The 57671-nt window shown below is 58.1% G+C and carries 41 protein-coding genes (1 of these 41 running past the window's edge); 24 read left to right on the top strand and 17 right to left on the bottom strand.

What is annotated here, in order from left to right; translation table 11 throughout:
- Nucleotides 1–37 precede the first annotated feature (37 nt).
- On the bottom strand, nucleotides 38–1201 hold the full coding sequence (gene yqhD / locus ABIC80_RS14335) for an alcohol dehydrogenase (protein WP_042718008.1): 1164 nt from the start codon (nucleotides 1199–1201) through the stop codon (nucleotides 38–40).
- Nucleotides 1202–1395: 194 nt separating this feature from the next.
- On the opposite strand from yqhD, the gene ABIC80_RS14330 reads away from it, so the two are divergent.
- On the top strand, nucleotides 1396–2295 hold the full coding sequence (locus tag ABIC80_RS14330) for an AraC family transcriptional regulator (RefSeq protein WP_023480896.1): 900 nt from the start codon (nucleotides 1396–1398) through the stop codon (nucleotides 2293–2295).
- Nucleotides 2296–2328: 33 nt separating this feature from the next.
- Here the strand turns inward: ABIC80_RS14330 and ABIC80_RS14325 are convergent, their stop codons facing one another.
- Together ABIC80_RS14325 and metC are read right to left on the bottom strand one after the other, a co-directional pair.
- On the bottom strand, nucleotides 2329–2988 hold the full coding sequence (locus tag ABIC80_RS14325; RefSeq protein WP_042718012.1) for a DedA family protein: 660 nt from the start codon (nucleotides 2986–2988) through the stop codon (nucleotides 2329–2331).
- A 117-nt stretch (nucleotides 2989–3105) separates the two neighbouring features.
- Entirely contained in the window at nucleotides 3106–4293 is a 1188-nt protein-coding gene (gene metC / locus ABIC80_RS14320; protein ID WP_288875015.1) for a cystathionine beta-lyase, read from the bottom strand.
- Between the two features lie 240 nt (nucleotides 4294–4533).
- Here metC and exbB point away from each other — a divergent pair, with 240 nt between their 5' ends.
- A complete protein-coding gene (gene exbB / locus ABIC80_RS14315; protein ID WP_023480942.1) occupies nucleotides 4534–5265 on the top strand; it encodes a tol-pal system-associated acyl-CoA thioesterase in 732 nt (243 codons plus the stop codon).
- A gap of 6 nt (nucleotides 5266–5271) precedes the next feature.
- Nucleotides 5272–5697 (top strand): TonB system transport protein ExbD, encoded by a 426-nt coding sequence (exbD, locus tag ABIC80_RS14310; RefSeq protein ID WP_042718016.1) that lies wholly within the window; start codon nucleotides 5272–5274, stop codon nucleotides 5695–5697.
- Nucleotides 5698–5750: 53 nt separating this feature from the next.
- On the opposite strand, the gene ABIC80_RS14305 is transcribed toward exbD, so the two are convergent.
- From ABIC80_RS14305 to ABIC80_RS14295, 3 genes are all read right to left on the bottom strand, one after another.
- The gene (locus ABIC80_RS14305; protein WP_429177587.1) at nucleotides 5751–6647 is read right to left on the bottom strand and encodes an SDR family oxidoreductase; all 897 of its coding nucleotides are present in this window, start codon (nucleotides 6645–6647) and stop codon (nucleotides 5751–5753) included.
- 92 nt (nucleotides 6648–6739) lie between these two features.
- Complete coding sequence (locus tag ABIC80_RS14300; RefSeq protein ID WP_258185146.1) at nucleotides 6740–7177, bottom strand: cytoplasmic protein; 438 nt, start codon at nucleotides 7175–7177, stop codon at nucleotides 6740–6742.
- Between the two features lies 1 nt (nucleotide 7178).
- Nucleotides 7179–7583, bottom strand: coding sequence for a hypothetical protein (locus ABIC80_RS14295; RefSeq protein ID WP_094422107.1), 405 nt, complete (start codon nucleotides 7581–7583; stop codon nucleotides 7179–7181).
- Between the two features lie 103 nt (nucleotides 7584–7686).
- Here ABIC80_RS14295 and ABIC80_RS14290 point away from each other — a divergent pair, with 103 nt between their 5' ends.
- Nucleotides 7687–8193 (top strand): ESA_00282 family adhesion-associated protein, encoded by a 507-nt coding sequence (locus tag ABIC80_RS14290; RefSeq protein WP_042718021.1) that lies wholly within the window; start codon nucleotides 7687–7689, stop codon nucleotides 8191–8193.
- 86 nt (nucleotides 8194–8279) lie between these two features.
- Nucleotides 8280–8774 (top strand): TIGR00645 family protein, encoded by a 495-nt coding sequence (locus ABIC80_RS14285; protein ID WP_023480998.1) that lies wholly within the window; start codon nucleotides 8280–8282, stop codon nucleotides 8772–8774.
- A gap of 68 nt (nucleotides 8775–8842) precedes the next feature.
- Here the strand turns inward: ABIC80_RS14285 and ABIC80_RS14280 are convergent, their stop codons facing one another.
- Complete coding sequence (locus tag ABIC80_RS14280) at nucleotides 8843–9883, bottom strand: aldo/keto reductase (protein WP_313161998.1); 1041 nt, start codon at nucleotides 9881–9883, stop codon at nucleotides 8843–8845.
- A gap of 830 nt (nucleotides 9884–10713) precedes the next feature.
- Here ABIC80_RS14280 and ABIC80_RS14275 point away from each other — a divergent pair.
- Nucleotides 10714–12363: a methyl-accepting chemotaxis protein gene (locus tag ABIC80_RS14275; RefSeq protein ID WP_200134775.1), complete on the top strand. Its 1650-nt coding sequence runs from the start codon at nucleotides 10714–10716 to the stop codon at nucleotides 12361–12363.
- A 17-nt stretch (nucleotides 12364–12380) separates the two neighbouring features.
- Here the strand turns inward: ABIC80_RS14275 and fucR are convergent, their stop codons facing one another.
- Nucleotides 12381–13079: an L-fucose operon activator gene (fucR, locus tag ABIC80_RS14270; RefSeq protein WP_429177647.1), complete on the bottom strand. Its 699-nt coding sequence runs from the start codon at nucleotides 13077–13079 to the stop codon at nucleotides 12381–12383.
- Nucleotides 13080–13086: 7 nt separating this feature from the next.
- On the bottom strand, nucleotides 13087–13950 hold the full coding sequence (gene yghU, locus ABIC80_RS14265) for a glutathione-dependent disulfide-bond oxidoreductase (RefSeq protein ID WP_429177585.1): 864 nt from the start codon (nucleotides 13948–13950) through the stop codon (nucleotides 13087–13089).
- A gap of 397 nt (nucleotides 13951–14347) precedes the next feature.
- Between yghU and ABIC80_RS14260 the strand changes: the two genes are divergently transcribed.
- A complete protein-coding gene (locus tag ABIC80_RS14260) occupies nucleotides 14348–14818 on the top strand; it encodes a hypothetical protein (RefSeq protein ID WP_429177583.1) in 471 nt (156 codons plus the stop codon).
- A gap of 165 nt (nucleotides 14819–14983) precedes the next feature.
- Here the strand turns inward: ABIC80_RS14260 and ABIC80_RS14255 are convergent, their stop codons facing one another.
- Complete coding sequence (locus ABIC80_RS14255; protein ID WP_429177581.1) at nucleotides 14984–17173, bottom strand: TonB-dependent siderophore receptor; 2190 nt, start codon at nucleotides 17171–17173, stop codon at nucleotides 14984–14986.
- A gap of 302 nt (nucleotides 17174–17475) precedes the next feature.
- Nucleotides 17476–17703, bottom strand: coding sequence for a hypothetical protein (locus ABIC80_RS14250; protein WP_042718032.1), 228 nt, complete (start codon nucleotides 17701–17703; stop codon nucleotides 17476–17478).
- Nucleotides 17704–18237: 534 nt separating this feature from the next.
- On the opposite strand from ABIC80_RS14250, the gene ABIC80_RS14245 reads away from it, so the two are divergent.
- The 4 genes from ABIC80_RS14245 (at nucleotide 18238) to ABIC80_RS14230 (ending at nucleotide 20650) form a co-directional block, all read left to right on the top strand.
- On the top strand, nucleotides 18238–19314 hold the full coding sequence (locus ABIC80_RS14245) for a pectinesterase family protein (protein ID WP_429177579.1): 1077 nt from the start codon (nucleotides 18238–18240) through the stop codon (nucleotides 19312–19314).
- A 284-nt stretch (nucleotides 19315–19598) separates the two neighbouring features.
- Entirely contained in the window at nucleotides 19599–19931 is a 333-nt protein-coding gene (locus ABIC80_RS14240; RefSeq protein WP_094422095.1) for a DUF1971 domain-containing protein, read from the top strand.
- A 10-nt stretch (nucleotides 19932–19941) separates the two neighbouring features.
- Nucleotides 19942–20280, top strand: a complete 339-nt coding sequence (locus ABIC80_RS14235; RefSeq protein ID WP_200579688.1) for a DUF1869 domain-containing protein — start codon at nucleotides 19942–19944, stop codon at nucleotides 20278–20280.
- A gap of 13 nt (nucleotides 20281–20293) precedes the next feature.
- The gene (locus tag ABIC80_RS14230) at nucleotides 20294–20650 is read left to right on the top strand and encodes a DUF1971 domain-containing protein (RefSeq protein ID WP_429177578.1); all 357 of its coding nucleotides are present in this window, start codon (nucleotides 20294–20296) and stop codon (nucleotides 20648–20650) included.
- Nucleotides 20651–20677: 27 nt separating this feature from the next.
- Here the strand turns inward: ABIC80_RS14230 and ABIC80_RS14225 are convergent, their stop codons facing one another.
- Nucleotides 20678–21550: a LysR family transcriptional regulator gene (locus ABIC80_RS14225; RefSeq protein ID WP_023480780.1), complete on the bottom strand. Its 873-nt coding sequence runs from the start codon at nucleotides 21548–21550 to the stop codon at nucleotides 20678–20680.
- Between the two features lie 107 nt (nucleotides 21551–21657).
- Here ABIC80_RS14225 and budA point away from each other — a divergent pair, with 107 nt between their 5' ends.
- The 13 genes from budA to ABIC80_RS14160 all read left to right on the top strand — a co-directional run bounded on the left by budA (nucleotide 21658) and on the right by ABIC80_RS14160 (nucleotide 37505).
- Nucleotides 21658–22437 carry an acetolactate decarboxylase gene (gene budA / locus ABIC80_RS14220; protein WP_042718039.1) on the top strand — a complete coding sequence of 260 codons (780 nt, stop codon included), beginning with the start codon at nucleotides 21658–21660 and terminating at the stop codon, nucleotides 22435–22437.
- A 20-nt stretch (nucleotides 22438–22457) separates the two neighbouring features.
- Entirely contained in the window at nucleotides 22458–24137 is a 1680-nt protein-coding gene (alsS, locus tag ABIC80_RS14215) for an acetolactate synthase AlsS (RefSeq protein ID WP_054803393.1), read from the top strand.
- Nucleotides 24138–24153: 16 nt separating this feature from the next.
- Nucleotides 24154–24924, top strand: coding sequence for a (S)-acetoin forming diacetyl reductase (locus ABIC80_RS14210; protein ID WP_023480984.1), 771 nt, complete (start codon nucleotides 24154–24156; stop codon nucleotides 24922–24924).
- Nucleotides 24925–25018: 94 nt separating this feature from the next.
- Nucleotides 25019–25255 carry a hypothetical protein gene (locus ABIC80_RS14205; protein WP_139569024.1) on the top strand — a complete coding sequence of 79 codons (237 nt, stop codon included), beginning with the start codon at nucleotides 25019–25021 and terminating at the stop codon, nucleotides 25253–25255.
- Nucleotides 25245–25421: a hypothetical protein gene (locus ABIC80_RS14200; protein ID WP_429177576.1), complete on the top strand. Its 177-nt coding sequence runs from the start codon at nucleotides 25245–25247 to the stop codon at nucleotides 25419–25421. Before ABIC80_RS14205 ends, ABIC80_RS14200 begins: the two co-directional genes overlap by 11 nt.
- 265 nt (nucleotides 25422–25686) lie before the next feature.
- Nucleotides 25687–27231 carry an MFS transporter gene (locus tag ABIC80_RS14195; protein ID WP_429177645.1) on the top strand — a complete coding sequence of 515 codons (1545 nt, stop codon included), beginning with the start codon at nucleotides 25687–25689 and terminating at the stop codon, nucleotides 27229–27231.
- 320 nt (nucleotides 27232–27551) lie between these two features.
- The gene (locus ABIC80_RS14190; protein WP_429177574.1) at nucleotides 27552–28469 is read left to right on the top strand and encodes a prenyltransferase; all 918 of its coding nucleotides are present in this window, start codon (nucleotides 27552–27554) and stop codon (nucleotides 28467–28469) included.
- A 17-nt stretch (nucleotides 28470–28486) separates the two neighbouring features.
- Nucleotides 28487–31117 carry a phosphotransferase gene (locus ABIC80_RS14185; RefSeq protein ID WP_429177572.1) on the top strand — a complete coding sequence of 877 codons (2631 nt, stop codon included), beginning with the start codon at nucleotides 28487–28489 and terminating at the stop codon, nucleotides 31115–31117.
- 11 nt (nucleotides 31118–31128) lie between these two features.
- Nucleotides 31129–33828: a phosphoenolpyruvate synthase gene (locus ABIC80_RS14180; protein ID WP_429177570.1), complete on the top strand. Its 2700-nt coding sequence runs from the start codon at nucleotides 31129–31131 to the stop codon at nucleotides 33826–33828.
- Complete coding sequence (locus tag ABIC80_RS14175) at nucleotides 33809–34864, top strand: hypothetical protein (RefSeq protein ID WP_429177568.1); 1056 nt, start codon at nucleotides 33809–33811, stop codon at nucleotides 34862–34864. The genes ABIC80_RS14180 and ABIC80_RS14175 overlap by 20 nt, the downstream gene beginning before the upstream one ends.
- On the top strand, nucleotides 34851–36386 hold the full coding sequence (locus ABIC80_RS14170; protein ID WP_429177566.1) for an AMP-binding protein: 1536 nt from the start codon (nucleotides 34851–34853) through the stop codon (nucleotides 36384–36386). Before ABIC80_RS14175 ends, ABIC80_RS14170 begins: the two co-directional genes overlap by 14 nt.
- A complete protein-coding gene (locus tag ABIC80_RS14165; RefSeq protein ID WP_429177564.1) occupies nucleotides 36383–37000 on the top strand; it encodes a CDP-alcohol phosphatidyltransferase family protein in 618 nt (205 codons plus the stop codon). The genes ABIC80_RS14170 and ABIC80_RS14165 overlap by 4 nt, the downstream gene beginning before the upstream one ends.
- Nucleotides 36993–37505, top strand: coding sequence for a hypothetical protein (locus ABIC80_RS14160; protein ID WP_429177563.1), 513 nt, complete (start codon nucleotides 36993–36995; stop codon nucleotides 37503–37505). Before ABIC80_RS14165 ends, ABIC80_RS14160 begins: the two co-directional genes overlap by 8 nt.
- Before the next feature lie 52 nt (nucleotides 37506–37557).
- Here ABIC80_RS14160 and ABIC80_RS14155 read toward each other — a convergent pair whose 3' ends face one another.
- From ABIC80_RS14155 to ABIC80_RS14135, 5 genes are all read right to left on the bottom strand, one after another.
- Nucleotides 37558–44649 (bottom strand): amino acid adenylation domain-containing protein, encoded by a 7092-nt coding sequence (locus ABIC80_RS14155; RefSeq protein WP_429177561.1) that lies wholly within the window; start codon nucleotides 44647–44649, stop codon nucleotides 37558–37560.
- Nucleotides 44646–55493: an amino acid adenylation domain-containing protein gene (locus ABIC80_RS14150; RefSeq protein WP_429177559.1), complete on the bottom strand. Its 10848-nt coding sequence runs from the start codon at nucleotides 55491–55493 to the stop codon at nucleotides 44646–44648. Before ABIC80_RS14150 ends, ABIC80_RS14155 begins: the two co-directional genes overlap by 4 nt.
- Nucleotides 55494–55546: 53 nt before the next feature.
- Nucleotides 55547–55747: an MbtH family protein gene (locus tag ABIC80_RS14145; protein WP_429177557.1), complete on the bottom strand. Its 201-nt coding sequence runs from the start codon at nucleotides 55745–55747 to the stop codon at nucleotides 55547–55549.
- 323 nt (nucleotides 55748–56070) lie between these two features.
- A complete protein-coding gene (locus ABIC80_RS14140; protein WP_429177555.1) occupies nucleotides 56071–56784 on the bottom strand; it encodes a 4'-phosphopantetheinyl transferase family protein in 714 nt (237 codons plus the stop codon).
- Nucleotides 56785–56853: 69 nt separating this feature from the next.
- Nucleotides 56854–57671: the end of an amino acid adenylation domain-containing protein gene (locus tag ABIC80_RS14135; protein WP_429177643.1), read on the bottom strand. It continues 12565 nt past the right edge of the window; the window shows 818 of its 13383 coding nt (coding positions 12566–13383); its start codon lies beyond the right edge, outside the window; the stop codon is at nucleotides 56854–56856.

The raw sequence follows: 57671 nt of genomic DNA, 5'->3' as shown, positions 1-57671 counted from the left end.
GAAAAACCCAAAAACGAAAGCCGGGGTGGAGAAGCGCTTAGCGCGCGGCTTCGTAGATGCGGCGGCTTACATCCAGCGTAATATCCTGATGCTCGCCCAGCGCCGTCATGCCGTGCTCTTCCAGTTTAGCCAACAGCGCCGGAATGGAGCTGCCATCGAGGCCGTAGCCGGAAAGACGCGTCGGCACGCCCATACGCTCGAAGAAGTCGCGCGTGGCGGTAATTGCCGCGTCAATGCGCTCATCGTCGCTACCTTCGGTGATATTCCACACGCGTGCGGCGTATTGCAGCAGTTTTTCGCGTTTGGTGTCGCGCTTCTCATTCCACAGCGCAGGCAGTACGACTGCCAGCGTTTGTGCGTGGTCCAGCCCGTGCATCGCCGTCAACTCATGGCCCAGCATATGGGTGGCCCAATCCTGCGGCACGCCCGCGCCAATCAGGCCATTCAGCGCCTGAGTTGCCGCCCACATGACGTTGGCACGCACGTTGTAGTTTTCCGGCTCCTGCAGCGCTTTCGGGCCATCTTCAACCAGCGTCAGCAGAATGCCTTCGGCGAAGCGATCCTGAATTTTGCCATCTACCGGATAAGTGACGTACTGCTCTACAGTATGGACAAAGGCGTCAACAACGCCATTCGCCACCTGACGCGGGGGCAGGGTGTAGGTGTAAACCGGATCGAGCACCGCAAAGACCGGCTGCACGAACGGAGAGTGGAACGCCTGCTTATCACCGGTCGCTTTACGGGAAACCACCGCCCCGGCGTTGGATTCAGATCCGGTGGCCGGCAGCGTCAGCACGGAGCCCATCGGAATGGCGCTTTTGATCTCGCTACCGCGGGTTTGCAGGATATGCCACGGATCGACGCCCTCGGCGTAGTGGGCAGCGGCAGCGATAAATTTGGTGCCATCCAGCACCGAACCGCCGCCAACCGCCAGCAGGAAGGTGATCTTCTCATCGCGCACCAGCTGCACCGCTTTCATCAGCGTTTCGTAGGTCGGGTTCGGTTCGATACCGCTGAACTCGCGCACGTCCATGCCGTCCAGCGCGCTGTAAACCTGGTCAAGCACGCCGTTTTTCTTCACGCTGCCGCCGCCGTAAGTGATCAGCACGCGGGCGTTGTCAGGGAGTTGCGCGCGCAGTTCGGCAATTGCGCCTTTGCCAAAAAGAATGCGGGTTGGGGTATGCAGATTAAAGTTATTCATTGCTCGTTCCCTTCTGATGAGGTGAAAAAATCTGAGGCGGCAGGCCGCCCGATGCCGATCATTGTGGGCGCGGGGCTGCGCAGGCTCAATGCACATTCCTGCCGATGTCTTGCCTGTTTCTCTATCAGGCTGGAGAAATGTCACAAAAGTTTGCACACTAGAGCCGTTGAAACTGGCCGCCGGAGTGGCAAACCATGAACCGTGAAGCGATCTGCCTGCATCTGACTGAAAAAGTTAAGAGATTGAAAAATAATGAAAATAGACTGAGCGCGCTGCTGCCGGATATCCGTCTGCTCTATGGTACGCAGCCCGGCACCCGGACGCCGGTGATGTATCAGCCGGGGATCGTGTTTCTCTTTTCCGGCCATAAAATCGGCTATATCAACGAGCGCGTCTTTCGCTATGACACCAACGAATATCTGCTGTTAACGGTGCCGCTGCCCTTCGAGTGTGAAACCTTTGCCACGCCGGAAGTGCCGCTGGCGGGCATTCGTCTTAATGTCGACATTTTGCAGTTGCAGGAGCTGCTGATGGATATCGGTGAAGATGAGCATTTTCGCCCGGAGAACGCCGCCAGCGGCATTAACTCGGCGGTGTTATCAGAGGAGATCCTCTGCGCGGCGGAGCGCCTGCTGGATGTGATGGAGCGCCCGCTGGACGCGCGCATTCTGGGCAAACAGATTATCCGCGAGATGCTTTACCACGTGCTGACCGGGCCGCGCGGCGGTGCGTTGCTGGCGCTGGTGAGCCGCCAGACCCACTTCAGCCTGATTAGCCGCGTCTTAAAGCGTATTGAGAGCCAGTACACCGAAAACCTCAGCGTCGACCAGTTAGCGGCGGAAGCGAACATGAGCGTCTCGGCGTTTCACCATAACTTCAAATCGGTGACCAGCACCTCGCCGCTGCAATACCTGAAAACCTACCGGCTGCATAAAGCGCGGATGCTGATGGTGCACGATGGCATGAAAGCGAGCGCGGCGGCGATGCGTGTCGGCTATGAAAGCCCATCGCAGTTTAGCCGCGAATTTAAACGTTACTTCGGCGTGACGCCGGGGGAGGATTTGGCGCGCATTCGCACCATGCAGGGGGCATAACGGAGGCCCTCTTCGCGCGAAGAGGGCGGTAACTCAGGCGTTGCTGAACTTCTTCTTTAGCACCACGGTGACGGCACCAATCAGGCCCACCACCAGCAGGAACAGCGGCAGCACCATTAAAAAGGTCATCACCTGATCTTCGTGGCGTTTCACAAACGGGATCATGCTAATGGCGTAACCAAGCGAGATCACCACGCCGACCCACAGCAGCGCGCTCAGCCAGTTGAAGAGCTGAAAGCGGCGGTTCGACAGGCCAGAGATACCTGCCATGGTCGGCAGCAGGGTGCGGATAAAGGCCAGAAAACGCCCGGCCAGCAGCGCCAGCAGGCCGTGACGGTCAAACATGCAGGTGGCGCGCTCGTGATACTTCACCGGCAGCTGTGCCAGCCAGCTTTTCACAATACGTGTATTACCCAGCCAGCGCCCCTGAACATAGCTCAGCCAGCAGCCGAGACTGGCGGCGGAGGTAAGGATCAGCAGCGTTGAGACAAAGTCCATGCAGCCGCGCGCAATCAGCGCCCCGGCGAGCAGCAGTAAGCTGTCGCCCGGTAAAAACGAGGCAGGAAGCAGGCCGTTCTCTAAAAAGAGCGTGGCAAACATCACGAGATAGACAACGCCGACAACGTGCGGATCGGCCAGCGCAGCAAAGTCGTGATGCCAGAGCGCAGCAATAATATCTTGAATAACAGCCATGGGCTTTCCTGTGGAACCGCGTAGAGGAGGCTATTGTACTCCACTTCGCCAAAAAGACCTCGATCCGGGGCGCAACAAAGGGAGAATAATCTTACTTTTTGCCCCGTTAATCATGGTTTACACGATGCGCTGAAAGCCTGCCACTAAATCACCGATAAGATCATCAACGTTTTCTAAACCAATGTGCAATCGGATCAGCGTGCCGTCGAAGTCGACACGCCCTTCCGGGCGAATGGCGGCGATGTGCTCAGGCTGGTTGGCGAGGATCAATGATTCAAACCCGCCCCACGAATAGGCCATGCTGAAGAGCGAGAAATTATCGAGATAGTTGGCCAGCTCTTCATTGTTTAAACGCTTGTTGAGCACAAAGGAGAAGAGGCCGCTGCTACCGCTGAAATCCCGCTTCCAGTACTCATGCCCTTTACTGCCCGGCAGCGCCGGATGATTGACCTGTGCCACCTGCGGATGCGCCGCCAGCCACTCGGCGATCTTCAGGCTGCTTTCGTGATGCTGGCGTAAACGCACCCCCAGCGTGCGCAGGCCGCGGCTGGTCATATAGGCGGTATCGGCATCCAGCATCTGCCCCATCAGATAGGCGTTTTCCCGCAGCTGCTCCCAACAGCGGGCGTTTGCTACGGCGGTGCCAACCATTGCATCGGAGTGACCAATCAGGTATTTGGTGCCCGCCTGAATGGAGATATCGATATCAAAATCCAGCGCCTTAAACAGCACGCCCGCCGCCCAGGTGTTGTCGATCATAATGATCGCCTCCGGCGCGACGCTGCGCACCGCCTGCACGATGGCGGGAACATCATGCACTTCCATAGTGATGGAGCCGGGCGATTCGAGGAACACCACTCTGGTATTGGGTTGCACCAGTTGCACGATGCTTGAGCCAATCATTGGATCAAACCAACTGGTGGTAACGCCCAGTTTAGCGAGGATTTTGGTGCTGAAATCTTGCGTCGGTTCGTAGGCGGTATTGGTCATCAATACATGATCGCCCTGCTCGACAAAGGCCAGGATGGTGTTTGCCACCGCCGCCGCGCCGCAGGGGAAGAGCGCGCAACCGGCACCGCCCTCCAGTTCGCACATCGCCTCTTGCAGCGAGAAGTGGGTCAGCGTCCCGCGCCGCCCATAAAACAGCTCGCCGTTGGCGCGGTTGCGCGTGGCGTGCTTTTTCGCTTCTACCGTTTCAAACACCAGGGAGGAGGCGCGCTGAATCACCGTATTCACCGAACCCTGAGTATACTTTTTGCTCCGCCCGGCGTTTACCAGCGCGGTATCAAGATGTTTCGCCGTCATGTCTGCTCAACCTGTTTTTATACGTCTGGATGTCCAGACTACCATGATTGCGAAATGATGCATCAGAGGCGGTGAATTTTTCTATAAAACCAGCAGACGCGCCCGTTTACTGCGTCAACGCAAGGAAATAGCCGGTTATGTTGTGCACTATGTAAATACTAATGAGAACTACTATCAATTCGACGACTTTTTGCTATTATGGCGCAGTGTTTTTTGTGATTTGCGTCCCGGAGAAACAGAGTGGGTAATAATTTGATGCAGACGGATCTTTCCGTATGGGGTATGTATCAGCACGCCGATATCGTGGTGAAAATCGTGATGATCGGTCTGATTCTGGCGTCAGTCGTCACCTGGGCGCTTTTCTTCAGTAAAAGCGTTGAGATCCTCGGGCAAAAGCGCCGTCTCAAGCGTGAACAGCAGCAGTTGGCCGATGCCCGCTCGCTGGATCAGGCGACTGAGATTGCCTCGACATTCCACGCCCGCAGCCTGAGCGCGATGTTGATCAACGAAGCGCAGAATGAGCTGGAGCTCTCCGCAGGCAGCGAAGATAACGAAGGCATTAAAGAGCGCACCGGTTTCCGCCTTGAGCGACGCGTAGCGGCAACGGGCCGTCATATGGGTCGCGGCAACGGTTTCCTCGCCACCATCGGCGCGATTTCGCCCTTTATTGGTCTGTTTGGTACCGTCTGGGGCATCATGAACAGCTTTATCGGCATTGCGCAGACGCAAACCACTAACCTCGCGGTTGTCGCGCCAGGCATCGCTGAAGCGCTGCTGGCAACGGCTATCGGCCTGGTAGCCGCTATCCCGGCGGTGGTGATCTACAACATCTTTGCGCGCATGATCGGTAACTACAAAGCCAACCTCGGCGATGTTGCTGCTCAGGTGCTGCTGCTGCAAAGCCGCGATCTGGATCTGGCCGCCAGCAACGCGCAGCCGGTTCGTACCACCCAGAAATTACGCGTAGGTTGATTGGCTATGGCGATGCGTCTTAATGAAAACCTCGACGATAACGGCGAAATGCACGAAATCAACGTCACGCCGTTTATCGACGTGATGCTGGTGCTGCTGATTATCTTTATGGTGGCCGCGCCGCTTGCTACCGTTGACGTTAAGGTCAATCTGCCTGCCTCTTCCAGCCAGCCGCAGCCGCGCCCGGAAAAACCGATCTATCTCTCCGTGAAGGCGGATAACAGCATGTTTATCGGCAACGATCCGGTGACGGAAGAGACGATGATCAACCAGCTGAATGCGGTGACCGAGGGCAAAAAAGATACCACCATTTTCTTCCGCGCTGATAAGACCGTCGATTACGAGACGATGATGAAAGTGATGGACAGCCTGCACCAGGCGGGCTATCTGAAGATTGGTCTGGTAGGGGAAGAGGTCGCGAAAGCGAAGTAACCCGCAAACAAGATAGAAAAAAGCTGGCCGGAGCCAGCTTTTTTTATGCCTGCTTAACTCAGGTGCTCACCACCCGTCACGCCATGCACTTCAGCGGTGACATAGCTCGACTCCTGGCTTGCCAGATAGACATAAACAGGTGCCAGCTCGGCGGGCTGACCGGCGCGTTTAAGCGGCGTCTGCTGGCCAAACTCCGGCAGTTTCTCCTGCGGCTGACCGCCGGAAATCTGCAGCGCTGTCCAGATTGGCCCCGGCGCAACACTGTTCACGCGAATGCCTTTCTCAGCGACCTGTTTCGCCAGCCCGCGGGTGTAGTTGAGAATAGCCGCTTTGGTTGAGGCGTAATCAAGCAGATGTGTGCTTGGCTGATAAGCCTGAATTGACGAGGTAGTAATAATGCTACCCCCGCGCGGCATCAGCGGAATCGCCTCCTGGGTGATCCAGAAGAGCGCGAAAACGTTGACCTTATAGGTATAGATAAACTGCTCGCTGCTGAGGTCTGCAATATCCTCAATCGCGGTTTGCGTACCCGCCACCAGCGTCAGCACATCCAGGCCGCCAAGCTGCTGTTTCGCTGTGTGCGGCAGGGAACGGGCAAATTCTTCATCGCTCAAATCGCCCGGGATCAGCACGGCTTTACGCCCGGCTGCTTCAATCTGCTCTTTCACCTGCTGCGCATCTTCCTCTTCGGCAGGAAGATAGTTGATAGCGACATCTGCGCCTTCGCGGGCATAGGCAATCGCCGCTGCGCGACCAATACCGGAGTCGCCGCCGGTCACTAGCGCTTTACGACCTTTCAGCCGCCCGCTGCCGACATAGCTCTTTTCACCGCAATCGGGAACCGGTTCCATTTTCGCCTGCACGCCGGGGAAGGGCTGCTTCTGCTTAGGATATTCACCGGTGTAGTACTGGGTGGTCGGATCCTGGATTTTTGTCTGGTCAGTTGCCATTAAGTATCCTCCATATCGGTTGCTTAGACCTTAAGGATAGAAGTTCACGCTGACTTCGCAGGCAAATTCAGGATTTTCTTTATCGCGGGGGGTTACTTCCCTTTGCTGCTCGCTTTGGCAGGCTTTTCTTTCACCGCTACCGCCACCGCCTGCACCGTCGAGGTGCGGTATATGCCTTCGCTCAGTTTGCGGCTCCAGCGCAGTGTCGCGCTTTCGCGGCTGACCAGGTGCTGATAGTTAGCCTCCAGCCGGCCCATGATCTTTTCGCGCAGCTCAGGGTGCTGTTCGATAATGGCGGCAATGGCTGCACCGTAAATCTCCTCTTTCACCTGCAGGGGATAGATTTCACGGCGGTTTTGCCACTTCAACCGCACCAGTGCCGCCGGAATAGAGACTAAATCCTGGGCAATGCGTTGAATCGTCTCGTTTTTACTCTGCACCAGCGCATCGATATTTTGCTTTAAGATAAATTCGTCGCTTTTGCTTTCGCTGTAATTGATATAGACGTTATTATTTTCAATTTCAGCCACGTTATTCATCCCCAAGTTTATAAAAGATTGGCTCATCTTTTTCACGGGTAATCAGATTAAGCCAAATCTCATTACCTGCGTCGTTAATAGTTTGCGTCTTATCGGAAATTATTTTGCTCAGAGTCTGAGCATCAATCTCACCTTCGGCTTGCAAATCATTAAGTAAACGCGCAAAGGTTTCAATTTTCACGACGCGGAATAAGCGCTCTTTAATATGGCGATCGTGCTCTTCAAGCAGCATATTACGTGATTGGCCGCTGCGGCTGGCGTTGGCTAATATATTTTGCGCATGCTCGGAAAGTGGGCCAATATCCTGAGGGAAATCAGGCTCTTTTCCCTCTGGTGCTGCCCCGGTTTCAACGGCAGAAAGATGAAAGCGCGCCGGGACAAGGTTCTCGGGAAGCATTTCTATTATCCTTTACTATTTAACAGGGGAGAGAATATTAAGGGGCGAGGTTCGTTGACAATATCATGAGGCAATTTTAAAATCAAAAAAAAGGAGTCTGCCGATGGACAGTATTTTGTATTCTGTTATTACTTTATTGCTGCTAACGGGCGGCGTTTTATTATTGATGCATGAGTACAATAAAAAGACTCCCCTTAGTGAAATTAATGAGCAAGCACCGCAGTTAACGCCACTGTCAAAAGAAGAGGGCGAAGATCATTTTTCGACGTTAATGAACGCGATTACCCCAGAGTGGTACTGGCGCGTTAACCATGAATATATCGATTTTTTGCAAGCGACGATTAAGCGCATGAAGATGGCGGAGATAAATAACACTCCCGGTTTATTTGAAGCGCAGCGTCGTTGCAGCGATCTCAATTCCGCCGTGTATAAGTATTACGACAACATTAAAAAACGCTGCGTCAATGGCGAAAAAGTCTCGCCGAGCGATCTGGATGTGCTCAACCTGCGCCAGTGTTTCCATGAGTTCAGCACCGAAGCTTATCCTGCGCTGGTTGTGCTGATTTGGCCGGAGAACCAGCGTCCGTGGGTTAACCCTGCCGAGGTGTAGTTAAGTCAGCTGGAGTGTTGCAAAAGGCTGACGGTGTCAGGCTATACTGAGCGCCGGTTTAGCTATCTGACGAGACACTACGGAACATGGAACGCTTTCTGGAAAACGCAATGTACGCTTCGCGCTGGTTGCTCGCCCCGGTCTACTTTGGCCTCTCTCTTGCTCTCCTGGCGCTGGCCATCAAATTCTTCCAGGAGATTATTCACGTTATCCCTAACATCTTCTCGCTGGCAGAAGCGGATCTGATCCTCACCCTGCTGTCGCTGGTGGATATGACGCTGGTCGGTGGTCTGCTGGTGATGGTGATGTTCTCCGGCTATGAAAACTTTGTTTCGCAGCTGGATATTGGCCCGCACAAAGAGAAGCTGAGCTGGCTGGGGAAAATGGATGCCACCTCGTTGAAAAACAAAGTGGCGGCGTCGATTGTCGCCATCTCGTCGATTCACCTGCTGCGCGTCTTTATGGATGCGAGGAACGTGCCGGATAACAAACTGATGTGGTATGTGATTATCCACCTGACGTTTGTGCTCTCCGCCTTTGTGATGGGCTATCTGGATCGTTTAACCCGCGGCAAGCATTGATTTTTGGTGGGGCCTGGGCCGGATAAGCGCAGCGCCCTCCGGCAAACTGCGCCTCCGGCACGTCACTTCTATTTATCCGATGATGCCTGCCACAGGTTCAGCTCCCCGTCGGCCACATGCTTATCAATTTGTGCCAGCTCATCGGCGCTAAAGTTCAGGTTGTTTAACGCCTGCACATTCTCCTCCAGCTGCTCCGGGCGGCTGGCACCAATCAATACCGATGTCACTCGGCTATCTTTTAACAGCCAGCTTAACGCCATCTGCGCCATTGACTGCCCACGGCGTTCGGCCATCTCATTAAGCAGCCGCAGGCTGGCGAGATTGCTCTCGGTCAGCATCTTCTCCGTCAGGCCGCGCACCTTTTTGCCTTCGCGCTGCATGCGCGATCCTTCGGGAATACCGTTGAGATATTTGCCCGTCAGCAAACCCTGCGCCAGCGGCGTAAAGGCGATACAGCCGACGCCGTTCTCCTCAAGCGCGTCTAAAAGCCCGGTGTTATCGACCCAGCGATTGAGGATGTTGTAGGAGGGTTGATGGATAAGCAGCGGCACTTTCCACTCGCGCAGTAGCGCGGCCATCTGCTGCGTACGCTCTGTCGAATAGGAGGAGATGCCAACGTAGAGCGCTTTGCCACTCTGCACCGCCTGCGCGAGCGCGGCAGCGGTCTCCTCCATCGGTGTCTTCTCATCCACGCGGTGGGAATAGAAGATATCGACATAGTCGACGCCCAGACGTTTAAGGCTCTGATCGAGACTGGCGAGCAGATATTTGCGCGAGCCGCCGGAGCCGTACGGGCCTGGCCACATATCGTAGCCCGCTTTGGTGGAGATAATCAGTTCATCGCGGTAGGGGGCAAAATCGTCGCGCAGCAGGCGACCAAAATTCTCCTCCGCGCTGCCGGCGGGCGGGCCGTAGTTATTGGCTAAATCGAAGTGGGTTATTCCCAGATCGAACGCTTTACGCAACAGCGCGCGCTGCGCATCCAGTGCGTTGACGTGACCAAAGCTGTGCCACAAACCGAGCGACAGGGCGGGCAGTTGCAGACCGCTCTTGCCGCAGTAACGATACTGCATCTCTTCATAACGCTGAGGGTTGGCGAAGCCGGGCATGATCTCTCCTCTCGTATCTGGCGGTGCCTGATGGTTTTGAAACGACGTTTCTATATTACGTGCGATCCCCTGTCAGCAAAAGCTCCGCTGAGCGGAAGGCAAACAGAGGCCACAAATAATGTTCTGAGTGAGCCTTACACTGCTGCTTAATTCTCTTCATGCATGGCTTAAATCTACGAAAATTCCTGGAGAGCGAGGGTAAAAAGCCGCAACCCTTTTTCCTGTCAGCATCGCCAAACGGCGGTGAAATATAAGAATAAGCGATGGTATTGCGCGTCATAAAAATGCTCTTAGCATCGCTGCGGTGAGCCCGCGTGACGGCAGGGCGCATGGTTATTAGGTTTGTGCGTTGAGAGCGGCGCGTAAAGCCTTGCGAGCAGGGTTATCAAATAAGCGCCTTAAAACGCATTCTTATTAATTATTGAGAGCTTTTGTGAAGCGGCTTAAATAAATTAAATTCGTCGGGAGTTGTTTGTTTTTCGTTATTAATAATTTTATAAAATTATGGTTTTTAATATTCAAAGCAAACAAGGCTTTATTTACATACCGATAAATTCAAAACCTGCCAGTAATCCCCTTTATTCTTGTTTTTCATTTTATTCATTATTTATCAATGAGTTATATTTTTTATGTAAGTGCGTTTGCGCAACAAAAACTTAGCAGAATAACCATTTAACAGGTGACAAAATGTGTGATAGCCATAAAAAAAGCAGGCCTCTTTTTTACATAAATATTTTAAACCGACCATACAACTTCCCAAACGCGTGCCGATAAAAGTGATAACTCTCGCCCGCAGGCGAGGGGCTACCTTCACCGCAAGGATTAAAATTATGAATATGCTTCGTAACTTCACTATACGCGCCGTGTTGCTGGTGATCCTCGGGATCTTCGGCGTGCTGTGGTCTGGCGTCGGTCTGTATAGCGTTTCTTCTTTGTCAAAAGTTGCCGACGGTAATGAAGTCGACCGCCAGCTGGTAACGCAAATGACGCTTCTGAGCCAGGGCAATGATCAATACTTTCGCTTTGTGACACGGCTGAGCCGCGTGATGGAGGCCAAAGCGGCGGGGGGAACGCCGGACATGGCACCCGCGCAGCAGGCGCTGGATAACATGGCAAAACGCCTTGCCGACTTCAAAGCCGTTTCGCCAGGGCCGATGGATCCGAAAGTCTCCGAACAGGTGATCGCTGGCTGGCAGGCGCTGCTGGAACAGGGCGTTAACCCGCAGATGCAGCTGGCGCAGCAGGGCTCCCCGGAAGCCTACCGTGCGCAGGCCAATAACGTGACGCCTGGTCTGAGCCGCAACTTTGGCGTCGCGACCGAGAGCTTCAATAAAGCCGCTGGCGTGATGCTGGATGAGACTCGCGTCATGGTCGATCACCAGACCAGCACCACCCGCGCAGCGATCATCGTTGCAATGGTGCTGGGCCTGCTGATCCTGCTGTTTACGGATCGCTACCTGGTGACCATGCTGGTCAAACCGCTGAACCGTATTCGCGCGCACTTCAAACTGATGGCGCAGGGCGATCTCAGCCAGCCGCTGGAAGATATGGGGCGCAACTGCGTCGGCCAGGTGATCCCACTGCTGTTAGCGATGCAGGATAGCCTGCGTGAAGCGGTAAGCAGTATCCGCCACGGCAGTGAAAACATCTGGCGCGGCGCAACCGAGATCTCCACCGGCAATAACGACCTCTCTTCGCGTACCGAAGAGCAGGCCGCCGCGCTGGAAGAGACCGCCGCCAGCATGGAAGAGTTAACCGCCACGGTGAAACTGAACGCCGATAACGCCAGCCAGGCGAGCGAGCTGGCGGAAGTCGCCTCGGTCACCGCCAGCAAAGGCGGCGCGCTGGTGAAAGAGGTGATCACCACGATGGACGGTATCTCCGGCAGTTCGAAGAAGATTGCCGAAATCACCACCGTGATTAACAGCATCGCTTTCCAGACCAATATTCTCGCCCTTAACGCGGCGGTAGAAGCGGCGCGTGCCGGTGAACAGGGCCGGGGTTTTGCGGTGGTGGCCGGCGAAGTGCGTAACCTCGCCAGCCGCAGTGCGGGCGCGGCAAAAGAGATCGAAACCCTGATTGCAGACTCCGTCTCGCGCGTTGAGAAAGGGGCGAAGCTGGTTAACGACACCGGTACCACGATGGAAGGCATCCTGCGCGCCGTGCGTGAAGTGACCACCATCATGAAAGAGATTGCCGCCGCCTCTGCTGAGCAGAGCAAAGGGATCTCACAGGTGGGCGTCGCTATCACGCAGATGGATAACGTTACCCAGCAGAACGCCTCGCTGGTTGAGCAGGTGTCGGCTGCCGCCGCTGCGCTGGAGCGTCAGACCGAAGAGTTGCAGCGTTCCGTGCAGCAGTTCCGTTTGACCAGTGAAGAGGAGCATAAACCCACCGCTGCCAAACTGGTGAAACCCGATATGAGCCGTGGCACTGCCCGCAAACCCGGCGCATCGTCCGATGAGTGGGTCGCGTTCTAATCCTGTAACAGCGCGCCTCAGGGATGGGGCGCGTCGGTAATCATCTGCGTCACCAGTGAAAGGTTACCGATGCTGGCTTCGCTGGAACGGTAAAACTTGCTCTTATCAATCAGTAACAGCGACTGCTGCGCCCGGCGCAGCAGTGCCGATTTAAACGCCGCGTTATGGCGTGTGGAATCCCACATCTCACCGTTACCATCAATCCCCTCGCAGGAAAAGATAAACAGATCGATCTCCAGCGATTTAAGCAGGCTGGCGAGTGCCGGATTGACGTAGCAGCGCTCACCGCGCGCCAGCCGACCGCCGGAGCAGATAAGCTCGCTGTGCTGGCGACGGGCCATCACTTCGCATACCGGCAAACTGTTGGTAAACACTGTCAGCGGAATATCCGGAAGTTGTCGCGCCAGGTGAAAGCAGGTTGAGCTGGCATCCAGCGCCAGCGTCATGCCGGCTTCCACCCAGTTCAGCGCATGACGAGCGATATCGGCTTTATCCGCATAGTGGCTTTTTAGGCGAGCACGAAAGGGTTCGCTGCCGTCCGCCAGCGTGCGTGCGCGACCGTGTCGGCGAATGATTTTGCCCTGCATCTGCAGGGCGTTGAGATCGCGGCGAATGGTCTCCACGCTGACGGCAAGCTCAGCGGCGAGCGCGGCGGTAGTGACCGACTGCTGGCTCTTCAGAAGCTGCACAATCGCCTGCTGGCGTGCCGTCTTTATCATTCCCTTACGCGCCGCGTTTATCTTCGGTTTGCGTATCGAAGTCGCTGGCGTCGTGGCGCTCATGCAGTTGTTCATTCGCCGGGCCGAAGGTGCGGTTAACCATGCGGCCGCGCTTCACTGCCGGACGTTCAGCGATCGCTTTCGCCCAGCGCTGGACGTTTTTGTAGCTGCCCGCGTCAAGGAACTCCGCCGCATCATAGACATTGCCCAGCACCACGTTGCCGTACCACGGCCAGATCGCCATATCGGCAATGGTGTACTCATCGCCTGCGACAAACTGATGTTCCGCCAGCTGTTTATCCAGCACGTCGAGCTGGCGCTTGGCTTCCATGGTGAAGCGGTTGATGGCGTATTCAATCTTCACTGGCGCATAGCTGTAGAAGTGACCAAAGCCGCCGCCGAGGAACGGCGCGGAGCCTTGCAGCCAGAAGAGCCAGTTCAGCGTTTCGGTGCGCGCGGCGAGATCGCGCGGCAGGAAGTGACCAAACTTCTCTGCCAGATAGAGCAGGATATTGCCCGATTCAAACACGCGGGTCGGTGGGGTAGTGCTGTGGTCGCGCAGCGCCGGGATTTTCGAGTTCGGGTTGACGTCGACGAAACCGCTGGAGAATTGATCCCCTTCACCGATACGGATCAGCCACGCGTCATACTCCGCCTCAGAGACGCCTTTCGCCAGCAACTCTTCCAGCATAATCGTCACTTTCTGGCCGTTCGGCGTACCGAGGGAGTAGAGCTGCAACGGATGTTTGCCCGTCGGCAGCGCCTTTTCATGGGTGGCACCGGAAACCGGGCGGTTGATATTGGCAAACGCGCCGCCGCCGGATTGCTCCCACGTCCACACCTTCGGGGGTTGATAGTTGTCTGACATAGCGTTTCCCTCTCTGTGATGTTTGATGTTGTCGGGCTACATGCCTTGCAGTGTAGCAGTCGCCTTTCGCGAGGATACACCACAATCCGGGCGGAAAAGAGTGGCCATTATTGTGGTTATCGGCCGCGCTATCTTTCACTGGTTGTCTGCAAAAGTTTTATTTAAATGCACTGACTTAAAATCGATTAATTATTATTTCGTCTCTTTAAGTAAAATTTCTATTGTATTAAATAAGTCTTTTCTTATTTTTAAAATGTCTATAATTAAGCTACTGTTACCATTATTTCTTATTAATTTGTTTTCTCAGGCTGACGATAAACGTTATAGGGATATTTTTTTCGACTCACCCTGGAAGAGTCATCAGCTCATTATCTGTTAACTACACGCGGAGAGAATTATGCAGGAAATTCAGGCTATTCAGGCAAGCCCTCCGCTTGCCAACACACACGAGCACGCCACCCATAAAGCGGCGATGACCACCTCTACAGAGAATGTCAAAGAGGCTCACACCTATCAGGATGAGAGCATAAAAGTGACCCTTTCCAGCAAAGCGGAGAGCCATAAAGAGAACAAAGAGGTAAAAGCCGAAGAGCCGGTGCGTCAAAAGAAAAGAGTGGAAAATCAAGAGATTGATTATGCCCTTGAGATGTCTGGTATTCCCCAGTTTGGCGGGCGACTGGTCACCGTAGTGAAATATCCCGATGGGCGAACCGAAATGGTTGATGCCTTTACCGGGAGGAAAGTGACGCAGGAGCAGTTAGCGCGCGCCCAGGAGCTTGAGGCACTCAACAAAACTGCCCAGCAGAGCAAAATAAAACAGGCGCAGCAGATTGCCCCCGGCGAATCTACCCCGACGGATATGCAATAACGCTTCGCCGTTTTAGTTAATATATTTTATATTCTCAGTGAGTTAATTAAGAAATAACTCAAAAACAATTACTCTATTTGGCTTAAGGTAAGGCAAGCAAGATTGATTATAAGCAGGCATTCGGCTGAGAATTACTGCCGCCTGTTTTCCAGGCGGCAGTAGATATCAGAAGAGAACCGAATAATTTACGCCGAATGTCCGACCACGTCCTTTGTAGGTATATAGCCCCGGCGCGCCATAGTTTGGGCTATATAATCCCGGCGCACGTTGGCCCCAGGTGGTGGTGTACTCCTCATCCAGCAGGTTTTCCACACTAAAGCTCACTTTACCCACCGGCAGGGCATAACTGCCGAGCATATCAATCGTGTTATAGCCATCGATGCGCTTACCGTCGGCATCGGAGAGATCGAAGGTCTGCGTGCTCTGCAGGCGCAGCGTCCAGTCGCCCGGCGCCCAGTTGATCCACGCGCTCACTTTCGACGGGCTGGCGCTGTCGATGGTTAGTTTCTCCCACTTACCGTTCGCCTGCGTCTCGGATTTGATGGCGTTGAAGTTGGCACCGGTGCTCCACTCGCTGTCGGTAAAGAAGTAATCCACCTGACCCTCGACGCCATAAATGCGGCGCTTACCCTCATCAACAACGATAGACATGTCGCTCTTGTTGATCTTGATAGTCTTATCAGAGAGTGAATAGTAGCCTGCAATCTGCGTGCGCAGGTTGTCGCCGGTGTAGCGCCAGCCCAGTTCGTAGGCGTTAACTTTTACGCCATCCAGCTTTAACTCGTTCATGTTGACGCTGTTCAGCAAACGGTAGTGACCATCAACTAACTGATAGGTGCCCGCGCCGTAATACTTAGCAGGGTCAGGGATCTCAAAACCCTGCGAGAAGTTGAACCACAGCTGCTGGCGGTCGCTCAGATGACCGAGGATACCGGCGTTAAACAGCAGATTGTTGTAATCCGTTTTCCCGCCTGGCACAGCATCAGCTGAAGTGGCTCTGCCGTTGGCAATCGCCTGTTGCTGGGAATAACCGACAAAATCGTCGATGCGGTTTTCCATGTACTGGTAACGCACGCCGCCGCTCAGGGTGATGGCGTCAATGTCATAGCTGCTTTGCAGGAACGGCGCGACATTGGTGATGCTGTAGCCCGGATAGCGCCCAACCTTGAAAGTGTTATCCAACTGCATCCCGCCACTGGCGGCGGCGCTGTTCAGATTGAAAAACTGCTGATTGGCGTCGAAGGTTTCATGTTCTGCATCGATCCCCCAGGTCAGCATCAGGGCATCAACCGGTTTGCTATTAATGGTCAGCTTGCCGCCATAAAAGTCGGTCTTCTGCTGCGAGGCGCTGATGCTGGTGACCCGGTTGCCGGCGGGCGTCGGGAAGGGGTAAAACGCCAGGCTCTCGTCGCGGTAGTAGATCTGCGCCACCACATCCTGGCCCCGGAAATCGGTGTTCGAGTATTGCAGATTGATCAGGTGGCGCTCGGTGCCCGGAATCCGGTCGGCATCCAGGTTGCCTTTGTTGTAGGCCGTAGCGGAGCCGGTGACTGCCGAGAAGTTTTCGCCCAGAAAGAGGCCATGTTTGCCGTCAGACTCGCTTTTATAGTACTGAGTGGTGAGTTGCAGCTGCTGGTGCTCATCAATGTTGAGCGTGCCGGTGCCCATGACGTCCAGCCGGTCAGAGTATTGCAGGCCGGTCTGGGTGTTATCGATGAGTACCTCATCGCCTTTGCCATCATACCAGCCGCCGTAGCGCTGATAAGCCACCGACAGCCGCCCGGAGGCCTTATCATTGCCGCCGCTCACCGAGGCCGCAACGTTGTCATCATGATCGTTACGGCTGTTAAAACCGCTTTTGGTACCCGTCTGGAACTCGACTTCCGTCTCCGGCTGCCCCTTTTTAGTGACGATATTGATCAGGCCGCCGGTGCTGCCGCCGCCATAGAGCGAGGTCGCGCCGGAGATAATCTCAATGCGCGCGATATTAAAGGGATCGATCGAATCGAGCTGGCGGCTGTCGGTGCGCGATGAGTTGAGGCGCACGCCGTCGACCATCACCATCATTGAGCGCCCGCGCATATTCATGCCGTAGTTGGTACGCCCCTGGCTGCTGACATCCATTCCCGGAATAAGCTGCGCCAGCACCTCTTTTAACTCTTTACCACCCTGAACCTGCTGCTCAATTTCAGCCTGCTCAATGACCCAGGTGGTTTGCGCCATATCGGCGACGATGTGGTTGGCACGACTTGCGGCCACCACCAGCGTCTCCTCTTTTGCGTCTTGTGCCGCGGCCTGCGCAGATAACATCATCAACAAACAGGGGTTAATAGCCCAAAGGTAACGATTTTTCATTCTTATAACGTTCCTGATTATGCAGGTGAAGACGACCTTAACCGGCCGGAGTAAACACCGCTCTCAAGTTGAGAGTAATTATCAAGATGATATGAATTATCGTTACCAAGTAAACAGCTTGTGTAAAAAAATTATGCCTAAGCTTGTGATTTAACTACTAATTTTAAGAGGTTGTTTCTTTGGGGAATTAATGACGTGCGCGAAGAGACCGGCGCGAACGGTAATGTCGCCCGGTATTATGTGTGCTCTAAGATTTAATTACAGGAGTAAACGCGGGGCATAAAAGCGTATTTGCAGGTTTATCAGCGCCTGTTTTTGTTATTTTTTTCTTTAAAATCCGCAATCGCCTGGTTGATGTTTTCCGTAGCGAAGGTGTCAACTTTTTCACCGTCCAAAAAGACTTCGTAATGTCCGGAAACATATTTAAAGGTAAACATCTTATCCTGGTAGCGAAGACGCTTTTCCTTTACTGATAAGCCCCTGATGCGCATAGCGACGCGGGCCATCGTGTCTATCTTTTTATTTTTCATGATTATTTTACTTACCGTTGCAGGTTGAGTCCGCGTTCAAATATTAAAACCACGTCGGGCAATGTTAATTTTTTACCCACTCAAAGGGAAGCAAAGGTTGCCAGAAAAGCACTCCTGAGGCCAGGTAAAATAGCTTCTTATGATTTAAGGCGTTTTTAGTCAATTAATCAACCTGCTGCCATATATAGCTGCCTTCAGAAACAACCTATACCAGCGGGAATAATTTCTCTTTTTTATCGTGATAATAGTTTTGATTCTCGTTTGAGTAATGGGCGTCATAAGTTTGAGTTTGATCTCAAAACAGCGTTTTAAAATTCGCAAAGGCATTTTACTGGCCTATGCTCTCGTAAAAAAATAAAAGCATTACAGCCCGTTAAGCCGACTCTCCTTACTGACTTTGGACAGAGGCCGCTATTTGCCAGTAGCAGATCCCGATGGAACCGGCGCGCAGCGCTGGCAACGCGTCATATCTGGCAGATCTGCGCCCTGGCTGCATGAACTGCCTTTGCCCAAAAAACGACCAAGGAGAGAACAATGAAAACCCTGCACTGCTCCGCACTGCTGCTGATCTGCCTGAGCGCCAGCGCGCAGGCCGCCGAGTGGAACGCCGTGGTATCGCCGACGCCGCAGGCCGGTGAATTTTCCACTATCGGCCAGGCGCTCGACGCCGCGCCTCAGAGCGGCACGCCGTGGCGCATTCTGATTAAAGAGGGGCGCTGGCATGAGCGGCTGGTAATTGAAAAGCCCGTCACTCTGGTCGGGGAATCGATGGCGGGCACGGTGATTGAGGCCAATACCCCCGCAGGGGCGCTGGATGAGCAGGGGCAGAAGCTCGGCACCGGGCGCACCAGCACGGTAGAGATCCGCGCCAGCGGCGTGACGCTGGAGAACCTCACTATTCGTAATACTTTTGATTTCCCCGCCAACGCCGCACTGCCAGAAGGCGACGCGAAGAAGCTGAAAGATACCCAGGCGGTGGCGCTGATGGTGGCAGAAGGGGCAGACAGAGCGCGCTTTCGTCACGTTCGCCTTGAGGGTTATCAGGATACTTTTTACAGCAAGCAGGGCAGCCGTAGCTACTTCACCGACTGCGCCATCAGCGGCCACGTCGATTTTATCTTTGGCCCCGGTATCGCGGTGTTCGATCGCTGCGAAATCATTGCCCGCAACCGTGATGACACCGCACCACCATACGGTTACCTCACCGCGCCTGCCACCCAGGCCGGGGAGCGGTTTGGCCTGTTTATTATCAACAGTACGTTGAGCAAAGAGCCGGGCGTACCGGCGAAAAGCTTTGCGCTGGGCCGCCCGTGGCACCCGACCACCCAGTTTAGCGACGGTCGCTATGCCGACCCGAACGCCATTGGACTGGCGGCGATTATCAATAGCGAGATTGATGACCATATCTACGGCTGGGACAAGATGTCCGGCAAAGATAAGCACGGCGACAAAATTTGGTTCTACCCGCAGGACAGCCGTTTTTATGAGGCCAATAACCGTGGGCCAGGCGCCGGGCAGGGCGGTGAGCGCTATCAGCTCAGCGAGGCGGACGCCGCGCAGTATAACGTGACGGCGATCTTCGAGGGCTGGGAGAGCGCTCTTCTGCAATAAGCGACGTTGCCCCCATTTTGGGGGCTTTTATTTAGCTTTGCCGGATAAATAATTTCATCTGTTACCGTGAGTTTTCATTTTTATCGCGCTTTTGTCTTTTATTAATATGATCCTTTCGGAGTATAAAAAGTAGCACGAAATAGGTTTGTAGAGATTTATCTTATCAACTTTTAATAACATTTATAAAAAATAGTCGATATTTCATAAAACAGGTATATGCTATGCAACATATGCTTTTCCCCCTCCCGGCGACAACCGTTGCAGAGATAAAAAGAGGATGAAATATGCAACGCATTACCATACCCGCGAATTATGTTCACACCCGCACCACGCCTTTCTGGACAAAAGAGACCGCGCCAGCCTCCATCTGGAAACGCCATCTTGATGCCGGTACGCGTCAGGGTGTCTACCCGCGTTTAAGCGTGCAGCGCGGCGCGATCCGCTATTACGGCTATGCCGATGAGACCAGCCCGCAGCCGGTGGAAACCCTGACCATCCACGCCGGTGAGTTCGGCGTCTTCCCGCCTGAAAAATGGCACAACATTGAGGCGCTCAGTGACGACACGGTATTCAGCGTCGATTTCTATGTTGATCCCCAAATTCTGATTGAAGGTTGAGGTAGCAATTATGGATACAGAAAACAGAGGTTATTCACTCTCGGTTTCCCATCGGGAAAGCGGTAAAACAGAGCAGAAAGTTTATTTAAAGCCGATGTCGCTCTACCTGCCTGATATTGCGAACCAGGCCGTTTCTGAACTGGTTGCGAAATTAAATTTCCCTCTCGATAAAGACGGGGAATATGCGCTGACTGTCACCAATAATAATAATGGCGTCTCGGTCGATAAAGATTTTACCCGCCTCAGTGAGCTGACCGATCCCCTTATTGCCGCCGACGCGGTAAAAGATCTGATTAATATCGTCCGCGGCTACGAATCGGATGAAGAGACCAACGTGTGCGGCTGGTAACCGGAGGCTAACGATGACGCAACTTATTCCACGCCATTTTCGCCACACCCGCTCGACGCCCTTCTGGACGAAAGAGACGGTGCCGCAGGCGCTTTTGACGCACCACAACACCAAAAAGGGGGTCTATGGCCGCCTGTCGGTGATGCAGGGCGCGGTGAAATACATCGGTTTTGCCAGTGAGCATGACACCACTCCTGAGCGAGAAGTGGTGATCAAAGCGGGGCAGTTTGGCATCAGCCCGCCGGAGTACTGGCACCGGGTTGAACTGTTGACCGACGACACTTACTTCAACCTCGATTTTTTCGCCGATCCTGATGCCGCCCTTGATGGCAAAGGCATCGGCCAGGTGGTCAATACCCACCGCCGTTAAACGCTTAGCGCCCGATCTTCCGGGCGCTTAAAAGTGATCGATAAACCGCCTGACCGCCGGTGAGCGCTCGAACTTGCGCCACGCCAGCGCCACATCGGTTTTCAATGTGTTTCCCGCCACCGAATGAAACGTCACCATCGGATGCCCAAAGCAGGCCATCGACTGCGGAATGATGGCAAAGCCAAAACCGGCCGCCACCATGCTCAGGGATGAAGAGAACTGCGAGGCCTGATGGGCGTTATCCATCTCCACACCGGCACGCAGACAGGCGTTGTAGATCAGCTCATACAGCCCCGGCGACACCGCTTGCGGAAAGATAATCAGCGGCGTGTTCTGCAATTCACTGAGTGCGATATCCGCCTTCGCCGACAGCGGATGTGTGCGGTGCAGGGCAATTAGCATCGGCTCCTCGTCCACCAGCTTCAGGCTAAAGGTTTTGCTGCTTTCGCAGGGCAGACGCACGAACGCCACGTCAATCAACCCCTCATCCAGGCCGTGGATCAGCGTCGCCATATTGTCCTCTTTCTGATAGAGCGCCACCTTCGGGTAGTCGCGCTGAAACTGGCGCAGCACCGAGAAGAAGTGGGTATGGAAAGCGTTGGAGCTGGTCACGCCAAGGTTGAGCTTGCCGTTAATCCCCCGGGCAATGCCCTTCGCTTTTTCCAGCGCCGCATCGCTCATGGCGAGGATATGGCAGGCATCTTCATAGAAGGCCTCGCCAGCCTCGGTGAGCGTGACGCCACGCGTCAGGCGATGGAACAGCGGGGTGCCCACTTCCTGCTCAAGTCGACGGATCTGTTGGCTTAATGGCGGCTGCGACATACCGAGCATTTCGGCTGCCCGCGTGAAGTGTTGCGTCTGGGCAACGGCGACAAAATAACGTAAATAACGAAGTTCCATATCTAAAACATCTTAAACCCTCATGTTTTCTATATTGGAATCCCCCGCTGAAACGAGTCAATATTTAATCAGCTTTTCTAATCGTCTCTACAGTGGGGGAAAAGATGATGGGTAACGCAACTGATTGTTCTTGCGAAGAAAATCTACGAAACACAATTCGTGCTTTTTCTGAAAGCAAGCCAAACGGCGTGATATATCAAACATCGCTAATGAGTGCGCTACTTAGCGGAGTTTATGAAGGAAATACTACGATTAAGGATCTACTTAATCATGGTGATTTTGGTCTGGGTACATTTAATGAGCTTGATGGCGAATTAATTGCCTTTAACAGCGAAGTGTACCAATTACGTTCCGATGGCAGTGCCCGCGCCGCGCAGCCGGAGCAGAAAACCCCCTTTGCGGTGATGACCTGGTTTAAACCGCAATACCGGCACGTGTTTGAAGAGCCGATCAGCCGCCAGGCGCTGCATGAAGTGATTGACCGTCAGATCCCGTCCGACAACCTGTTTTGCGCCCTGCGCATCGACGGCCATTTCCGCCATGCGCACACCCGCACCGTGCCGCGCCAGACGCCGCCCTATCGCGCCATGACCGATGTGCTCGACGATCAGCCGGTGTTCCGTTTTAACGGCCGCGACGGCGTGCTGGTCGGTTTCCGCACCCCGCAATATATGCAGGGGATCAATGTGGCGGGTTACCACGAGCATTTTATTACCGACGATCGCCACGGTGGCGGTCATCTCCTCGACTACCAGCTGGATCACGGCACGCTGACCTTTGGTGAAATCCATCAACTGATGATCGATCTCCCTGCCGATGAAGCCTTCCTGAAAGCGGATCTGCACCCGGATAACCTGGACGCCGCCATCCGTTCGGTTGAGAACTAAGTGATGTAAAGGAGTAGTGTATGAGCAACGAACGCCATACCCAGATGTGGGCCCACGGTGCCGACATGGTGGTGGGGCAACTGGAAGCGCAGGGTGTCAAACATGTCTTCGGCATCCCCGGCGCGAAAATCGATAAAGTGTTTGATTCTCTTCTCGATTCCTCAATTGAACTTATTCCGGTACGCCACGAAGCGAACGCCGCGTTTATGGCGGCAGCAGTCGGGCGTATCACCGGCAAAGCGGGCGTAGCGCTGGTGACCTCAGGTCCTGGCTGCTCCAACCTGATTACCGGCATGGCGACCGCCAACAGCGAAGGCGACCCGGTGGTCGCACTCGGTGGGGCGGTGAAACGCGCCGATAAAGCCAAGCTGGTGCACCAGAGCATGGACACGGTGGCAATGTTCCAGCCGGTGACCAAATATTCCGTTGAGATCTCCTCCCCGGATGCCATCTCCGAAGTGGTTTCGAACGCCTTCCGCGCCGCCGAACAGGGCCGCCCGGGGAGCGCGTTTGTCAGCATTCCGCAGGATATCTCTGACCAGCCTGCCAGCGGCAATATTCTGCCCTCTAACGCCGTGCCGCAGTTAGGCTCCGCGCCCGACAAGATGATTGACGAAGTGGCGAAGCTGATTGCCGGGGCGAAAAATCCCGTCTTCCTGCTCGGCCTGATGGCCAGCCGGGAAGAGAATATCGCCGCGCTGCACCACCTGCTGGAGAAAACCCATATTCCGGTGACCAGCACCTACCAGGCGGCGGGCGCAGTCAACCAGGAGCACTTCACCCGCTTTGCCGGGCGTGTGGGTCTGTTCAATAACCAGGCGGGCGACCGACTGCTGCACCTGGCGGATCTGGTGATCTGTATCGGCTACAGCCCGGTGGAGTACGAACCGGCCATGTGGAACACCGGCGATGCGAAGCTGGTGCATATTGATGTGCTGCCCGCCTATGAAGAGCGCAACTACTCGCCGAGCGTTGAGCTGATTGGCGATATCGGCAGCACGCTCGATAAGCTGGCACATAAGATTGCCGAACCGCTGGTGCTCTCGCCGCGCGCGTCGGAGATCCTTATCGATCGTCGTAACCAGCGCGAACTGCTCAGCCGTAAAGGCGCGCAGCTTAATCAATTTGCTATTCACCCGCTGCGCATTGTCCGCGCGATGCAGGATATCGTGAATAACGACGTCACCCTGACGGTGGATATGGGCAGCTTCCATATCTGGATTGCCCGCTACCTCTATAGCTTCCGCGCGCGCCAGGTGATGATCTCCAACGGCCAGCAGACGATGGGCGTTGCCCTGCCGTGGGCGATTGGCGCATGGCTGGTGAATCCGGGGCGCAAAGTGGTCTCGGTCTCCGGCGACGGCGGATTTTTACAATCCAGCATGGAGCTGGAAACCGCGGTGCGTCTGGGTGCCAATATCCTGCACATCATCTGGGTGGACAACGCCTACAACATGGTGGCGATTCAGGAAGAGAAGAAATATCAGCGCCTCTCCGGGGTCAACTTCGGTCCGGTCGATTTTAAAGCCTATGCCGAATCCTTCGGCGCGAAAGGGTTTGCCGTTGAAAGCACCGCCGCGCTCGAGCCGACGCTGCGCGCAGCGATGGATACGCAAGGCCCGGCGGTGGTCGCCATTCCGGTGGACTACAGCGATAACCCGCTGTTGATGGGCCAGCTGCACCTCAGCCAGATTTTGTAAAAACTAAGGAGTCGTTATGAAAAAAGTCGCATTTGTTACCGGTGCCGGCCAGGGTATTGGTCGCGCAATCGCTCTGCGTCTGGCAAAAGATGGCTTCGCCATCGCCGTTGCCGACTACAACAGTGAGACCGCAAAAGCGGTAGCCGAGGAGATCAACGCCAGCAACGGCAGCGCGATTGCCGTCACCGTTGACGTTTCCAACCGCGAGCAGGTGTTTGCGGCGGTCGAAGAGACGCGCAAAAAACTGAACGGCTTTGACGTGATCGTCAACAACGCCGGGGTTGCGCCTTCCACCCCGATTGAGTCCATCACCGAAGAGGTGATCGACAAGGTCTATAACATCAACGTGAAAGGCGTGATTTGGGGCATGCAGGCGGCGATTCAGGCCTTCAAAGCGGAAAAACACGGCGGCAAAATTATCAATGCCTGTTCACAGGCCGGTCACGTCGGTAACCCGGAACTGGCGGTCTACAGTTCAAGTAAATTCGCGGTACGCGGCTTAACCCAGACCGCCGCACGCGATCTGGCACCGCTGGGCATTACCGTTAACGGCTTCTGCCCGGGGATCGTTAAAACCCCAATGTGGGCCGAGATTGACCGGCAGGTCTCTGAAGCGGCGGGTAAACCAATCGGTTACGGTACTGAAGAGTTCGCGAAACGCATTACGCTTGGCCGCCTGTCAGAGCCGGAAGATGTCGCCGCGTGCGTCTCTTACCTTGCAAGCCCGGATTCTGACTACATGACCGGGCAATCTCTGCTGATTGATGGCGGTATGGTCTTTAACTAAGTTTTACGGCTCGGACATGGCCTTGCCTCTGCCTTCGCGCAGGGGCTTTTTTTTATCTACATCTTTTGCGTTTTTCGGTAAACGAGCGAAGAAATTGTCGTTTTGGTTGCGCAGCAAAGTGCGTTTTACTGACAGCATCAACCCTCTGCTGGAGTACGTGCTGATGAAACAACGGCTGCAACAATGGCTTTCACGCCTCACCCCACCGCTGAGTGTGCCGGTAGAGGAGGGGGAGTTTGATTCCGGGCGCCATGTCGCGCTGCTTATCCCTTTTGGCCTGCTCTACGGTCTCGACTACCACCCCTCAATGTGGATTTACGATGAAAAGTGAGCGCTTCCACCTCGTCATGCGCTACAGCTACTGGAATGAACTGTGCGCGCTAACGCACGGCCCGTCAGCGGCGGGCTCTCTTCTCTTATTCATTGATGAACAGGTAAACCCCTCTTTTTCCGCACCGCTTGAGGTCATCAGTGCTGATGCACGTCAGGCGCAATAAACTCAGCGCTGCCTCGCATTTTTTGACTTTTTCATCCCCTCTACGCGTTATTTTTCCCGGCTTATAACGAAGCTCACAATTTCATCACTTCATCTTGTATGGTAGTAGACTTGAAATCATCAGCAGAGATAACGTGGGGGCCGTGAAGCATGCGTCCTCAATCTGGCTGCGTAAAACAGCGGCCAGCGGTTAACGCGATAATCCTTAGATGGGGTTTTTATGTCTCTGATAACTAAAATGATTAATCAAAATGCGGGAGGGGATGATGAGTCGTAAACAGCGTAAAGTCACCATCCCTGTCAGCATTGGCTACGGCATGACGGATATTATGGGCGGCGGCGCCTTTACGGTCATTGGCGCCTGGCTGCTCTTCTACTACACCACCTTTGTTGGCCTGTCACCGCTGGAAGCCGCCTCTATTGTGGCCATTGCCCGCATCGTTGACGCCATTGTCAGCCTGTTTATGGGCAGCTTTACCGACCACTTCTATAAAAATGCCTTAGGCAAAAAGTTTGGCCGCCGCCGCTTCTTTCTGTTGATTGGCGCGCCGCTGATGCTGGTCTATATCCTGCTCTGGCTCAACGGCATGAACTTCTGGTTCTATCTCGCCGTCTATCTCGCTTTTGAGATCATCGCCGCGATGGTGCTGATCCCCTGGGAGACGCTGCCATCAGAGATGACGAAAGATTTTAACGATCGCACCAAGCTCTCAACCTGCCGCATGTTTCTTTCCGCGTCCGGCACCTTTCTCGCCACCTTTATTCCGGGCTTGCTGATTGGCTGGCTGGGCGAGAAGAATGCTGATGCGTATCTCATCAACGGCATTGTCTTCGCGGTGCTCTTTATGCTCTGCGTCTTTATCTCCTGGCGCGTCACCTGGGAGCGCGAGTTAACGCCGGAGATGCTGGCCGAGATGGAGAAAGCGGCGCAGAAGCGCAGCATGGCGCAGACGCTCTCCGGCATTGGCGCGCTGTTTAAAGATTATGCCTCTACGCTTAAAATCCGTGCCTTTCGTAAACATCTGGCGATCTACCTCTTCTCCTTTACCGCAAAAGATGTCTACAACACGGTGTTCGTTTTCTTCTGCGTCTACTGCCTGAATGTCTCGTCATCACTGGCGGGCACGCTGCTGTCGATGAGCATTGTCGGCCTGCCGGTGACGCTGGCGGCAGGGGTGGCGATCATCAAATTTGGCCCTTCGCGCCTCTATGTGTTCGCCTATAGCCTGATGATGATCTGCCTGGCGGGCTTCTTCCTGGTCTATCAATTCCCGACTGAGCACAAAGTGCTGATGCTGGTGATCCTCGCCGGGGTCTATCAGGTGGGGCGCTGCGTGCTGGAGTTCACACCGTGGAACGTCTTCCCGTTTATTCCCGATATTGACGAAATGGTGACGCGCCAGCGCCGCGAAGGGCTGTTCGCCGCGGTGATGACCTTCTCACGCAAAACCACGGTGGCCATCGCAACCTTTGCGGTGGGGCTGCTGCTGCAAAGCGGTGGTTTCGTAAAAGGCAGCCAGGTGCAGCCGCAGGAAGCGATCAACACCATTGTGATGCTGCTGTTTGTCGGCACCGTTGGCCTGCTGCTGGTGGCGCTATGGCAGGCACTGACCTTCCATCTCAATAAACGCACGCACCGCATCTTTGTCGAAGAGCTCGACCGCCTGAAGGCGGGCGGCCTGAAGCAGAACGTGACGCCACAAGCGCGCCATATTGTTGAGGATCTCACCGGCCACGCTTACGACACCCTGTGGAGCGACGTACCGCAACCCGCATTAAAATCAGCCACACCCACCTCCTCGCTGAGCTAACGTTACCGCTCATCAAGGCCATGCTTATCAGCGTGGCCTTTTTTATTTCATGCACCCAACGCAATCAAATAATTTAATCCTAAAAGCACTAAGGGAAGAATATTATTGTTTCGTCTTTTATAACGAATAAGTAATAACTTCTTAATATTATTAGAGAGCGATCACATCAGTCGATTTTTTTAAATGAAACTGCAGTGGTGGAGAATTATATTGGCTCTGCACACACTGCTATTTTATTTATTTGCAGAGTTTTCTCGTTATTAATGTAATTAACGGTGTCGATCTTTCTGTTTTCGGATAATTATTTACAGGGAGTTGCTATGACCACTATAGAAAATAGATCGCTGTTTTCACGAATGATGTTATGGGTAAATGAACGTTTTCCATTAACCAATACCCCGCTCTTTTTTATTCTCTGGTTTTTATCTTTTTCAGTCGCAATACCCACACAAGAGAGTATTAGCCCGGTAAAAATTGCTCTCGGTTGCCTGCTGTCACTCTCCTTTTTTCTGCTGCTCCGCGTGCTGGATGAACATAAAGATTATACGGATGACTGCCTTCACCACCCGCAGAGAGTATTGCAGCAGGGCATCATCAGCCTCACTCACCTGAAGTGCCTCGGCGCGCTCTGCGTGCTGATCCAGCTGGGCGGCATCGCGCTGCTCAGCGAGGGTGAGCCGCAGATATGGCTAAGTTGGGGGCTGCTGCTCTGCTGGACCCTCCTGATGACAAAAGAGTTTTTCGTCGCCGAGTGGCTTAAACAGCACTTCTCCCTCTATGCGCTCTCCCACACGCTGGTGATGCCGTTTGTTATCGGCTGGCTGGCAACCCTCGCCTCGCCTGCGGCAACGCTTAATCTGCCGCTTATTTTGCTGATGCTGCTCGCCTTCTTATGCGGTTTAAGTTTTGAAATTACCCGGAAATGTAAAGGGCCGGACGAGGATCGCGCAGAGGTCACCAGCTGGTCGCAATTATATGGTCGCCCCCTGTCGGTAGTGATGATTATCGGCCTGCTGATATTGATGGTCATCGTGCAGTATTTTCTTATTTTGTGCAAAACCGGCGCGGTATCAATCTGGTTTTATGCGGTAAGTGCTTTTATTAATTTCTTCACCATAAGTCAGTTGCTGATTTTTCTGATTAATGCCAATCAACAGAACAGAAAAAGAAATGAAACGATGGTCGGTATGGCAATGCTGACAGGATATTTGCTGTGTATCGTTGAAATATATTTGTAGCGCAAGGGAAGGGGATAATGATGATGGAATCGTTAATTACGGCGACAATTGTCGATATACGCCCGGCTGAGTTTACACTCTTATTTGAAAGCGAAGAGCGCTGTAATGCCTTTATCACGGACCCGCAGCGCGCGTTATCTCTCTACGATCGGGCGGTGCAGCTCCCGGCGCTAAAAATCCTGCATAAAGAGCGCCAGCAGAGCGGGCAGTGGCTGGCGACATTTACCTGCCGCTCGCCGCAGGAGAATAAACAGTGCTACTGGCAGCTAAAGCTGTGCCGCCCGCGCGATGACATCCCTGAACGTGCCGCCACCTTACCCCGCCGCCATCTCTACGACTGGAGCGAGAAGGCGCGGCAAACGAGGCTGGCCTGGCTGCGTCAGCACACCGGCCACGCTTTAAACCAGATCGCTACCACCCGCCTGCAGGCGGAAAAGCTGCAAAGTCATCTTGAGGGGTTTATCGGCTCGGTTGAAGTTCCCGTCGGCATTGCCGGTCCGCTGCTGATCAACGGCTGGCGCGCGAAGGGGATCTTTTACGCGCCGCTGGCCACCAGCGAAGGGGCGCTTGTCGCCTCCGTTTCGCGCGGTGCCAGCGCCATCACCCACAGCGGCGGGGCGACAGCGCGCGTCATCGGCCAGCGGATGATGCGCTCGCCGCGCTTCGAATTTCCCTCAGTGCGCGACGCGCTCGCGTTTTGCGCCTGGGCCGAGGACTATTTCACCGACATCAGCGACATTGTGCGCCAGCACTCGCGTTTTGCGCGCCTCACCAGCCTGACGCCGCGCATCATCGGCAATGCCGTGCATTTGACCTTTACCTATCACACTGCCGATGCCGCCGGGCAAAATATGACCACCACCTGCACCTGGCAGGCGTGCCGCTGGATCCTCGCGCATCTTCCGCTGGCGTTAACCCCCCAGCGCTACATTCTGGAAAGCAACCTCTCCAGCGATAAGAAAAGCTCGTGGAGCAGCTTTGCGCAGGGCAGGGGAACCCAGGTTATCGCCGAGGCGACGCTCACCGCTGCCGCCTGCCGCCGCCGTCTGCGCATTGAGCCAGCGCAACTGGTCGGGGCGTTTCACGGCTTTTGTGAAGGCTCCGTCGCTGCGGGCATGACCGGGGTGAATATCAATACCGCCAACGTCATCGCGGCGATGTTTACCGCGCTCGGCCAGGATATCGCCTGTAGCCATGAATCCTCCCTCTCGCAACTGCAAATGCGCCTCACGCCAGAGGGCAACGTCTATTGCAGCATGACGCTTCCGGCGCTGGTGATTGGCACCGTCGGCGGCGGGACCGCGCTTCCCGATCAGGCTGAGTGCCTGCAAATGCTGGGCTGCCAGGGGGCCAACGGCAGCGAAAGGCTGGCGGAAATCATCGCCTCATTTTGCCTGGCGCTCGATATCTCAACCCTCAGCGCGCTGGCGAGCGACGAATTTGCCAAATCCCATGAGCGGCTTGGTCGAACGCGGCGTAACGCCCCGCCGGGCAGGAGGGGAGGCGATCCGCTACACCGCTGCTTTCAGCACGCCCGCTATACCGCCGCGTGGGGCGAGCAACCACCTATAAGCATCACTCCGGTGCGCTGGCAGGGAAACCAGGACAGTATTTTGACGGCGTTCAGTTCGCATAGTGCGACGCTGCCCGTCGGCCTGTTTGCCTATCGGCTGCAGCGTGAAGATGGCACGCAGGTGGCGGCGCTACTGAAGCATAAGCCGCCAACCGATGCGATAACCCAACTGCTGCACTCACTGGCGGCAGGCTGCACGCCCGAGCTTGCCGAACTGCTTGCACGCCTGCTGCCTGCCAGCGAGTTCAGCCATGCGCGGGAAAGGGAGATGGAGCTTATCACGCAAAGCGATCCCGCCTTTACCCGCCATGTGCCGACGCTCTACGGCACCTACGAAGATGGCAAGCAGAGCGTCATCATTGAGGAGCTGCTCGGGGAAGAAGTGCTGCTTAACAGTCTCTCCAGCGGCGTGCGCTGGCAGCAGCCGCAGATCGATGCCGCGCTGCGGGGCATTGCCGATATCCATGCGCTCTGGTATCGCCGCCATGATGACCTGCAAACCACCTTTCGCCATATCAACTCTCCCTCTGCCGACACAATTAGCAGCATGGTGCCGCTGTGGCAGGCCATCGCCGCCTTCAGCCATCGCACCGCGCCACAGCTTTTCACCACATCGCTGCTGCACCACTGGCTGGACTGCGCCGAAAACAGCGCGGCGCAGTGGCACGAACTGGCGACGCTGCCGAGAACGCTGGTGCATAACGACTTCAGCCCGCGCAACATCGCGCTGCGCCGGGAGGATTCGCGGCTGTGCTGCTGGGACTGGGAGCTGGCGACGCTGCATGTTCCGCAGCGCGATCTGGCTGAGCTATTAACGTGGACGCTCGATGAGCGCGCCACGCTGCCAACGCTGTTACATCACGTGGAGTTTCACCGCAGCCAGCTGGCGACGCGGCTGGGCACCGCTATTGATACCGGGGAGTGGTATCGCGGTTTCTGCCTCGCCCTGCGCGACTTCGGCCTGCGCCGACTGTCGTTTTACCTGATGCTTCATCACGTTAAGCCACGGCCCTGGTTCCCCGCCCTTTTGCGCACCTGGGGGCATCTGGTGGGGCTGAGCCAACAACGGATCTAAAAGGAGTTACCGTGAACTATCTCTACTCTGCCGCAGAGGCGGCTACCCTCAATGAGCAGCAACTGGGCGGCAAGGCAGCCAACCTGTTGTGGCTCACTGCCCACGGCTATCCGGTACCGAACTGGTGGGTGATCCCCGCCAGTGCGATGGATGAGATGCTGCGTTGTGATGCAAAAGCCGCGCAGTTGATGGCGCAACTCTCACCACTGATGCCCGCCGATCAGGTTGAAACCCTTGCCGGGAAAATCAGCGCGCGCCTCGCCCGCCTTACGCTGCCGGAACCGCTGATGCAGGCGCTCGACGCCCTTGATGGTGAGATGCTGTGGGCGGTGCGATCTTCTTGCAGCGACGAGGATGCCCGCCAGGCCTCGTTCGCCGGGCAGATGGACAGCTTTCTGTTTCAGCGCGGCAAGCAGCAGCTGGTCGATGCGGTAAAAGGGGTGATGATGTCGACATGGAGCGCGCGCGCCATGGCCTACCGCCTGCGCAAAGGGCTGGCGCTAAGCGCGATCCACTGTTCGGTCATTATTCAGGAGATGGTCGAAGGCGAGGTGTCAGGCGTGCTGTTTACCGCGCACCCGGTCAGCGGCTCGCGCCGGACGATGCTCATCTCCGCCGCCTGGGGCAGTGGGGAGGGGATCGTCTCCGGGCAGTGCAGCACCGACGAATTTAGCGTGCCGCTGGAGGGCAATAGCTTCACGCAATCCCTCAGCGAGAAGACCACCGCGGTGGTCTTTGACCGCAAGCGCGGCAGCGGCACCCGCGAGGTGGAGCTTGCTGCCGACCAGGCGGCGGCATCCTCGCTGACGGCAGCGCAGATCCTCGCCCTGCGCGATATGGGCGCCGCCATCGCCCGGGCGCTGCGCGCGCCGCAGGACATTGAGTGGACGCTCAAAGATAACCATCTCTACCTGTTGCAAACCCGCCCCATCACCCATCTGCCGAAAGATAGCGGCTGCGCGAGCGAGACGCTGATCTGTGACAACGCCAATATTCAGGAGTCTTACTGCGGGGTGACGACGCCGCTCACCTTCTCCTTTGCCCGCGCCGCTTACGCCACCGTATATGAGCAGACCCTGCAACTGGTGGGCTGCTCTGCCAGGGAGCGCGACCAGCGCCGGGCCATCACCGACAATATGCTCAGCCTGGTGCGCGGACGGGTCTACTACAACATCCAGAACTGGTATCGCGCCCTGCTGCTGCTGCCGTCGTTCAGGATGAATAAGCGTGATATGGAAGCGATGATGGGGCTGGAGGAGCCGGTCGACACCATCAGGGATAAGCAGCTCTCCACCTGTGAAAAGCTCGCCGCGCTGCCAGCGATGCTAAAGATGGGCGCGCGGGTTGGCTGGGCGCTCTTCACCCTTGAACCGCGCATCCGGGACTTTTTGCATAACTACACTCTTGCGCAGAGTTATATCGATCGCGACGCTCTCCACACCCTCTCTCCGGCGGAGCTTATCGCCCGGCTTAAATACCTTGATCAACACCTGCTGGCGCGCTGGACCGCGCCAATTGTGAATGACTTTTACGTGGCCCGTTACAACGGCAACGTGCAGGCGGTGCTGCGCGAACTCTGGCCCGATGAGCATCAGCAAATGAGCGGCGATCTGCTGGCGGACGAGGGGCAGCTTGTCAGCACGGAGCCGACCCGACATCTGCTGGCGCTGAGCCAGTATGCCCGCCAACGCCCGCAGCTGGCGGCGCTGATTCAAAGCGATGCCAGCGCTCATCTGCTTATTCGCCTGAAAGCGCTGGACGAGCACTTCTACCAGCAGTGTCTCGACTACATCGAGCGCTACGGCGATCGCACTATTGGCGAACTCAAGCTGGAAACTATCACGCTACGCCAGGATCCCCGTTTTCTCTTTAACGTGCTGCGTAACTACCTGAACAGCGAAACCGTGCACGAAAAGCCGACGGGCACGCTGCGGGCCGCAGCGGAAGAGAGAGTCTTCTGCCGTTTACAGCAGACGCGGGGCAAACGCGCGCTGGCGCGCTTCAAGCGCGATCTCAGCAGGCTGAGGCGTGCGATCCACCACCGCGAAACGATGCGCTTCACCCGCACAAAAATGTTCGCCCTCTACCGCGATATCTATCTCCAGCTGGGGCACCAGCTGGCACTGGAAGGTGTGCTGGAGAGCGACCGGGATATCTTCTGGCTGACACGGGAGGAGATCTACCAGGGGCTTGAGGGAACGGCGGTGCAAACGGGCTTAACCACACTTATCGCCCAGCGCCGCGCCGAATATGCGGGTTATCAGCAGGAGGAGGAGCCAGCTAACCGTCTCTCTCTTACCCAGACGCTATTCCAGCAGCAAACCTTACACGCCGCGCCGCAGCCGATGGCAGAGGTTACGCAACTGCAAGGCACCGGCTGCTACCCCGGCACGGTAGAAGCGCCGGTCAGCCTGGTGCTCTCGCCGGAGAAGGCGAGCAATCTGGACGGCACCATCCTCTGCACTCTGCGCACCGATCCGGGCTGGGCACCGCTCTTTCCGGGCCTTAGCGGATTGATTGTCGAGCGCGGATCGACGCTATCGCACTCCGCCATCGTCGCCCGCGAGATGGGCATTCCGGCGATTGTTGGCGTACCCGGCGTGACCCGCCAGCTTCAGCAGGGCGAGGTGATCCGCATGGATGGCGCGAAGGGGCAGATTACGCGCGGCACAGAGAGAGGGAGAGGGGAAAATGAACCGACCGTTGATTGAACAGGAGTGGCAGGCAGGCGATACGCTGGATAAGGACTTTCTGGCGATTGCACCCCACATCTATGCCCATGACCCTTTCTGGCCGGGCGAAGATGAGGCTGAGATGGCGCGTCAGTTCAGCGCCGCCAACCCCTTTATGCAGCAGGGCCGTGTCTGGACCGGCTACATTCGCGACTGCGCGCGCTTAGCGGGCTTCGCCACCCTCAACGCCGCCGGGGAAACGGTGGTCAACTTTGGTTTCTGGGAGACCATCAATAACCGCATTCCCAACCATCGCCTGTTTCGCGCCCTGATGCGCTGGGCAAAAGCGCAGGGGGCCTCACGGCTTATCGGCCCGATTAATTTCTGCACCTTAGGTAAATTTCGCCTGCGGCTGGATACGCCGACCTGCGCGCCGTTTGCCGGTGAGCCCTATAACCCACCCTGGTATCAACACCTGCTGGGGCAGATGGGTTTCCAGCCGCTGGCGCGCTACTTCTCGCTGTTTGAAGATGCGGACGTGGTGCGCCAGCTCTCACTCCCGGGAGAGGATATCGGGCGCTGGCGCACCGCTGACTTTTCCCTCCAGCCGCTGACGCCCGCGCTGTGGCAGGCGCACCGGCAAGCGCTGTATGCGCTCATCACCCGGCACTTTGCTAACAATATCGGCTGGAGCATCAGCAGCGAGGCGCTCTTCGACTGGCACTTTAACGCCGATACGCTGCAACCCTATTGCCAGGCACCCGGCTCCTGTCTCGCCTTCGGCCCGCAGGGCGATGTCGCCGGGCTGCTGTTTACGCTGGCGGATAAGCGCCAGCGGGCGGGGATCTTCAAAACCATCATGATTGTGCCGCGCTACCGCCGCTCTCTGCTCTACGCCACGCTGGTGCGCCGCTTTCTCTTCAGCTTCGATGCCCAGTGGCCGCGCCTCGGTGCGGCGCTGCTTAACTGGAAAGGGCCGACGACCGCCACCGCGCTGCGCGCCTGTTGCAGCCCGAACAAGGTTTTTCACCACTATGGACTCTACTACAGGGATGTGCGCCATGAACTTCTGTGACTTTTTGCTGCAACAGCCCCCTTCGCTGCCCGCGCTCTGTGCCGGGCTTGAAACAGTCACCTATGCCCAGCTTCTCTCCCGTGCGGCGGTGTATCAACGCAGGCTGGAGCGCAGCGGGCTGCATGCGGGCCAGCGTGTGCTGCTGCTGATGCACCCGGGTATCGAGTTTTACCTGCTGCTCTACGCGATGCTGGGAGCCGGGCTGATTCCGGTACTGGTGCAAAAAGAGATGGCGCGCCAACAGCTACGCAACTGCCTGAAGCAGGCGCGTCTGAGCGCCATGATCGTGGCGCAGAACGCCGCAAAAGGGTGGTGTCTGCTGCCGGAGTTGTGGATGATTCGCCGCTTTACGATCGATACGCCGCGGATCTTTACCGCCCCTTTAGCGCAGGCAGAGCCGGAGGGCGTTAACACCGCTTTTCGCATGGAAAATCTTGATGACGAGGCGACCGCGCTGCTGACCTTTACCAGCGGATCGACGGGCATGCCAAAAGGCGTGGTGCGCTCCCACCACTCGCTGCGGGCGCAGTGTCAGGCGATGAGCCACTTCTTTCCACACCGCCAGCAGCGGGATGTGACCTCTTTTCCGATCCTGACGCTGTTCAGCCATTTTCACGCGGGCTGCTGCTTCCTGCTGCCCGGTTTTGATGAGCAAGGGCGCCTGCCAGTGCAGATGATTGCCGGGGCGATTAATGCCCAACAGATCATGCGCCTGAGCGTCTCGCCCGCCTGGCTAAGAGAGCTTGTCGCCTATGCCGAAGTTCAGCCGTGTACCTTTGCGTCGGTGAGAGAGGTGATTATTGGCGGCGCGCCGGTAACGCGGGCGCTGTTACTGGCTGCCCGCAGCTATTTCCCTAAGGCCGCCTGCGCGGTTAACTATGGCGCGTCGGAAGCCGATCCCATCAGCAATGTTAGCGTCGACGAGCTTCTTGACGCCTGGGATCGGCAGCCTGGCTACCTTGTCGGGCGACCGGGGCCGCAAACCGCGATCCTGATTGCCCGCGAGCGGGTTCCTCAGCCCGTGGGGGAGGAGGGGGAGATCCTGGTCTGCGGGCCGCAGGTGCTGACCCGCTATCTCGATAACCCGCAGGCGGAGCAGCGCACGAAAATCCGCGATACTGAGGGGCGCATCTGGCACCGCACCGGAGACAGCGGCTTTCTCGACGCGCAGCAGCGCCTCTGGTTGACGGGCAGGATCGCCGACCAACTGCGCACGCCGTCGGGCTTAACGCTCTCGCCCTATCCGGTGGAAAAGCAGCTTAATGGGCTGCCGGGGATCGCCGCCAGCGCGGTGGTGCAGGGGCCGCAGGGGGAGATTGGCGTGGTGCTGCAACAGGCGGCGCAGTGCCGCACCGCCGCGCCGTTGCTGGCAACCCTCTTTCCCGACGAGACGGTCCGCTTCTGGCTCTGCGCGAAGCTGCCCGTCGATGCGCGCCATCACAGCCGTATCGATCGCGCGCGGCTGCGTTGCCTGATAGCACGGCGAAAACTGAAAGCGTTTTTTCCGGAGGTGCAAGGATGAACTATCCCTTTATCTGCCGTCTGTCGCTGCCGGATTGCCTGACGCTGACGGGCATGGTTATCGCCCTTGGCGGGATCGGTGCCGCCTTGTCCGGCGCTCTATGGCTCAGTATCAGCCTGCTTTACCTCGCGATGCTGGCCGATGCGCTGGATGGCAAACTGGCGCGCTGGCTCGGCTGTGAGCGCTCCTTTGGCCGCTACCTTGACGGCTTTTGCGATCTGCTGCTCTACCTGGTGGCACCCGCGCTGATTTTTTACCTCAGCGGCTATCGCGGCGGTAACGCCTTTTTTCTCGCCCTGATGGTGGTGTGCGGCGCGCTTCGCCTCTCCCGGTTCAATGAAAGCGGCAATATCACCCACCATGCCGCACTGGCGTATCTGGGCATGCCGGTCTTCTGGAGCCTCTTTATCCTCAGCGGCTGGGCGCTGCTGGCCCTCGTTTTACCGCCGCTGATCTGCGCCCGGCTGCTGAGCGTGGCATTGACGTTATTCAGCCTGGCGATGCTTCTCAACCGCCCCTTCCCGAAGTTCTCCTCGCTGATGACGCTGGTTATGATCTGCCTGAGCGGCGCGGCACTGTTCGGCTTGCTGCATCTCGGAGGCGTGCATGGATAACCCCTCCCTGTGGGCGCTCTGGCAACTGCTGCTGCCGGTGTTTATTGCCGGTTGCGTGCATATGGCGGTGGTAACCTGCAACGTGCTGCCCAGGCTTGCGGTGCCGCTCAATGTGCGTCTGTTTGGCGGCAACAAAACCTGGCGAGGGGTGGTGATTGTGCCGCTTATCAGCATGCTGTTGGCACCCCTCTGCCTGGCAAATGAGATGGAAAACCCGTGGCTGCTGGGCGCGGCGACGGGGCTGGGGTATATGCTGGGCGAGCTGCCGAACTCGGCGCTGAAACGGGCGCTGGGGATTACGCCGGGCACGCTGCCTGCGCGCGGTAGGTGGCTGTTTCTCTTTCTCGATCAGGCGGACTCCGGCCTCGGTGTAGCGCTGTCCTGCGGCTGGCTGCTGGCGCTGGATATGCGCCAGGTTCTGCTTCTGCTGGCGCTCTTTATCCTCAGCGTGCCGGCCATCAAGTTAACGCTCTTTTCGCTCGGGCTTAAAAAGAGCCGCTTCTGATGCAGAGATAAAAAAAACCGCCCGGCAGGCGGTTTTTGTATTCCACGAAAACTTACTTCTCTTTGGCTATCCAGTCGCGGATCAGCGGCCCGGCCTGCTGCAACGCCTGCGGGCTGAACATAGCGTCATGGCTGCAGGGCAGGGTGTGGGTAGCGATTCTCCCCTCGACAGAGGGTGCCCACAGTTGCGCATCGAAACCCGCTTCGCCGTCGCGGCGCGTGGCCGCGCGCAGGAAGAGGATATCCCCCTGAAAGCGCGACGGCGTGAAGGCTGCCAGCAGGCGCGGCGCCTCGCGAAACTCCGCAAGGATACGCTCAAACACTACTGGCTCCATTACCGCCAGCGGATGCTCCTGCGCCACTAAACGGCGGCGCAGCGCCTCGACGGTGAGTTCACTCTCTGCGGGCACGCTGCCGGTTAAGGCTTCAAACAGCGCCGAGAGGCTCTCGCTGTCTTGCCGCTCCCTGTCACGGTAGCGCTCGCCCAGCGGGTAGCCATCAAGCAGGATCAGCGTGCTGACAACCTCCCCAGACTGCTGCAACAGGGTGGCGATTTCATGGGCCAGATGGCAGCCAAATGACCAGCCGAGCAGGGCATAAGGGCCGTGTGGCTGCACTTTCACCATCTCCGCGAGGTAACTTTTTGCCAGCGCGTTAACCGAGGGCAACGCCTCCCCGCTGCTCAGCCGTTGCGATTGCAGGCCAAACAGCGGCTGCGTGTCGCCAAGCCAGGGAATAAGCCCGGCGTAGGACCAGCTCAACCCGCCGCCGGGCGGCAGGCAGAAGAGGGGCGTTTTCTGCCCGCGCGGTTGCAGAGGCAGCATCACATCCAGCACGTTGCTGCGCTGATTGCTCTGTAGCCGCTGCGCCAGCAGCGCTACCGTCGGGTGCTCAAACAGATCGCGCAGCGTCAGTTTCACCTGCCACGTTTTGTCGATAGCGTTAATCAGCCGCGCCGCCAGTAATGAGTGGCCGCCCAGGGCAAAAAAGCTGCTATCGACGGTGATGGTTTTCAGATTGAGCAGTTCGCAAAACCGCGCAGCCAGCCAGCTTTCCCGCTCGTTTTGCGGTGCGCGCCCCGGCTCAATATGGAAATCGGGCTTCGGCAACCCGGCGAGTGCCAGCTTACCGTTGGCGTTAAGCGGCAGCGCCGCCAGCGGCACAATTGCCGCAGGCACCATAAAGTCCGGCAGCCGCTCGCGCGCAAACTGTTGCAGCGCTGCGCTGAGTTCGCTCTCCTGAACAGAGGGCACCACATAGGCGACAAGCTGCTTATTGCCGCTGCGATCCTCAAGCGCCACCACCGCCACCTGCTGAACCGCAGCGTGCTGTTTCAGCACCATCTCCACTTCACCGGGTTCAATGCGGAAACCGCGAATTTTCACCTGCTGATCGCGGCGGCTGACAAAACAGAGCGCGCCATCGCGCCGCCATTTGACGATATCGCCAGTGCGGTACATGCGGCTTCCCGCCGGGCCAAAGGGATCGGCAACAAAGTGTGCCGCGCTCAGCGTCGGGTGGTTGATATAGCCGCGCGCCACCCCGCGCCCGGCGATATAGAGCTCTGCCGCCACGCCCGGCGGTACCGGCTGAAGATGGGAATCAAGCACGTAGAGGCGGGTGTTATCGAACGCTCTGCCAATCGGCACGTCAAGATAGGGCGCATCGGCCTGAGTGATGGGGTAGTCCGTCGCATAGGTGGTGATCTCCGTCGGGCCATAAATATTCAGCAGTTCGAGATGCGGCCAGCGCTCGCGCACCGCCTGAACCGCGCTGGCGGAGATCTTCTCCCCGCCGGTATAAACGCGGCGTAAGCCTGCAAGGCAGTCGCTCGCCTCCTCGGCGATCAGGCGGAACAGCCCGGAGGTTAAAAAGGCGGTCGTGACCTTACCCGCCACAAGCGTGTCGGCAAGCAGGGGCAGATCCAGCGTCTCGCCGGGGACGATCACCGCATGGTGACCATTGAGCAGCGTCCCCCAAATCTCCCAGGTGGAGGCGTCAAACGCATAGGCCGAGTGCAGCAGAATGCGCTGGCAGGCCGCCGCTAGCCAGCGGCGGTCGCGTGCCAACGCCAGCACGTTATCCTGGGTGGTGGCAATGCCTTTCGGTTTGCCTGTCGAGCCGGAGGTGAACATCACATAAGCCAGATGGTGCGGCGTGACCGTTGTTGCAACGCCCGCCGCCGTGGCGCGGGTTGCCGACTCATCGACGATAAGCCGCGCAATGCCCGGTGGCAGCGCGGCCTGGCGATGGCTTTCATCCAGCAGCACGATGCGCAGATCCAGCTCATCAATACAATGTTGCCAGCGCTCAGCGGGATCGCTCGCCCGCAGCGGCACATAGAAACCGCCCGCTTTCACCACCGCGAGAAGGGCAATCACCAGCGAAAGTGAGCGTGTCATCAACACCGCCACGCCCTGCTCGCTGCTTACGCCTTGCTGTTGCAGGCGCTGCGCGAGGGCATTGGCGCAGGCGTCCAGTTGCTGATAGCTCAGTTGCTCCTGCCCGCAGCTGACGGCGATACGCTGCGGCGTGGCGGCGACCTGGTGGGCAAACTGCGCGGCCAGGGTGGCGGGCGGCACGTCACAACGGGTGTCATTCCATACTTCGAGCATCTCGTTACGCTGCCGGTCAGTGAGCAGCGGCAGCGTCATCACCGCGCTCTCCGGCTCCTCCACCATGGCCTGCAACAGGTGAATAAAGTAGTCCGCCAGCGCCGTGATGGTCTGCCCGTCAAAGCGATCGACCGGGTAGTCGATTTGCACCTCCAGTGCGCTGACGTCGCCGCGCTCGCCGTAAACCTGCTCAACGTTGAAGGTTAAATCAAACTTGGTGGTCACCAGCCCGACCGGCTGCGGCAAAAGCGTCAGATCCGCGAACTGCGGCGGCGTGGCGTCGTTATTTTGCAGCACCATCATCACCTGGAAGAGCGGATGCCTGCCAGAGACGCGCTCGGGGTTGAGGCTTTTCACCACCCAGTCAAAGGGAACCTCCTGGTTAACCCAGGCGGAGAGCATAAACTCGCGCACCTGGGCCAGCGCCTCAGCCACCGTGGGGTTTGCCGCAAGATCAACGCGAAGTACCAGGGTATTGACGAAGAAGCCGACTAACTCCCGCATCGCCTCATCTGAACGTCCGGCGACGGCGGTGCCGAGCGTAATATCCTCCCCGGCCCCCATTCTGCCAAAGAGGAGCGCGGCAGCGGTTTGCAGCACCATAAAGGGCGTCGCCCCCTCACGGCACGCCAGCTGGGTGATCTGTTGATAAAGCTTCTCATCAATGCGCAGCCTCACCTGCTCGCCAACGTAACTCGTCCCGGTCGTCGGGTGACGATCGACGGGTAACGCCATCGCTTCCGGCACGCCGGAGAGGGCTTCACGCCAGAAGGCGACCTGCTCTGTGGCAGTCTCGCTCTGGCTCTCAATGTCGCCCAGCCTCTCGCGCTGCCAGAGGGCGTAATCGGCATACTGCACCGGCAGCGGCGCCCACTGCGGGGCCTGCATGGCGCAGCGCGCGGTGTAGGCGCAGGCGAGATCGCGAAACAGCGGTGCCAGCGAGCCGCCATCGCAGGCGATATGGTGGATAACCAGCAGCAGCACATGCTGCCGGGTTTGCGAAAGATGGAACAGGCTGGCGCGCAGCGGGATCTCTTCTGCCAGCTCAAACGGGTAGGCAGCTGCGTGATTAAGGGCGTCGGTCAGCGACGAAGCCGCGATATTGCTCACCTCAAACGTCACGTCAAACGCATCGGGGGCGAGGATCTCCTGCCACGGCTGCCCCTGGTGGAGCGGGTAGCGCGTGCGCAGAACCTCATGGCGTTCAACCACATCCCGCACGGCCTCACGAAGAGCGGCGTCGTTCAGCTCCCCCTGTAAGCGGATGGCGAGCGGCATATTGTAGGCCGCATGGTTGTTATCGAGGTTTTTCAAAAGCCACATCCGCTGCTGGGCAAAAGAGAGCGGTAGCCGCTCGCTGCGCGGCTGTGGGCAGAGGGGCTCAGCAGGCCGATTTCCCTGTTTCGTCAGTTGCCCGGCAAGCTGCGCGACCGTTGGATAGTCAAACAGCGTGCGGATCGGCACCTCGACCTCCAGCACGCGGGTGATGCGGCTCACCAGACGCATCGCCAGCAGCGAATGGCCGCCGAGGGCAAAGAAGTCGTCATCAATACCGGGAGCATCTGACTGCAACACCTCGGCAAACAGCCCCAGCAGAATCTCCTCCTGCACGGTGCGCGGCGCGCGTCGTGCGCTTCCGGCACTCAGATCGGGGCGCGGCAGGGCGCGTTTATCCAGCTTGCCGTTGAGGGTCAGCGGGAACTGTTCAATCTGCATAATCGCGCCCGGCACCATGTAGCCCGGCAGTTTTGCTGCCGCCAGGCTGCGCAGCGCGGCAATATCGAGCGGCGCATGCGTGTCGGCGGTGACGTAGGCCACCAGCTGCGGTTGAGTGTCGGCATCAAGCAGCACCACTTCTGCATGGGCAACCTGCGGGGCGCTTCGCAGAACAGCGGCAATTTCGCCCAGCTCAATACGAAACCCGCGCAGTTTCACCTGCTGATCCGCGCGCCCCAGGTAGTGCAAATCTCCCTCTGGGCTCCTGACGGCGATATCGCCGGAGCGATACATGCGCGAGCCCGGCGCACCCCAGGGGTCGGCGACAAAGCGCTGGCTGGAGAGTTCGACCCGGTTCAGATAGCCGCGCGCCAGCCCGGCACCGCTGATATACATTTCGCCTTCCACGCCCGGCGGCACCGGACGCAGCGCATCATCCAGCAGATGGATATGCAGATCGGGGATCGCGATGCCAATAAGGCTGCCTGTCGCCTCGCGCGCCCGCGCCGCGGTTAACGGCTGATAGCTCACATGCACGGTGGTTTCCGTGATGCCATACATATTGATAAGTTCGGGAGCCGTATCCGGGTGGCGCTGATACCAGCGCTCGAGTTGGCTAAGATCCAGCGCTTCACCACCAAAAATCACCTTACGCAGCGCCAGCGGCAGTTCGTCGTGCTTAAGGTCGCGCTCGGCTTCAATCAGCTGATAAAAAGCCGACGGCGTCTGGTTAAGGATGGTCACTTTTTTCTCGCTTAATAGCCGCAAAAAAGCCTGCGCATCGCGGCTGACCATAAACGGCACCACCACCAGCTCGCCGCCATAGAGCAGCGCGCCCCATATTTCCCAGACCGAGAAATCAAACGAGCAGGAGTGAAACAGTGTCCAGATATCGTGGCGCGAGAAGTTAAACCACGCCTCTGTTGCGGCGAAAAGACGCAGCACATTGCTGTGCGGGATCATCACCCCCTTTGGATTGCCGGTGGAGCCGGAGGTGTAAATGATATAGGCGAGATTGTGCGCCTGCACCGGGCGCAGCCGCTCGCTTTGCTTAAGATCCACGCCGCTCTGCTGCGCCAGCCGCTGCTGGCTTTCGGCGCTATCGATTAGCAGCAACTGCGATTCATCAAACATCTCCGCGTGCGCCTGGAGTGACACGATCAGCGCCGGTCTGGCGTCGGAGAGAATGTAGGCCAGCCGCTCCGGCGGGTTATGCACATCCAGCGGCAGCCAGGCCGCGCCCGCTTTCAGCACCGCAACAATAGCCACCAGCGCCTCAAGCGTGCGCGGCAGCGCCAGCGCCACAATCTCTTCGCTGCCGATGCCGCAACTCACCAGATAGCGGGCAAGTTGGTTCGCCCGCTGGTTAAGCTCGGCGTAGCAAAGCGTCTTATCGCCAAGCGAGAGGGCAGTGGCATCCGGGTAGTGCGCGGCGCACTGTTCAAACACCTCATGCAGCGTGGTTTGCGTCCTCTTATCGAACGATGTCGGTGCGGGAAGCAGCGCCTGCGCCTCCTGCGGCAGTAACAGTGAAGCGTGGCCAATAAGGCTGTCAGGGCGGTCAATCATGGTGTAAAGCAGATGCAGGAAGCGATCCGCCAGCCGCTCAACCTCCTCATCGGGGAAGATATCGGCCAGCGCGCTAAAGCGCAGCGCGAGCGATTCGCCGGGAACAGCGATAAGCCCCAGCGGGTAGTGGGAGGCATCCCCGCCGCGGTGCGAGGCGAGCGAAACCGTTAATTTTTCGCTCATTTCGGCGCTTGCGCTCTGCGGGTAGTTCTCAAACACCATCAGCGTATCAAACAGCGCCTCGCCGCCGGCGTCAGCCTGAATGGTGGTGAGATCGAGATACTGGCTGTCGAGCAGGCGCGTCTGCTCCGCCTGTAGCCGTTGCAGCAGCGTGGCGAAACTCTCCTCCATGCGCCAGCTGAGGCGAAGCGGCAGCGTGTTGATCAATAACCCGACCATCCTTTCGATGCCGCTAAGCTCCGCCGGTCTGCCGGAAACGGTAATGCCGAAAACCACGTCGCAGCGCCCGGTAAGCGCGCCAAGCAGCATGCCCCAGGCGCACTGCAACAGCGTATTGACCGTCACGCCAAGCTCGCGGGCGCAGCGGTTAAGCTGCCGCGTGCGCCCGGCATCCACCGTTCTGTGGAGCAGGTGCGGCTGCAAATTATCGGTGGTGCGCCCTTTGGCGAGATGGGTAGGGCCTTGCAGGCCGCGTAACGCCTCGCGCCATACATCGCGCATCTTCCCGGTGTCACGCTGGGTAAGCCAATACAAATAGTCGCGATAGGGCACGGCGGGCGGCAACGGCTCCGCGAGGTATAAACGAAACAGCTCATCGAGCAGCACCGGAATCGACCAGCCATCCAGCAGCAGGTGGTGATTGGTAAAGATCAGCTTATGCTGTGTCGGCGAACACTTCACAAGGGTAAAGCGCAGCAGAGGCGGCGTGTCGGCGGCGAAGCGGGTGTTGTAGTCCGTTTCCAGCAACGCACTATAAGCCGACGCCTGCGCTAACGTTGAGAGGATACTTAAATCCACCTCCTGCCAGGGGAGCGGCAGGCCAGAGAGGATCAGCTGAACCGGCGTGTCGACCTCTTCATACTCAAACCCGGCGCAGAGGTGGGGATGGCGCGCCAGCAGTTGCCCGACGGCCTGCCTGAGCCTGGCGACATCCAGCTCCCCATCAAGTTGATAAACCTGTTGCACCTGATAGGCATCGCTACCGCGCGTATCAAGCAGCATATGGAACAGCAACCCTTTCTGTAACGGGGATAACGGCAGTATCTCTTTAATATCCATACTCATTTTTTCTTCGTCCATTTTGCCTGAAGTTTTGACAGCCCCGCTTGTTGCAGCGCCACCAGGGGCACATCTGAAGGGGTGAAACCGCCGATATCGTCGACCTGCGTAAGCTGCGACAGTGCTTTCAGCCAGCTAAACCACCCCGTAGCCAGATGGCTGACGCGATCTTCAGCGTAAAGCTCAGTCGCCCAGTTCCAGTTCGCCACCAGCACCGGGCCGCTTGCGCGCGCTTCCACCACGGCATTGAGCGAGAGGGCATGCGGCAGTGCAAAGCTGTCGTGTGCGCGGGTATCAAGCAGGCGGGCCTCAGCGGCAAGCTGCCAGTCCCGCGCCTCTTCGACGCTGAAGCGGCCCAGGTAGTTAAAGCCGATTTGCGGCTGTGGCAGCGCGGCAAGCTGTGGGCGCGTTTGCGGGTTGAGGTAGCGCAGCAGGCCGTAACCGAGCCCGTTGCCCGGCACCTGGCGCAACTGCTCTTTGACGCTCTTCAGCGCGCTACCGAGCGAGTGGGGATGGGTTAACTGCGCGCGACCCGGAGCAAGACGCACCGGATAGAGCGTGGTAAACCAGCCAACGGTATTCGACAGCGCGGTTCCCGCCAGCTCTTCGCGCCCGTGCCCTTCGACATCCAGCAGCACATCCGTTTGCCCATCTTCGCGCCATGCCGTGATGGCGAGTGCCAGGGCGCAGAGCAGCACATCGTTGATACCGGCGTGAAAGCGCGCAGGCAGGGTGGTCAGCAGAGGCTGGGTAAATTCGCTGCCAAGCTCCATCTGCAAAGAGGCGCTGGTGGCGAGGGTGTCGCGCGTGCCTGACAGCCGTCGTGTGGTTAACAGCCCGTCCGGCTGGCTGAGCACGCTCTGCCAGTGCGCCAGCTCATCACCCCGGCGTTGCGCTTCCTGCTCAAGGCGCAGCGCCCAGGCGCGAAAGGCGGTGCCTGTGTCGGTCAGCTGCGCATTTTTACCCGTAGCGCGGGCGCGCCAGAGGGCGAGCAGGTCGGCGGCGAGTATCCGCCAGGAGACGCCATCCACCGCCAGGTGGTGTAACACCAGCATCAGCTGGCCCGGTTCGCCACAGGCGGCGCGGAACCAGACGGCCTGCACCATCTTGCCGCGAGCCGGGTCGAGCCGCTGTTTCGCCCGGCGACACGCTTCCTGAATCTGCTGCTGCCGCTGCTCCGGCGAGAGAGACAGGCCGTCGATGATCTCCAGCATCTCACTCTCGTCCATGGCTGGTGGCACTGCCAGATGGATCTCGCCGCTGACCTCGCGGCGGGCAGTTAAGCGCAGCGCATCATGGTGCCGGATCAGTTCGGCGAGCATCTCGCGCAGCGCCTGGGCATCCAGTTCTGCGGGCGTGTGCAGCAGCGTTGCCTGGCAGAAAGCGTTGATATCTCCAGGATTCTCCATCAACCAGTGCATAATCGGCGTCGCGGGCAGATCGCCGACGGCAGCAACCTGCGGGGCGATATCCTGCTCTGCAACGGCGGTGATGATGCCAGCCAGCCCGGCGACCGATTTATGCTCAAACACATCGCGCGGGGTGAACAGCCATCCCGCCTGACGGGCGCGCGCCACCAGCTGTATCGCCGTGATGCTGTCGCCGCCAAGCTCGAAGAAGCTCATCGTGCGGTCGACCTCCGCCAGATTGAGCAACTCGGCGAACAGCGTGCTGAGCAACTGCTCCTGCGCGTTACTTGGTGGGGTGTGCTGCGCGCGGGCAAACTGCGGCGCAGGCAGCGCCCGGCGGTCGACTTTGCCGTTTGGCGTGACCGGTATTGCCGGTAGCAGAACCACGGCAACCGGCACCATATAGTCCGGCAGAAAGTCGCGTAAAAAGTCGCGGATCTCCCCGCCCTGCGCCTGCTCATCGCGGGCGACGGCATAAGCCACCAGTTGGCGCAGACCGGGCTTATCCTCGCGGACAATCACCGTCGCCTGCGTGATCTGCGGATGTTTTCGCAACTGGGATTCAATCTCGCCCAGCTCAATACGAAAACCGCGGATTTTGACCTGGTGATCGACGCGCCCGGCGAACATCAGCTCGCCCTCACGGCTCCAGCTTGCCATATCGCCGGTGCGGTACATCCGGCTGCCCGGTGCGCCAAAGGGGTTAGCAACGAAGCGTTCTGCCGTTAAATCCGGCCGTTTCAGGTAGCCCCGCGCCAGGCTTTCACCGGCAATATAGAGCTCGCCTTTTACCCCCGGCGGAACGGGTTGCAGATGCGCGTCCAGCACATAAGCCTGCATATTGAAAATCGGTCTGCCAATCGGCGGCAGGCGGTCGGCTTGCAACGGCTGGCTGATGGTGGCGCAGACGGTCGATTCGCTCGGGCCATAGGCGTTAATCATTCGCCGCCCGGTGCCCCAAAACGCGATCAGTTCCGGCGGGCAGGCCTCCCCGGCAACGATAAGCGTTGCCAGTTCGGGCAGCGGTTCGCGCGGCATCACCGCCAGCCCAACCGGTGGCAGCGTGGCGTGTGTTACCGCGCGATCGCGCATCAGGGTATAGAGCGGTTTGCCGGGCGTCAGCGCCTCTTTTTCCGCCACAACCAGCGACGCGCCGCTCAGCAGCGCCATGCTGATATCCCAGAATGAGGCGTCGAAGCTTGGCGAGGCGAACTGCAACACGCGGCTTTGCGGCGTGACGTGCAGGCGCTCAACCATGCTGGCGACCAGATGAGCAATCCCCCGATGGCTGACCAGCACCCCTTTTGGCGCGCCGGTCGAGCCGGAGGTGTAGATAAGGTAGGCGGCGTTATCGCACCGCAACCTGCGCGGCAGCGTAATCGCTTCGGCACTGTGGTCAGCAAGCAGCCCGCGCAGGGCCGGGTGGTCAAGGCGCAGCGCGGCATACTCCGGTGCCAGCCGGTCAGCGAATGCCGCCTGGCTTATCACCAGCCCTGGCTGCGCGTGGCTTAACATATACGCCACCCGCTCGGGTGGGTAATCAGGATCGAGAGGCAGATAGGCGGCGCCCGTTTTCATCGTGGCGATGATGGACACGATAAGCGCAACGGATCGCGGCAGCGCGATGGCGACAATCTGCTCGGCGCCAATGCCCCGCGCCAGCATCAGGTTTGCCAGGCGGTTTGCCCGTTGGTCCAGCTGCGCGTAGGTCAACGTCTCCTCATCGCCAATCAGGGCTGTTGCCTGCGGCGTGGCGCGCACGATGGCTTCAAACTGTTCCGCAAAGGTCGCGGCGGGAACCTCGCGCGCGCTGTTGTTCCACGCCTGCATGATTTCGTGCCGCTCCGCGTCGCTGAAGATCGGCAGTTCGCTCACGCGACGCGAGGCATCGGTGGCGATGCCCGCCAGCAGATGGGTGAAGTAGCCCGCCATGCGCCCGACGGTCGCCTCGTCAAACAGATCCACGGCGTACTCCACCATGCCGCGCAGCCCCTCCGGCGTCTCTTCGAGGTTAAAGGTGAGATCAAATTTCGCCACCGGCAACGACGGCATCTCAACCACGGTTTCCAGCTCATTGAAGAGGGCGTCGCTGCGCGCAACGTTTTGCAGCACCAGCATCACCTGGAATAGCGGATGGCGCGCCAGCGAACGGGCCGGATTTAACGCCTCGACCAGGCTCTCGAACGGGATATCCTGGTGCTCCCAGGCCGCCAGCGCGCGCTCGCGAACGCGCTCAAGCAGTGTCACAAATGAGGGGTTGCCGCTGAGATCGGTCCGCATCACCAGGGTGTTGATAAAAAAGCCGACCAGCGGTTCGAGCGCCTCATCGCTACGCCCCTCGACCGCCGTGCCGATGGGGATATCCTCGCCCGCGCCGCAGCGGCAAAGCAGCACCGCCAGCGCGGCCTGTAACACCATAAACAGGCTGGCGTTATGCTGCCGTGCCAGCGCTCCTAACGCTGCGGTTGTCCGGGCATCAATGGCGAAGTGGCACTGTTTACCCACATAGCTGGCGCGCAGCGGGCGCGGCCGGTCAGTGGGCAACTGAAGCTCGTCGGGCAGGTCGTGCAGCGTATCGCGCCACCAGGCCAGCTGGCGGTTGACGAGGCTGTCGTTCTCGTCCGGTGCACCGAGCAGCGCCTGCTGCCACAGCGTGTAGTCGGCATACTGCACCGCAAGCGGTCTCCAGACGGGTACCCGGTTCTGCGCGCGGGCGTTGTAGGCCTCTGCCAGATCGCGCAGCAGCGGGGCAATCGATCCGCCATCGCTGGCGATATGGTGCATCAGAATGAGTAACAGATGGTGGCCATCATCCACCTTAAACAGCCAGGCGCGGCAGGGATCTTCCTGCGCCAGATCGAAGGTGTATTGTGCCGCGGTCTGCACGGCGTGGGACAGATCGTCGGCGGAAACCGTGAGTAGAGTCAGCGGGCAACAGGCCATCGAGGCCGGGGTGATCCTCTGGCACACCGTCCCATCGTCAAGCTGATGAAAGCGCGTGCGCAGGCTTTCATGGCGCAGCACGATATCGTCGAGCGCCGTCATCAGAGCGGAAACGACGATATCTCCCCGTAAGGTGAGCGTGACGGGCATGTTGTAGGTGTATTTACCCTGCTCAATGCGGTCAATCATCCACAGGCGGCGCTGCGGTGATGAGAGCGGCAGAAGCGGTGGCCGCTCGCCCTGGTACAGGCGCGGACGCGTCGGCTGGCTGCCCTGCAACCGCCCGGCAAACCGCGCCACCGTCGGGGCTTCAAACAGATCGCGGATCGCCGGGTTGAGATTGAGCGCCCGGCGGATTTTGCTCACCAGGCGGGAGGCCAGCAGCGAGTGGCCGCCGAGGGCAAAGAAGTCATCATCAATACCGACCTCCGGCACGCCCAATACCGCGGCGAAGAGCGTACAGAGGGTGCATTCAAGGTCACTGCGCGGCGCACGGTGCGCGACGCTGGCAACCTGCGGCGTGGGCAGGGCGCGCTGATCGACTTTGCCGTTCGCCGTCAGAGGGAAGTGCGCAAGAGGGATAATCATCGCCGGCACCATAAAGTCCGGCAACTGCGCGCCCAGCGCCCGGCGCAGCGCGTCGGCATCGCAGGTTGCGCCAGGTTTTGCCGTCACCCACGCAATCAGCTGCCTGTTCCCCGGGCTGCTCTCGCGCGCGCTTACCAGCGCCTGAGCCACCGTTGCCTGCTTTCGCAGGGCGGCTTCCACTTCCGCCAGCTCAATGCGGAAGCCGCGAATTTTGACCTGCTGATCGCCACGGTTCAGGTACTCCAGCACGCCATCTTCGCGCCAGCGCACCTGGTCGCCGGAGCGATACATACGTGCACCGGGCGCTGAAAATGGGTTCGCAACAAAATGCGCCGCGGTCAGGCAGGGGTTGCGATGATACCCGCGCGCCAGCCCGATCCCGGCAATATAGAGTTCACCAGGCATGCCGACCGGTACAGGGTTGAGGTAAGCATCAAGGACATAAAGCTGCATATTGTCGAGCGGTGTGCCGACAGGCACCGTCACGCCCTCCGGGATCTGCGCCATGGGCCATGTGGTGGCGAAGGTGGTGGTTTCCGTCGGCCCGTAGCCGTTCATCATCACAAGCGCGGGGTTGCGCGTCATCACCTCGCGAATGGCGTGTATGGAGAGCACATCCCCGCCCGCAATCAGTAAACGCACGCCCTTCAGCGCCTCAGGATGCACCTCCGCCATCAGATGAAACAGCCCGGCGGTGAGCCACAGCGCGGTGATCTTTTCATCGACGATACTCTGCGCCAGCGTATCGATATCCAGCTCGCCCGACGGCGCGACGATAACGGTACCGCCGCCCAGCAACGGCACCCACAGCTCATAAGTTGAGGCATCAAAGGCCGACGGAGAGTGCAGCAGCACCCGCTGATGATCCTCTGCCCGCCAGCGGCGATCCAGCGCCAGCGCCGCCACGCTCTGCTGCTCGACCGCAATCCCTTTCGGCTTACCGGTCGAGCCGGAGGTGAACATGATATAGGCCAGGCTGCCGTGCGCAGAGAGACGCGGCGGGTTGCTTAGCGGCCAGTCGCCCGCAGGTTCCTCACCGATAAACACGATATTGTCGACCGTAGGCAGCGGCAAGGTGGCATCGGCCAGCAGTAGCGTGGCGCCTGCTTCATTCACCATTAGCTGCTGGCGCTCCAGCGGATCGGTGATGCGCAGCGGCAGGTAAGCGCCGCCAGCCTTGATAACGGCGAGCACGGCGATAACTTCGTTCATCGAGTGCTGCATCAGTAACCCGGCGCAGAACGGCGCGCCGCCGGTCTGCGCCATCAGGCGGTGCGCAAGCCGGTTTGCTGCTTCATTAAGGTGGCGATAGCTCAGGGTTTTCTCGCCCTCTTTCACCGCAATGGCATCGGGCGAGCGCTGCACCTGCGTTTCAAACAGCCCGGCCAGCGACAGCGGCGGTAACGTCACATCCGTTGCGTTCCAGCGCTTTAGCACGGTTTCACGCTGCGCGTCACTTAACAGCGGGATCTGCGCAAGGCGGGCTTCGGGACGCTGCGCGATAGTTTCGATAACCCGGATTAACTGCCCGGCAAAGTCCGCAACCGTGCGGCCATCATAGAGGGCGGTGGCATATTCAATATGCCCGCTCAGGCGCTGCTGCGCGTCATCGACATCAAAATGAAACAGCAGATCGAATTTGGCGGTGGTGGTCGGGAGCTGGCGTTGTGCCACCGCAACCTGCGGGAAGGTGACCGCCTGCGGCCACGGTGTATCGACCACCATCATCACCTGAAAGAGCGGATGACGGGCTAAGGTGCGACCGGGTGCCAGCGCCTCGACGACCTGCTCAAAGGGGAGATCCTGATGCTGGTTGGCTTCCAGCACCGCCGATTTCGCCTGGGCGACAATGTCGCTCAGCGTCGGGTTGCCTCCCATATCCGTACGCAGCACCGCCGTATTGGCGAAATAGCCGATCAGCGGCAGCAGAGCGGCGTCGCTGCGGGCGTAAAGCGGCGTACCGATTACGATGTCATCACCTGCGCCGAGACGATGCATCAGCGTTGCCAGCGCCGCATGGAGCAGCATAAACAGGCTCACGCCCATCTCCTCGCTCCATGTTTTCAGACGCGATAACAGCTCGTCGGGGAGCGCGAAGTCGACGCGGTCGCCACGGTAATCCGCCTGCGTGGGGCGAGGCCGGTCGGCGGGCAGCGTCACCTCTTCCGGCACGTCCGCCAGCTGTTGACACCAGTAGTCCAGCTGCTGGCTATGGCGCGCGTTCGCGCCGGGCGCTTCGCTCAACAATGCGCGCTGCCAGAGCGCGTAATCGGCGTACTGAACGGTCAGCGGCGGCAACTGCGGGTGTTGGCCTGCGGCACGCGCCTGCCAGCAGAGGCGCAAATCCTCCAGCAGCGGCAGCAGGGAGCCACCATCCCCGGCGGTATGGTGAATGAGCAGCAGCAGAACATGTTGCTCCGCTGCCAGTTGATAGAGCCAGGCTTTAACCGGCAGTTCGCTATCCAGCGCAAAGAGATGCTGGCTCTCCATCACCAGCTGCGCGTCAAGGTGCTCGGGCGCGATGGCGAGGGTCGGCAGCGCAAACTTGACGTCGTGAGCCGCAAGGATCTGCTGGCAGGGCATCTCTTCCTGCTGGGTTAACAGGGTGCGCAGGCTCTCATGGCGGGCGATAACGTCAGAGAGGGCTTGCGCCAGCACCGCCGCATCCAGCGGGCCGCTCAGCGTCAGCGCCAGCGGCATATTGTAGGCGCTGCTGGGGGCGATCTGCTGCTGCAACCATAAGCGCTGCTGGGCAAATGACATCGGCAGCTGCGCCGGGCGCGGTTGCGCGACCAGCGCAGGGCGTGCCGTCTGGCTCTGCGCCCCCGATATCTGCATGCTCAGTTCGGCAACGGTCGGGGCATCAAACAGGGTTTTCAGCGACAGCTCCACGCCGAAGTGCTGGCGCAGGCGGCTGAGTAATTGCAGGGCTAACAGCGAATGACCGCCGAGGCTAAAAAAGCTGTCATTAATACCAGGCGGGTCAATGGTCAGGCACTCGGCAAACAGCTGGCACAGCTCCCGCTGCTGCGCAGTAGCGGGCGGTACCGGGGCGAGGGAGGTAAAGGTCGGTTGCGGCAGCGCCCGGCGGTCAATTTTGCCATTCGCCGTCAGGGGGAAGTGCGCCAGCACCATCACCCGCGCGGGCACCATATAGTCCGGCAGTTTTTGTGCCGATGCCGCGCGCAGCGCATCCGGGCTACAGGCTGCATCATCGTGCGCCACGACGTACGCCACCAGCCGTTTCTGCCCGCTCTTTTTCTCCTCATGGGCGACGACCAGCGCCTGTTTAACGTCGGGCAGGGCAGTGAGCGCGTTTTCAATCTCCCCGAGTTCAATACGATAGCCGCGGATCTTGACCTGATTGTCCACCCGGCCGAGGAAAATGATTGTCTGCGCTTCGCTCCAGCAGGCCATATCGCCGGTGCGATACATCCGCTTGCCCTCCTCATCAAAGGGGTTGGCAACAAACCGCTCGCTGGTTAAATCTGCGCGGTTGAGATAGCCGAGCGCCAGCCCGTCGCCAGCGATATAGAGCTCGCCAGGCTGCCCAACCGGTACCGGTTTCAGGGCGTCATCAAGGATATGAATTCGGGTATTAAAGAGCGGTTTACCGATAACCGACGGCGAGGGTTGCGCGGCGGTCAGCTCGCTCAAGGTCGACCAGATAGTGGTTTCGGTGGGGCCATAGAGCTGAATGACGCGCTCAGAGAGTGCGACCATGTGCTCCGCAAGCGTTTGGGGTAGCGTATCGCCGCCGACCAGCGCCGTCAGGCCAGCCAGCGAATCGGGCTGATAGGCCACTAACCCATGCCACAGCGCGGGCGTACCCTGCATATGGGTGATCTGATGTTCAGCGATCGCCTGCGCCAGCAGACGCGGGTCGCGCGCGCACTCCCGTGAGGCGATAGTGACCGACGCGCCGGTCATCAGCGGCAATAAAAGCTCCAGCGCGGCGATATCAAAACTGAGGGTGGTCACGGCGAGCAGCCGATGCTGCGCCGTCAGTTGCACGGTGTGTTGCATGGCGGTGAGGAAGTTGGTTAACGCGCCGTGAGAGACCACTACCCCTTTCGGCGCGCCGGTGGAGCCGGAGGTAAAGAGCACATACGCTGGCTGCGGCGGTTGCGGCAGCGTGGTTGGGTTATCGTCGTGCTGTGCCGCAATGGCCGCCACCGCCGCGTCACTGTCGATCTGCTGCTGGCGATACCCGGTAACGATCCCCGCCGTTTGCGACGAGGAGAGGATCAGTTTCGGCTGGGCGGTGGCGAGAATATGCTGCAGGCGCTCCGCCGGGTGATCGGCATCAAGGGGCAGGTAAACGGCCTGTGCTTTGGCGACCGCCAGCATGGCAATGACCATATTCACCGTGCGCGGCAGGAGCAGCGCGACGCTGTCGCCGGGGCGCACACCCTGATCCTGTAGAAAGCGGCTAAGCCGGTTCGCCTGGCGGTTAAGCTCGCTGTAGCTCAGCTGGGTGTGCCGATCGTCAAGTGCAGGCGCGTGCGGCGTGCTTCTGGCCTGACGTTCAAACAGCGCCGCAAAGGAGAGGGGCGGCACGGGCGCGCAGGTATCATTGGCCTGAGCATAAAGCTGCGACTCCTCCGCACTCAGCAGCGAGGGGGCACCAATCGCGGCGTGCGGTTGGTCGATTAATGCACTAAACAGCGCCAGCATGCGCTGATGATGGGCGGATAAACTCTCTGGGCTGTAGAGGGCGCTATTAGCGTCAAAGCCGACGACCAGCGTATGTTCGTCGCCGTAACCAAAGAAGAAGATCGCCAGATCGTCAACCGGCCCGTTGCTGGTATTCACCGGGAACGTTTTCGCGCCGTTGAAGGCCAGATCGTCGCCAAATAACTCGACGTTGATGGTGGTGTGGTAGAGCGGGCGGTCGAGTTTAAGATCGCGGGTCAACGCTTCATGGGGATACTGCTGGTGACGTAACGCGGACATCATCTCTTTTGCCACCAGCACCAGCACATCATCAAGGGTCAGCGCGGGCGAAAGCGGCAGGCGTACTGGCATGATGTTGGACATCATCGCGGGCGTGGTGCGCTGCACGCGACCGACGCGCGCCGCCATCGGTAGCCCAATCACCACCTCCTGCTGGCCGGTCATGCGGTAGAGGTAAACGGCGGTTAACGCCGTAAGCAGCTGCGGGAGCGTGCAGCCTGCGGCTTCGGCATGGCGATTCAGGGCCTGATGCAGGGCTAAATCGATATTGTTGCGCTGGCGGACGATCGGCGCATCCGGCGCGCTGCGGCCAGCAAGGCTTGCGGGCGCTGGTCGGTCCTGAAAGCGCGTCATCCAGTATTCGCGATCGCGAAGAAAGCGGTTTGAGTTTCTGTAGGCGGTATCTTCGGCAAGCAAGGCGCGAAAGTTGCCGAACGGCGTCGGCGCGACGGGTTTATCCAGCACCAGTGCGTTGTAGATATCGACCGTGCGGCGAAGGATCAGCGAAGCGCCAAAACCGTCCAGCAGGATATGGTGGCAGCAGTGGTAATAGAGGAATCTCTTCGGGCTGAGCTTAATGAGACAAAAGATAAATGCGTTCCCTTGTGTGAGGGAGAAGCGTTGATTTGTCTGCTCGCTCATAAAGGCCAGTGCGGCTTCCCAGGCATCCGGGCGCGCACTGAAATCGTAAAAGGCAGCATCATAATTATCGATAGCGGGCAACTGCTGCTTTACCGTGTTGTCTGTTTGATAAAACCGACCGTGCATTGTTTCGGCTTCAGCAATCATTTTTTTGACTGCCGCTTTAAATAACGTTGGGCTTACCTCGCCATCAATAATTAAATATTCGCTGATTGTATTATTTCCCGGGTTCAGCGCGACTTCATTCGCTAACCACATTCCCATTTGTGCGGATGTTAAAGCGACGTACTCCGTGTCAATTAGCGCGGACATAAGCAAAACCTCAATATTAGAAAGCGGCAGGGGGAAAAGAGTAATTGATACAACTACATGTTTTGCAGGCTTTTCGGCTTGATATCCTGCCAGTTCTCCTCAATGTAGTGCAGGCATTCAGACCGGCTTGCTGGCCCACATACCGGCTCCCAGCCATCAGGCACCGGAATAAACTCTGGCCATAACGAGTGTTGATTCTCCTGATTCACTAATACGATGAATATAAGATTCTCGTTTTCGAAGGGGTTACTCATCTTTTTTTCCTGTTCATAGGGGCAGGCTTGTTTTTCTATAGAAACTTCTCTTTTAACGCAATGAAGATAGTTTTAATTTTGCGATTTTAAGAATTTGAATGCCGAGTTTAGGCTATTTGCAAATATTTTTATTTATGCGTGTTTATAAATGGTTAGGATTTTAAAAGTGTCGGTGAATAATATTTTGGTGATTGATATTTAATGGTGGTGAATTAATAGCAGTCGAAAACAGAAGAAATAGGAGAGGTAACGCGGCGTGTGGTCAGCGGTTATTGGCCGCCTCTGCTGTGTTAACGAAGCAGAGGCAAGGCGGTGTTTACTCCTCAGGCAATAAGCGTGATGAGGTGATCCTCTGCAAGCGTGTAGTAACCCGTCAGCCGGCTTCCCGGCGCTCTCTCTGTCGTCAGAGGTTGCGTCAGTTCAAGGGTGATGCGCTGCGATGCCGTATCAATCTGGCAAACCCGCGCGGCATCAAAGTCAAAAAAGCGCCGCACTTCGGGGTAGAGGGCTTTGAACAGGCTCTCTTTGGCGGAGAAGGCGATCAGTAGCGCACTCTCATAAGGCAGCGGGCAGTCCGCGAGCAGCGCCTGCTCCTGCGCCGAGGTGAACATATCGGCGGTTTCGCGCATGGTCTCTGGTGCCAGCATCTCAATATCCACGCCCGGCGTCAGGCCTGCGCCGCTGGGCGCGATAACGGCTATCGCCCGGTCATGGGTATGGGAAAGGCTGCCGCACCAGCCCGCAGGCCAGATGGGGGAGCGATCCGCCGCCGAGCCAACGCTGGCGTCGCAGCCGTGGTGCGCAAGCAGCAGCTTTGCGCCGTAGCGCGCCGCCAGGTACTCTGCCCGGCGCTTCACGCCCGCCGCGTGCAGGCGCGCGGGAAACGGGATCGCGCAGTGGTCAAACAGCTCGTCCTGCCAGACGTGGCGATCAAAACAGAGCTGGCAGTAGGCGAGCCCCGGTATGGCCGCTATCGTGCCCATCTCAAGATGGGAGATAAAAGGCGGCCGTGCGTGATGGGTCAATGGAGTTAACATATTGCTCACTCTCAACAGGTAAAAAAAACCGCCATTACGGCGGTTTTATCAACATAACGTTCAATCCGCTCAGTGGCTCTCAAGCCAGCGCTGAATCACCGGGCCGATGCTTTTCAACGCCTCCGGGCTGAACATACCGTTATGGGTGCCCGGCACAGGGTGGACGATGATATTGCCATCAACATAGTTTGCCCAGAGCTGAGGATCGAAATCCTCTTCCCCGGCATCACGCTGCGTCGCTTTGAAGAAGAGCATATCACCGCGATAGCATCCCGGTGTCGTAGCGGCCAGCAGCAGCGGCGCATCACGAAGCTCAGCAAAGATACGCTCGAAAATCACCGGCTCCACGTCCGCGAGAGGGTGTTCCATCACCTGCAACTCACGCCGCAGCCCCTCAACAGAGAAGAGCGCCTGGTCATCCGGCACGGCACCTACCAGCGCTTCGAACAGCACCTTCAGCCCCTCTTCATCGCTCATTATCGTCTCAAGATAACGCTCCCCGAGCGGATAGCCATCCAGCAGCACCAGCGTGCTGACCTGATGCCCCTCTTTTTGTAGCAGCGTGGCGACCTCATGGGCCAGATGGCAGCCGAAAGACCAGCCGAGGAGAGCATAAGGGCCTTCTGGCTGGACGTTATAGATCTCCGCCAGATAGGTTTTCGCCAGCGCCTCTACCGATGCCGCTGCCTCGCCGGTGCTGATCCTGCTCGCCTGCAGACCGTAGATCGGCTGCTGCTCGCCGAGATAGCCAATAAGCCCGGAGTATGACCAGCTCAGGCCACCGCCGGGAGGCAGGCAGAACAGCGCGGCTTTATCGCCCAGCGGTTGCAGCGGCAGCATCACATCCAGCATGCTGCTGCGGCGGTTACTCTCCAGCCGCTGCGCCA

This window comes from Kosakonia sp. 1610 (genome assembly GCF_050435845.1).
GTDB classification, from domain to species: domain Bacteria; phylum Pseudomonadota; class Gammaproteobacteria; order Enterobacterales; family Enterobacteriaceae; genus Kosakonia; species Kosakonia cowanii.
Note: the sequence above shows the minus strand (reverse complement) of the source record. Positions and strands in the feature narration are given on the sequence as shown.

Excerpts from the sequence above, each read along its gene's own strand:
- yqhD (WP_042718008.1), bottom strand. The coding sequence starts at position 1,201 with ATGAATAACTTTAATCTGCATACCCCAACCCGCATTCTTTTTGGCAAA.
- ABIC80_RS14330 (WP_023480896.1), top strand. The coding sequence starts at position 1,396 with ATGAACCGTGAAGCGATCTGCCTGCATCTGACTGAAAAAGTTAAGAGA.
- ABIC80_RS14325 (WP_042718012.1), bottom strand. The coding sequence starts at position 2,988 with ATGGCTGTTATTCAAGATATTATTGCTGCGCTCTGGCATCACGACTTT.
- metC (WP_288875015.1), bottom strand. The coding sequence starts at position 4,293 with ATGACGGCGAAACATCTTGATACCGCGCTGGTAAACGCCGGGCGGAGC.
- exbD (WP_042718016.1), top strand. The coding sequence starts at position 5,272 with ATGGCGATGCGTCTTAATGAAAACCTCGACGATAACGGCGAAATGCAC.
- ABIC80_RS14305 (WP_429177587.1), bottom strand. The coding sequence starts at position 6,647 with ATGGCAACTGACCAGACAAAAATCCAGGATCCGACCACCCAGTACTAC.
- ABIC80_RS14295 (WP_094422107.1), bottom strand. The coding sequence starts at position 7,583 with ATGCTTCCCGAGAACCTTGTCCCGGCGCGCTTTCATCTTTCTGCCGTT.
- ABIC80_RS14290 (WP_042718021.1), top strand. The coding sequence starts at position 7,687 with ATGGACAGTATTTTGTATTCTGTTATTACTTTATTGCTGCTAACGGGC.
- ABIC80_RS14285 (WP_023480998.1), top strand. The coding sequence starts at position 8,280 with ATGGAACGCTTTCTGGAAAACGCAATGTACGCTTCGCGCTGGTTGCTC.
- ABIC80_RS14280 (WP_313161998.1), bottom strand. The coding sequence starts at position 9,883 with ATGCCCGGCTTCGCCAACCCTCAGCGTTATGAAGAGATGCAGTATCGT.
- ABIC80_RS14275 (WP_200134775.1), top strand. The coding sequence starts at position 10,714 with ATGAATATGCTTCGTAACTTCACTATACGCGCCGTGTTGCTGGTGATC.
- yghU (WP_429177585.1), bottom strand. The coding sequence starts at position 13,950 with ATGTCAGACAACTATCAACCCCCGAAGGTGTGGACGTGGGAGCAATCC.
- ABIC80_RS14260 (WP_429177583.1), top strand. The coding sequence starts at position 14,348 with ATGCAGGAAATTCAGGCTATTCAGGCAAGCCCTCCGCTTGCCAACACA.
- ABIC80_RS14255 (WP_429177581.1), bottom strand. The coding sequence starts at position 17,173 with ATGAAAAATCGTTACCTTTGGGCTATTAACCCCTGTTTGTTGATGATG.
- ABIC80_RS14250 (WP_042718032.1), bottom strand. The coding sequence starts at position 17,703 with ATGAAAAATAAAAAGATAGACACGATGGCCCGCGTCGCTATGCGCATC.
- ABIC80_RS14245 (WP_429177579.1), top strand. The coding sequence starts at position 18,238 with ATGAAAACCCTGCACTGCTCCGCACTGCTGCTGATCTGCCTGAGCGCC.
- ABIC80_RS14240 (WP_094422095.1), top strand. The coding sequence starts at position 19,599 with ATGCAACGCATTACCATACCCGCGAATTATGTTCACACCCGCACCACG.
- ABIC80_RS14235 (WP_200579688.1), top strand. The coding sequence starts at position 19,942 with ATGGATACAGAAAACAGAGGTTATTCACTCTCGGTTTCCCATCGGGAA.
- ABIC80_RS14230 (WP_429177578.1), top strand. The coding sequence starts at position 20,294 with ATGACGCAACTTATTCCACGCCATTTTCGCCACACCCGCTCGACGCCC.
- ABIC80_RS14225 (WP_023480780.1), bottom strand. The coding sequence starts at position 21,550 with ATGGAACTTCGTTATTTACGTTATTTTGTCGCCGTTGCCCAGACGCAA.
- budA (WP_042718039.1), top strand. The coding sequence starts at position 21,658 with ATGGGTAACGCAACTGATTGTTCTTGCGAAGAAAATCTACGAAACACA.
- alsS (WP_054803393.1), top strand. The coding sequence starts at position 22,458 with ATGAGCAACGAACGCCATACCCAGATGTGGGCCCACGGTGCCGACATG.
- ABIC80_RS14210 (WP_023480984.1), top strand. The coding sequence starts at position 24,154 with ATGAAAAAAGTCGCATTTGTTACCGGTGCCGGCCAGGGTATTGGTCGC.
- ABIC80_RS14200 (WP_429177576.1), top strand. The coding sequence starts at position 25,245 with ATGAAAAGTGAGCGCTTCCACCTCGTCATGCGCTACAGCTACTGGAAT.
- ABIC80_RS14195 (WP_429177645.1), top strand. The coding sequence starts at position 25,687 with ATGAGTCGTAAACAGCGTAAAGTCACCATCCCTGTCAGCATTGGCTAC.
- ABIC80_RS14190 (WP_429177574.1), top strand. The coding sequence starts at position 27,552 with ATGACCACTATAGAAAATAGATCGCTGTTTTCACGAATGATGTTATGG.
- ABIC80_RS14185 (WP_429177572.1), top strand. The coding sequence starts at position 28,487 with ATGATGATGGAATCGTTAATTACGGCGACAATTGTCGATATACGCCCG.
- ABIC80_RS14175 (WP_429177568.1), top strand. The coding sequence starts at position 33,809 with ATGAACCGACCGTTGATTGAACAGGAGTGGCAGGCAGGCGATACGCTG.
- ABIC80_RS14170 (WP_429177566.1), top strand. The coding sequence starts at position 34,851 with ATGAACTTCTGTGACTTTTTGCTGCAACAGCCCCCTTCGCTGCCCGCG.
- ABIC80_RS14165 (WP_429177564.1), top strand. The coding sequence starts at position 36,383 with ATGAACTATCCCTTTATCTGCCGTCTGTCGCTGCCGGATTGCCTGACG.
- ABIC80_RS14160 (WP_429177563.1), top strand. The coding sequence starts at position 36,993 with ATGGATAACCCCTCCCTGTGGGCGCTCTGGCAACTGCTGCTGCCGGTG.
- ABIC80_RS14155 (WP_429177561.1), bottom strand. The coding sequence starts at position 44,649 with ATGAGTATGGATATTAAAGAGATACTGCCGTTATCCCCGTTACAGAAA.
- ABIC80_RS14150 (WP_429177559.1), bottom strand. The coding sequence starts at position 55,493 with ATGTCCGCGCTAATTGACACGGAGTACGTCGCTTTAACATCCGCACAA.
- ABIC80_RS14145 (WP_429177557.1), bottom strand. The coding sequence starts at position 55,747 with ATGAGTAACCCCTTCGAAAACGAGAATCTTATATTCATCGTATTAGTG.
- ABIC80_RS14140 (WP_429177555.1), bottom strand. The coding sequence starts at position 56,784 with ATGTTAACTCCATTGACCCATCACGCACGGCCGCCTTTTATCTCCCAT.